The following is a 57671-nucleotide window of genomic DNA, read 5'->3' as shown; positions in this document are numbered from 1 at the left end:
GCTTGTTTGTAAATAGATTTCGTCTTTCATTTTACTTCCTTTTTTATAATATTCAGTCACACAACCTACTCCATAATCTGATTCGGAAACCGAAAGTTTATCAACTACAATTTCTTTATTTGAAGGAGTTTTAAGATTAGTTTTGAGCTCTTTTTTCTCGCAAGAGTTCAACATTAGAATTGCAAAAGTTAAAACGAAACATTTTATTAGTTTATACATAATTAGTTTATTAAAAATTATCTCTTTGATTGTTATTTCTTGATCTACATCAATTTAAAAAATCAATTGTATTTCTAAATTTACAATTCTTATTTGTGATTCGTAACAAAAGAGTTTAAAGATTATACAGATTTTTCATAGTATAAGGTTGGTTAGTTTTTTTAACAAAGAGCAGAAGAAATTTTGCTCTTTGTTTTGTATAGTACTAATAATAACAAAAATCCGAGTTGTTGGCTCGGATTTTTGTTATTTATTCTCTAAAACAGTTTCATTCTCTGCTTCAACTTTCTTCTCATATTTTTTTCGGATATACTCTGCTGCCAACGTCACAGCAATCCCTCCAATTATTCCATAAATAGACCTTTTTCCTAGAAATTTAGCAACAGTGACGCCTGTTGTAGCTGCAGTTGTTAAAAGACCTATTTTAGTTCCTTTCTCGGTGTGATTTTTTGTTAATGCTTCTAAAATTTTCATAGCTTTTTATGTTTAGTTTTAGAAATACTAACAATTATCAAACCAATTTTATTTAATAAAATCTACTACTAATTCTTTTGGACGACCTACTACTCCACTTTTTTCATCAGTTACAATCGGGCGTTGAATCAATTTTGGATATTCGACCAAAGCATTCAAAACTTCATCATCAGAAAGTTCTTTTCCTTTGAAATTTGCTTTCCAATCTTCCTCATTTGTACGCACAATATCAATCGGTTTTAAATTTAGTTTAGTCAAAATTTCCTTCAATTCATTTTTCGTTAAAGGTTCTTTCAAATATTCTCTTACTACAAAATCTTTTCCAGATTCTTCTAAAACTTTCATCGCATCTCTGCTTTTCCCACAGCGGGAATTATGTAATATTGTGTACATTTTAATTATCTTTTTTAAAAAAATAAAGTTAATAAAATAAGATTTACAAGTAAGTATCATTAGAAAAAAACAGATAAAAGCTATCAATAAAGTTTTCTAATCATTAAAATCTTTATCTTCTATTCTTAATACTTGTGGATAATTTCCTGCTCCTTTTATTGGTTCGAGAATATAACTTGCTCTTTGAGATTTTGTAGAGGAAACAGTTCTGTAAAAATCAATAGGTTGAAAGAAGTTCTTCGCAAGATAAAATCTTTTTGTAACAATTCCTTTTTCAAGAATTCGATAATCATTATTTTGATAATGATTCATATTTGTAGTTCCTTGACTTATTAATAACGGAAAAATAGTTGTATTCTCTGTATTAATCGTAATATCACAAGGATAGAGTCTTATAAATGAATGATTGTAGGTAAAAGATTTTCCAATATTATTAATCACTACATCACGAACATCTCCAAAATAATCTTGTGTTAAAATTGGAGCTCCAGTAATACTTAATCTATATTCTCTACCTGCACCCGTTGTATAAAACGTTTTCTCATACTTTCCTTCCGAATTTGTAAATACAGAATCGACAATTTTTACAAATTCACCCATTCCCATTACGCCTCCTTTTTTATATTCATTCACGAGAATTCGAACGTTTGCAAAAGGTTTATTTTCTTCGTCTGTTATTTCTCCACTTATTTTAGTCGCAATTCCAGCTTTCAAATTGTATTTATTATCATCATCTTCACATGAGAAACAAACAACAAATAAGGTAAGTAAAAGTAATTTTTTCATTAGAATGTATATGTTTTAAAGTATGTAATAAAAATAGTCGAAAAATATCAAAAGCAGCATTGGATAAATGTTACAAATAGATTAATTTTCTATTATTCCTCTGAGTTCATCGAAGTATAATTACTTGTTTTACAAAATATTATATTTAGGTAAAACATTATAAGACACTATTTTTATCAAACATTTTTGACTGTTCTCTTTTAAAAGTTAAAACTAATTTGTTTCAAGAAACTAAACAAAATCTATTTCATTCAACAACAACTAATATACACAAATTAAAATACTCGCAACAACCTATAAAAAAAGCTCTTATCAAAGAGCTTTTTGAGTTATTTTTCTTTTAAATAGTTATTTAACAATTTGAAAAAAATTATAATAGCAGTTTTATTAATAATTATCAGCTAGAAAATAAATCTTAGACTTATTCTTTATACATTCTTCACAAAACTTCATCAAATATTCATATTCTTTCCTTACTAAGTTTAATTCTTCATTTTTTTTATCAATCGTAGTTAAATGATTTAAAAACTCATGTATATTTTCAATTAAAACTTCAGAATATACTGCCCATTCCTCATTTTCTCCTACATAATCCCTATCAAAGTATTTATATAGTAAACTATTTGTATTTAAACTTCTAAATTTTTCCCAATGATAATCCACAATATTATTAAACTGATTTGTTGACATTATTATTTTACGCAAGGTTTTATTATTACTATCTTTTTCAGTAAAAATAACTTTACCCAATCCAAATGCAAAACTACGTTGCCAATCAGATAAAAAATTAATTCTATTATTCTCCATTATTAATAAATTTATTCTAGGACGAAACTATTTTAAAAAAAACTATTAACTCTATCATAATAAGTAATGGTGTACAGATTCTCAATTATAATTCATATTAATAATCGATTCTAAACAACATTTTTATATTTCTTTCGTCAATTTATCAAGTTCTTTTAATAATGTTGGGAATCTATATTCTCCAGACATTTTTGAAATGTTTTCCTTTGCTTCCTCAATATCAATTCCAATCGAAGTTATATAAAGTGGTTTCATACTTTTCCCTCTCAATAGTTCTACTTTATTTTCTTTGTTAGACGCAAAGTTTGTTTTTGCCACCCCAATAACGGGGATTTTTCTATTTAGACTTTCGTATAAATGCCCACCTAAACCATATGTATCAAAGTCATCTAAAAAAACGTATCCATCAATTACAATTGCTTTAATAAAATCTAAGTCGAAGTTTTTCAACATACTTAATATACAAGGCAATTCTCTTTTATAGAATTCTCCAGGAATGTATTCTTCTGATATTTCTAATTCTTGGGAATAATGTTTTGAATAATTAGAATCTTCCCAATTATTGAATGTAATTGCAATTGTTTTAGCCTTGTTATCGTAGTAATATGTATCAACAGCTACAAACATTTACGAAAGCCATTTTTTAAATTTTGAGAAAAGGTTTCTATTTTCATTGTTGTTAAATTTTTCATTTTTTTTATTTATTTCTTCAACTAACTGTTGATCAGAAACATTTTCATTGATGTGAACTCTTTTAGGTTCATCTGTTTTAGTATTTGTAATTTTTTCTAATAACTCTTTAGCTTTCTTATAAACTTTAATTTCATTCTCATTTCTGTCATCAACTTGTGTTATTTCTGGAAATAATTCACTACTTAATTTTACAGATTCAGATTCAAAATCGTTCATCACTCCTTGATAAATATTTTTTGACATCTGGATTTCATTAATTTGTTCATAACTAATTCCCATTTGTAGCATATCATTTCCAAATTCTGCTTTAGTAATTTGATTGAAAATAGCTTGAGAAACTCTTGTTTTTGCAGCAGCAATATTTGCTTTTGGTACTAAATAGTTCTCATCCATAGAATTGTAAAACTCCTGCATTGAATTTCTAAGACGTGCATCAATTTTGAAATTTGATATTTCCGAAAGATATACACCTTTACTCATTGCCGTATTGGACAATAAATGAATAAACTCACCTGTTTTATAACCTAAAAAAACCAAAACAGTAGAAAACATCATTGCTTCCATTTGTAAATCAGCTTCAACCAATGTTTTGAAAATCTCTACACCTTCAATAAATTCCTCTTGGTATTTATCAGATTCAAAATCAATATTTTCGTAGTCATCAATTAAATTATCTTTTAAAACATTAACAAATAATTCGTGAATTTTAAATCTCGATTCAGAATAATTTTGAATTATTTCTTCAGTTTTATTTTCTTTGATAAGTTTGATTATTTCAGTCATTTGTTATAAAATTATAATTACAGGTTTATAAATCTAATAGTTATGTAAACATTTTTCTTGTACAACGAAATTCGTGTATTTAACCTTTGATACATTTAACAAATTCACTCTCTCGTTTCGGATATCGGTTTTTGGTTTTTAGTTATTAATGAAATCTAGTTTGAGTTTAGCTATAGTCGTTATTTTATTCTTTCATAAATTCTTCCAAAGATCTATTTTGAGAGTCATAAATTAAAGTAAGATTTAGAGCAAATGCTGGTTGTGTTATATCTATACTCCAATTTTTATTTGTAATATTTAAACTTTTATTTAATTGGTCTATAAAATAAAACCAACCTAGAGTTTCTTCATTTACTTTATATACATTATTATCTGTAATAATTTCAACAACAATTAAATCTGTTGTTAGTAAATCTTTTTTATAAGCAATAATTGACTTAATTTTCTTCCATTGAATCAATTCTGGATTTTCCATTTTATCAATATAAAATCCGTCACCATAAAATTCAAAAACTCCTTCATCATTAAAAAAATCGTAAAAGTTTTGTTTATACAGTTCTTCTTTTTCATTATAGTTCATTAAAATTCTTGTAGTAGGAAAAATTATTTTTAAGATTCCAAGAATTAATCCTATAATTCCAAATATTAAAATTATCCAATTTAAAAATCTTGAATCTTTATTTATAAAATAAAATCCCAAAAAGCTAATGAATATTGAACCAAACAAGAGTTTATATGATTCTTTCACGATATTGTTTTTACGTTACAGCAAATATGACGAAACTTGGTTCTTCTAAAATATAATAAACCTTATGATTAACCAAAACTAAGTAACATCTTTTTCTTTTTAAATTTAATAAATTAAAATAACGATTGCCACTTTGCCTTTACTTGCCATTGCTCCAAACTTATATTAGTGGCTGGCTATTTTATTTACTTGATTTAATAATTCTGATAAATTATCGTATTTAAAATAATTATGAATAATATTTTTCTCATCTCGTTCATTTAGTTGTCACTAACATAATAGTCCACGAAATTGAATACAAAAATTTAATAAATAATCACAATCAAACCCTTTATTGTAAAACTACAACTCTATAAATTCCCCTCTAATTTCGCTTACGTTATTTCAGAACTTTTACCTCTCCATTTACATATTCATAATCCCAACTAGATTCTGAAATATTTAGAGTAGGTTTCCCTTCTTCGTCATATTCTCTTGTTTGCGTTTTACGGAAGTTATTTTTAGACAAAGATTTATAATACAAGTCTGTAAAAACACCTAAGTTTTGAAATGGGTTTTGCGATTGATCATAATTAGAGAAAGTGGTTACTTTGCGCTCTTTCTTCTTGTAGTTAATATATGGAGGGACACCTTCATCATAAAAATCATAGTCAGCATCTCTGTAAACCAAACTATCTAAATTTCCCTTTGCATTAAAGTGAAAATCTCTACGACTTCTTAAATCATTTGTGTAATAATGGTCGGTCACCAGAAAATCGATGTAATTATCTGGTTGTTTTCATAAGTATAAACATATTTTTCTGTATAGTTTGGTCTTGCCTTGTAAGTTAAAGTAGCCTCAGAAATTTGTTGACCATTCAACGTATATACGTGTGTATCATTTGGATATTGATACCAATCTAATTTAGAAAACTTAGTTAGACTTGCAGTTTTATCTGTGTAGCTAATATTAGTTTCCAATGATTTAGAAAACTTGTAAACGTAGCTTGTATACGGATCTATAATATACCATTCACCAATTCGTTTGGTTACTTTATTGTTTTGATATTCAAATTTTATTGTATCATATCCATTTACAGTAGCTATAAAATAACCTTTTGGATAGGCAGTAAACGAATTATTTTCAACAGGTGTAATGATATCATCTTCATTATTGCACGACCATAATAAAATAAGTGGTAATAAGTAAAGGAATTTTTTCATCGTGTTATTTTTGTTCAGATTATTCAAGATAAATATTGAGTTTATTTCTTTCCCAAATATACCAAAAAAACATAATTAAACCCATTATTGTAAAAACTACAACTCTACAAGTTTCCTCCCACTTTCCTCCCACTTTCATCCGTGTTTTCTTCGACCGTTCTTCGACGAGAATGCCGTTTTTCCGAAGTTTCGTCGAACAATGGTCGAACGATGGTCGAACAAGCTAAAAATCGATCAAAAACACGAATCTTATCTACCTATGATGAATAGAGGTTTAGCGAGGATTTTATTTTGCTATAATACTATTATTGAATAAAAAGCAACCGGACAAAAGTGGACAAATGTGGACAGAACCGGACAAATGTGGACACAAAATTGGGTTTTTGTAAATGTTGTTGTTTCTGTTGCTAACTTTATGAATATTAATCATAAAAACTTGCAATTATGGCAGAAATTAAAAAAGGAATCCTTGGTGGATTCTCAGGAAAAGTGGGAACTGTAGTAGGGGTTAATTGGCGCGGTAAGGACATTATCCGCAGTTTACCAAAAAAATCGAAAAGGCGACCAACTGATTTGCAACTGATGCAACAGATCAAATTCAAGCAAGTGATTGGTTTCTTGCAACCAATTCGTCCTATTCTTAATCTGTATTTTGGGAATAGAGTTGGGCTAAAATCGCGCTACAACATTGCGACGTCTTATACGCTGAGCAATGCATTGGAAATGGTGAATGATTTGCCTGTTATTGTGTTGGAGCGTGTGTTGGTATCAAAAGGTGATCTGGTTGGCTTTTTGCAACCTACGATAGATACGGCTGGTGGGGATACTTTCCAAATGAATTGGGAAGATAATTCTGGGCAAGGTAATGCGCAACCTTCGGATCTTGTGAATGTTATTTGCTATTGTGAAGAACTAAATTCGTTTGAAGTATTTCAAAGTATTGAGACTCGTAATTCTATGATTATAGATATTGCTTTACCAACGTATTACAATGGCAAAAAAGTGAATTTTTGGGCATTTCTGAATAGTGAAACAAAGACGATGGCGAGTACCAGTATCTACCTTGGCGAGCATACAGTTGTGTAAGCTTAGTTGTGAAATGCAGTTCGTTGATTGGAGTAATTTTTCGGTACAATACTCTGATTAACGACGTAAAAGAGTGAAGAAAAATTGTATCGGAAATAGAATTTTATAGATGTTGTTCAAATTTATTTTAACCACATAGAAACATAGTTTTTGCAATGATGACTTGTAAAGATTAGTTGAAAATACAAATAGATAAGCAACTAATTTCAACAGAAAATCATTTGGTTCTATGTTTCTATGTGGTTATTTTTTTGGGAATATATCATAGAGACGGATAAATATTTACACTTTCTCTACTTAATATTTAATCCCGCATTTTGTCATTACTATGATAGGCAACGTTTTTATTTTATTAACCAACTTTTTAACTTATCGTAAAATTTTTTTTTTTGTTATCTCGTAAGTTTACCTTATTTTCTTCAGAAGTATTTTTGTTTAAATTAGAATCTAATGAGTTAATATTTTTCTCATAATTTTCATTTTGTGATGAATGTTTATGATTTATTAAATATAATTCTTCATAAGATTGAAAGTCAAACTCAATTTTTCCTTGAGACGGAAAATAAATTTTTGCATTGTATTCTTTCGTTGCAAAATCACATATTTCAACCGCCAAATCATTGACTTTTTTATAATAGTCTTTGATATTATTTGGAATAAATGTTACATATCCTATATATTTTTTCTCTAAAATATTATTTTCATTTTTAAAGTACCCATAGCAACACAATGTTGCTGAATCTCCATAACTACTAATATCATAATCCCATAAAAATTCAATAATTTTAGGAATTTCTCCAAAAGATAGAATTCGCTTTTCAAAAATCTCTACACTAATTAATATCCAATAATTGTTCATAAAATATAGCCTAACATTGTTTTTTCACGAAATCAAGTTTCGTATCATTATACTCAAATATAATTATTTTATTGATAGTTAAAAGCTTAGTATTTGAAATTATTAATAAAAAAACCGTTGTATATTTTGATAATTTTATCAATGAAAACCGTCAATTCGAGTGAAATTCTTTTAGAATTTTGTATCGAGAATAAGGTTTTAAAAGATAAAATTCTATTCTCGATACAATTTTTATTCATTACATTTCTAAAAATCACTCGAATTGACGAATTTTTATTCAAGATGCGCAACGGATTAATAAAAATAGAAAATCTTCAAAACTTTCAATCATCAAACTAAATAGAATCAAGCTTCTCATTAATTTTCAGTATATTTAATTAAATTAAAGATTATGAAAAAGCTATTTTTATTCATCAGCGTTTCTCTCCTATTTTTTGCTTGTACAACCAATCAATCCACACAAAATTCAGTTCCGAATAAAGATGAGAATTCATTAAAATTCGAGCCGAATGAAGATGGAGATTATGATATTGTTGTATTTGATCCTCAATATGATATTTATTTAAAAACAACTGCATTACCCAAAGAATATTATTCGAAAGAATATTACGAACAAAAAAATCGCCAATATGTGATGATTTGGAATCAACGACATATGCAACCTATGACATATAATCCTGATTTGTATGCGGTGAGTATAGATTTGGATCCTTCTATTGACTATGGTTATGATTTTGAATACAAATTATTTAACTTTTTTCGATTTATTGAACATAAATATCGTGTCAGAATTAGATAATATCGTTTATTTTTGCAAGCTAATTTCAGAAAGATGAACGATTTTTCAATCAAAATATACAATCAAATCATTGAAGCAATTCCAGATTTCACAGGGCTTCACAAGAAAGATACAGAATTATTAGAATTTCATATCGAGAATGAATACAAATCAACTTTTGTTGATCTTTATATTCAGACTTCGGATGATGATAAGATTTGGATCAAATCTTCTTTTCCTTTTACAACCTATGAAGTAGATGGCGTAGAAGAACTTGTTTATATTTTGGAAGGGTTGTTGTTCAACCAATTATTCTGGGTAATTAGTTATGATGATGGCGATTGGGACGATACTTTTTTGATGCTGAAAGACCAAGAAATTAAAACAGAAGAAGGTTTTACTTATAAAATTCTTTCTTGGAACGGAAAAGATGATAAAGTGATTAATGCTTAACCTCCTATTTTTATACATTTGCAATTATGTTTAACAACGAATTACTAAAAGACATCCAAAAACGTACACAAGATTTGCACGAATATTTGGAAATCGAACAAAAAGAAATCGAAGTGCAAAATGAAGAAGAACATGCTGCTTCTCCTGAATTTTGGAACAATCCGAAAGAAGCCGAAGCTTTTATGAAAGTTCTGCGTGGTAAAAAGAAATGGATCGATGAATACCAAACAATTGCAAATGCTGTAAACGATGTTGAAGTTTTAGTAGAATTTAATCGCGAAGGCGAAGTAAGTGACGAAGAAGTAATGGAACAATATACTGTTGTTGCTAAGCTTTTAGAAGATATAGAATTCAAGAATATGCTTTCAGAAGAAGGAGATAATCTTGGTGCAATTCTTCAAATTACTGCCGGAGCTGGAGGTACAGAATCTTGTGACTGGGCTTCTATGTTGATGCGTATGTATTTGATGTGGGCCGAAAAACATGGGTATAAAGTAAAAGAATTAAACTATCAAGCGGGTGATGTCGCAGGTGTAAAAACGGTAACATTAGAGGTTGATGGCGAATTTGCTTTCGGTTATCTAAAAGGAGAAAATGGTGTGCATCGTTTGGTGCGTATTTCGCCTTTTGATAGTAATGCAAAACGTCATACAAGTTTCGTTTCGGTTTATGTTTCACCAATTGTAGATGATACAATCGAGATTGAAATCAATCCTGCAGATATCGAATTGCAAACTTCTCGTTCTGGAGGAGCTGGAGGACAAAATGTAAATAAGGTTGAAACGAAAGTTCAGTTAACGCACAAACCTACAGGAATTGTGGTTGTTTGTCAGGTTGAACGTTCTCAGTTAGCCAATCGCGAACGTGCAATGGAGATGTTAAAATCTGAATTGTACAAGATTGAGTTAGAGAAAAAAATGGCTGCACGTAATGAGATTGAAGCAAATAAGATGAAAATCGAATGGGGTTCTCAAATTCGTAATTATGTGATGCATCCATACAAATTGGTAAAAGACGTCAGAACAGGAACTGAAACAGGTAATGTAGATGCTGTAATGAACGGTGATATAGACGAATTCTTGAAATCGTTTCTAATGTTAATGGGACAAAAAGAAACGTCAAAATAGTTTTATCCTAAATTTCTTTCATGAAAATATTAATCGGAGGTGCTGGAGAAGTTGGTTTTCATTTGGCTAAATTACTTTCTAATGAAATGAACGACATCGTCATCATGGACATGGACAAGGACAAATTGTTGATGATCGAAAACTCGTTAGATGTAATGGCTTATCGTGGTGATATTACTTCTTTCAAGGCTTTGCGAGAAGTTGGAATTGATGATACAGATATTTTTATATCGGTCACTCATCTTCAAAACACAAACCTTACAAGTGCTTCGATTGCGAAAGATTTAGGGGCAAAACGCACATTAGCTCGAATTTCGAATCCTGAATTTCTTTACAAAGAAAATCAATTTTGGGTTCAAGGAATGGGAATTGATGCATTAATTAGCCCTGAGAAATTAGCGGCTGATGAGATTTATTCTCTTGTTCAACAATCTGCTTTCAATGCGATGCATCCGTTTGCAAATGGTCAACTTTTTATGGTTGGAACTGTTTTGGATGCGGATTGTAAAATTTTGGACAAGCAGTACAAAGACATGTATTTGACGACGAAAGGTGGCGAAGACAATCTTTTGATGCCAATTGCAATAATTCGTAGCAACGAACGTGGCGAGTATCAAACCATTATTCCTGAAGCTGAAACTGAATTTAGAATAGATGATCACGTTTATTTTATTGTCAAAAAAGCTGGAATTTTAGAAGTTTATAAAATCCTTGGAAAGAAACAAGAATATTTCAAAAATGTAATTGTTTTGGGAGGAGGAAGTATTGGTGTCAAAGTTGCCAAACTTTTAAAAGACAACAAACACAACGTTAAGTTATTAGAAATCAACAGAAACAAAGCTTTTGATTTAGCTGATGATTTAAATAACATTTTGATTATCAATGGTGATGGTCGAGATGGAGAATTGTTATTGGAAGAAGGTATTTCTGATTCGGATGCTTTTATCGCTGTGACAGGAAGTTCGGAAACGAATATTATGTCATGTCTTTTGGCAAAATCAAAAGGCGTTAAAAAAACAATTGCTTTGGTCGAAAATATCGACTATATACATCTTAGTCAAGAAGTTGGAATTAACGCTTTTATCAATAAAAAACTCTTAACCGCAGATAGTATTTTCCGTTATATTCGACAAGGTTCTGTGATGGATGTAACAGGAATTTCTGATTTAGATGCTGAAGTTTTAGAATTCCGTATTCACGAAAATTCTGAAATCGCATTCAAAAAAGTAAGCGATTTTCCGTTTAAAGAAGGTGCTATTATTGCTGGAATTGTTCGCAGAAATGATGGATTTATTCCAACAAAAGATTTCATTATCGAACCAAAAGATCACGTCGTTGTTTTTAGTCAAGCGAATTTAATTCCAAAAGTGACCAAATATTTTAAATAATGAAATCACTTAACATCAAAGTAATCCTGAATCTTTCGGGTGTTTTATTACTATTAAATGCGCTCTTTATGTTTATTGCAACATGTGTCAGCATTTATTTTAATGATCATCTACTCTACCCTTTTTTAGTTTCGGGGAGTTTAGTGGGATTGTCGGGAGCTGCAATGATGTATTTTACGCGTGACAGAAGAAAACACATCAACAAACGCGAAGGTTATATCGTGGTTTGTGTCGGATGGCTTTTCTTGATTCTTTCGGGGTGTTTACCCTATGTTACCTCGTTAATATTTCTACCAAACGATCATATCATCAATGAAAATTTTAGTTTTGTCAACATTATTTACGAAACCGTTTCTGGTTATACAGCGACTGGGACATCAATTTATGATGATGTAGAAAGTCTCCCAAAAAGTATATTATTTTGGCGAAGTACAACCAATTGGATTGGTGGTATGGGGATTATCGTTTTGACGATTGCGATTTTACCGTTTCTTGGAATTGGTGGTCGACAGCTTTTTATGGCAGAAGCGCCTGGAATTTATACGGATAAAATTCACCCTCGAATTACAGAAACAGCAAAAAACCTTTGGTTAGTTTATTTAGGCTTAACTGCTTTTTTTGCGATGTTGCTTTATTTTGGTGGAATGAATTTATTTGATGCTGCAAATCATTCGATGAGTGTGATTGCAACGGCAGGTTTTTCTACTAAGAATGAAGGTTTGATGTATTGGAATAACAATATTTTTATTCAATATGTATTAATCGTGATGATGTTTTTGGGCGGAACAAACTTCGCATTGATTTATTTATTGATTAAAGGACAATTCAAAAAAGTATGGAAAAATGAAGAATTCCGTTGGTGGGTTGGTTTACTTGCTGTCGTTACATTTATCGTTTTTGTTGTATTATTTTTCAATATTTACCCTAGTTATTCCGTCGAAACCTATTCGTGGTTTAATTTCGAACATTCATTCAGAAGTTCATTATTCCACGTTGTATCTATCGCATCTACAACAGCTTTGGCAATGGAAGATTACACAAGTTGGTTAACCGTAACCACACTTATTTTCTTCTCTTTGTTCTTCATCGGAGGTTCGGCAGGTTCTACATCTGGAGGAATTACAGTTATTAGACACGTCATTTTATTAAAAAATAGTTGGATCGAATTTAAGCGTATTTTACACCCAAACGCAATTATTCCTGTTCGTTATAACAATCGTTCGCTTAACCAATCTATTGTTTTCCACGTTATGGCATTCTTTGTCATGTTTATGTTTACATGGATTGTGAGTTCTATTTTGTTTGCGCTTTTGAATTATGGTATAACAATGAGTTTCCAAGATATTTTGGCCTCTTTAACATTAACTGCTTCCACTTTAGGAAACGTAGGTCCGGGAATTGGCGAATTTGGTCCGGGTACTTCAATGAATTCTTTAACGGATAGTGCAAAATTATTATGTTGTTTTTTAATGGTTTTGGGACGATTAGAGCTTTATACAATCTTAATTTTATTTACGCCTGCTTTCTGGAAAAATAATTAATGAGAAGCTTCTAAAATTACTTTCTGAATGATTTCTTCAGTTTGATCTGGGAAATCTTTCTCAATAATTTTATTCGAATCCACCCAACGTTGCAATTGTTCGACATTCAAATCATACGAATAATCAACGCCAATCATTTTTAAAGCCTCGCAGTTACACAATTGTTCGTATTGACCTTTGATCGGAATCACAAAAAGTTTCTTTTGAAGATAAATACTTTCAGCAGGCAATTCGAAACCAGCACCACACAAAACTCCTTTACAATTTTCTAAAGTTTTGGTAAAAAGGCGTTCATCAATTGGATAAATTTCAACATTAAATTGACGCATAACTTCTTTCACAAAAGGTGAAAAAACTTTCCATTTTGAATCTTTAATAAATGATAATTTCTCCATAATTTCAGTTGGATGAAAACTTGGTAAATACACCAAATAATAATCTTTTTGTTTTGGATGCAATGCTCTAATTTTATCTCGAATGATAGGTAAAAAAATAGCATCATTATATTCTTCGAAATGAAAACCGTAATGCTTAGAAGTTGGTGCGTAATATTTCAAAATCGTCTCACCTGTTTTATTTTTTACTTTTGGCGTTTCATCAAATAAAAGCGAAGCTTGATGACTCAAACCAACAATATTTATCTTTTTCTTTCGTGCTGCATGTGCTGTAATTGGTTCAAAATCATTAATAATCAAATCATATTTTTCAATTGGAAAATGATTCACTTCATTCCAAAAAGATTTAAAACTATTCTCCTTAAAAATTCGTTTATACGAAACTTTTCCCATCTGATTATAAAATAATGACAATCCATTGTGATGTTTGAATTGATAATTTTCAAGTTGTAATTGCGAATTAGAACCGCTTACAAAAACATCCAAATCTCCATATTCTTCAAGGATTGGTAACATTTTTTGCGCACGAGCCAAATGTCCATTTCCCGTTCCTTGTAAAGCATATAAAATTTTCATTTACTTCTTATTGAGAATTGAAACAATCAGTTCATCCAACGAATAATTGAACTCGATTTCTTCTAAATTTTGCATCAAAGTATGTTTGTGTTCTTCAAAATAAAACACTGACCAATTTCCGTCGACACATTCTAAAGCCGATAAATTCTCAATCCAATCTCCCGAATTCATATACACACAAGTTCCTTTATCCGTTTTTACTTTTCGCAATTGTGGCTGATGAATATGTCCACAAACCACGTAATCATATTCATTTTCGATCGCTAATTCAGCAGCAGTTTGTTCAAAATCATTGATATGCTTCACCGCTTTTTTAACTGAGTTTTTAATCTTTTGAGACAGTGAATAACGTTCCCTTCCAAAAAACTCTAAACATTTATTGATAAAATAATTCAACTGAATTAATTTATCATAACCCCAACCTCCTAATTTCGCAATCCATTTCGAATGTTGAATTGAGGCATCAAACACATCTCCATGAAAAATCCATGCGACTTTATCATTTTGTTTCAACATATATTTATCCGTTAAAAGAATATTCCCAAAACGCATTGTCGTAAATTTACGCAACAGTTCATCATGATTTCCAGTGATATAAACGATTGGAATTCCTTGTTCAGATAAATTCAATAAATAACTAATGATTTGAAGATGCGTTTCTGGAAAATAACTTTTCTTGAAATTCCAAATATCCACAATATCACCATTGAGAATAATTTTTTTTGGATTGATTGACTGTAAGTAAGCCAACAATTCTTGTGCTTTGCAACCAAAAGTTCCTAAATGCACATCCGAAATAACAACAACATCAAGATTACGCTTCATTGATTTTTATTTAAATTTCGAAATCAAATATTACTTAAACGTTTTTTTAATCTTATGAAATCTTTATAAATTTGAGTCTAAATTGTAAAGTTATGAGCGAATTGAAATTCAAAACAAATATAAATTGTGACAGCTGTATCAAATCTGTAAAACCTTTTTTGGACGAAGCTGTAGGTAAAGACAATTGGAAAGTTGATACTTCTGATGAACGAAAAGTACTGACTGTGACAACAACCGAAGATGAAGAAGAAGTTGTAGAAGCTGTGACAGATGCAGGTTTTAAGATTCAGAAATTAGAAGAATAAATAAAAGCGATTCAGTAAACTGAATCGCTTTTTTGTTAGATTAAGAATATATTCTTTCTTATTTTTTTACTACTTTTTGAGTAGAAGATTTTCCGTTAGAAGTAGTTTTAACTACATACGTCCCTTTAACTAATGAAGAAACATCTACATTTTGAACACCTTTAACTTCGAAAGATTTTACCAATTGTCCGTTAATATTGTAAACTTCTACAATTGTTTTATCTTTTACATTGAAAGAAGCTGTATTTGTCCATAATGTATTAGAAACTGCTTTAGTAGAAGTTAAATCATATACATTCATATTAACATCCCATAATTGAATGTTATCAATATCCAATGCATAAGCAGCATCTTTACCTACTTTTAAAGCAAAAAAGTCTTTTGTTAAATCAGCAACATTTAAATCTTTTTTATCAGATAAATCCAATGTTACCTTTACCCAATTTCCTTTTGTATCAATAACACCTGTATATTGATTACTTGCAGATGAAGAAATTTTTGAATCTGAAGATAAATCTCCTACATTATATGCGTAATATCCTCCATCACTTTTATATACATTTAATGATAAAGTTTTCCCTGATGTTCCTTTAACCCAAAAAGTAATTTCTTTTGGTTGAGTAGAAACAGTACCTCCTAATAATGATGTAAAAACATAATCATTTGCAGTTGGCGTTGTTGTAATATTTAAAGAATTAGATCCATTAACACCTTTACCAACTCCCTGAACAGCATACGATTTAAGACCGAATTTATTAACTCCTGTAGTAAACTTAGCCCAATCTTCAAAATCAGACCCAGGGATTGCGTTTACTTGAGCAAAAGATAATGTTGATAATGCAGCAACTGCTACTAAAGAATAGAATTTTTTCATATTGTATTTTTTTAATTATTTCTATAAAGATAATTAAAAAACTAAATGAAAACATATCTGTTATAAAATTAACGATTTGGTAAAATAAAAAAGCAGCCAAAAGGCTGCTTCAACTATAAATTTTAATTTTATTTCTTAGATATGAATTGCATGTCCATATGCATCTTCTACCGCTTCCATAATAGCTTCTGCCATTGTCGGGTGAGCGTGTACAGATTTCATAATTTCATGAGCTGTAGTCTCTAATTTACGTGCAACAACTGCCTCAGCAATCATTTCAGTTACTCCATCACCAATCATATGACATCCCAACCATTCACCGTATTTCGCATCAAAAACAACTTTTACGAATCCATCAGCAGCTCCATTTGCAACAGCTTTTCCGTTTGCAGAGAATGGGAATTTACCAACTTTCACTTCGTAACCTGCTTCTTTAGCTTTTGCTTCTGTAAGCCCAACAGACGCAATTTCTGGTGAACAATATGTACAACCTGGAATATTTCCGTAGTCGATTGGTTCTACTTTTTCACCAGCAATATGCTCAACACATAAAATACCTTGTGCAGATGCTAAGTGTGCTAAATCTGCTCCTTTTACAACATCACCAATTGCATAATATCCTTTTACAGATGTTTCACAAAAATCATTGATAACAATTTTACCTCTTTCAGTTGCAATACCAACTTCTTCAAGACCGATATTTTCTGTATTTGGAACAACACCAACAGCAGATAAAACAACTTCAGCTTCGATGATTTCTTCACCTTTAGCAGTTTTAATTGTTGCTTTTACTAAATCTCCAGTTGTATCAACTCCTGTAACTTCTGCATTTGTTAAGATATTGATTCCAGATTTTTTAAGAGATAGTTGTAATTGTTTCGAAATATCTTCATCTTCAACATTTACAATGCGTGGTAAAAACTCTACAATTGTCACTTTTGTTCCTAATGTATTGTAGAAATGAGCAAACTCAACTCCAATCGCTCCAGAACCTACAACAATCATTGATTTTGGTTGTTTTTCCATTGCTAATGCACCACGGTAACCAATTACTTTTTTACCATCTTGTGGTAAAGCTGGTAACTCGCGAGAACGTGCACCTGTTGCAATAATTATATTTTCTGAAGATAATTCACTAACAGAACCATCTGCTGCAGTAACTTTTACTTTTTTTCCTGGTAAAACTTTTGCTTCACCTTGAATTACTTCAATTTTGTTCTTCTTCATTAAGAATTGAACACCTTTACTCATACGATCCGCCACTCCTCTACTACGAGAAACAACATTTCCAAATTCGAATGAAATATCTGAAGGTAAGTTAATTCCAAAATCTTCTGCATGATTTAAGTATTTGAATACTTGAGCAGATTTTAATAAAGCTTTTGTAGGAATACATCCCCAGTTAAGGCAGATTCCACCTAATTCAGCTTTTTCTACGATTGCTACTTTTTTACCTAATTGTGCTGCTCTAATTGCTGCAACGTATCCTCCAGGACCACTTCCAATAACTATAATGTCGTAACTCATTTTTTCCATAATTTGAATGCTAATTTAATAATTATAACCCGAAAAAAAAGGAATTCCTTAAAATAGATTAAAATTTCTTACTTTTGCACTGTGAAAATATTCTTTGAAAATTACGCTGACGACTTACAGGTCGAAACTGAATTACCTTTAGAAGGTAGTTTATCACAAGCTATTGAGATTTTTCATAACCTACCTGATTATGACGGAAGTTATATTGGTTTGATGAATCAAGATGGGAATACTGTTCAGATTTCGAAATATGATCGATTTTTATTTTTAGTAGAAATCCCTGTTTATCAAGAACAAGCTTCATATTCAGTATTATTTACTTATTTTCAAGTAATGCAATTATTAGAAGATTTATACAAAGGATTTGATCCTTATAACATAAAAGGACTAAAATTTGAACAGTATTTAAATCAAAAAGCAACGAAATAATCGTTGCTTTTTGATTAATACTATGTATTAATTCGCTAAATCAGTATATTTTTTTCTTGACTTTTTCAAACGAATTAATACATAAATTAAAGAGATTACAGAAATTGTAAACGTAGTATTCAATAATAAATCTGCAGATTCAAATTCTAAAATCTTAGTAAAACCAGCAATCACAACTAAAATAAAACTAAATACATAAATAAAAAATGGGTGTCTAACATTCATTTCTATTATTTTTTAACTTAAACTTAACATTGATAAAAATAAAAATAATTTTATAATTTCCAAATTATTTATCATCAATCAAATAAAATTTAACATAACTTAGTTCCATGGATCTTTTTAACGATTTATTTGAGGAACAAGAAAATCTACTTCCTAAAGATGGAACTGTAAATTATTTTGGGCAAATTATGAGTGACGAGGAAGCGCATCATTATTATTCTGTTTTATTAAATGAAATTGAATGGAAGAATGATCAAGCGATAATATTTAGAAAATTAATCGAAACTAAACGAAAAATTGCTTGGTACGGAGATTTTCCATTTGCGTATACCTATTCCAAAATCACTAAAACAGCTTTACCTTGGACTGATACTTTACTTGAATTAAAAAAATTAGCTGAGAAAAAAACAGGCGAAACTTATAATTCTTGTTTGGTAAATTTATATCACGATGGTTCCGAAGGAATGGCTTGGCACAGCGATGGCGAAAAACAATTGAAACGTCATGGCGCAATTGCGTCGCTTAGTTTTGGTGCTGAACGTAAATTTGGTTTTAAACACAAAGAAACAAAAGAAGTAATTGCTTTAAATCTTGCAAGTGGGAGTTTATTGGTAATGAAAAATGAAACGCAAGATTATTGGCTGCATCGCTTACCTCCTACTAAAAAAGTAAATTCGCCACGAATTAATCTAACATTCAGAACAATCGATTTGGAGCAATAATTATTTTTGCTTGGAGATTTCAACTTTATAAAAAGTCAAACTTTGTTGATTAAATTTATTCAGAAATGCATCATTAAAATCATTCAAAGAAATAACATCCAAATCAATTTTGGTTTTTAACGTTGGTAAAGCAATCACTTTATTTGATGATTTATCCAAACTATTCCATTTCGCAATAAACTCTTTTGTAGCTGTAATAAAAGTTGATTCGCCATTTTCTTTCGAATAATCATCCGAAACTATTGAACGTTTTATAGCAGATAATTCAATCTTTTTTGTCTGACGATTGTATCGAAAATAAGATGTAAACAAAACATCTCCTATTTTATTGATAATCTTAAAACCTTTCTTTGTTTCTTCAATTTTCGCATTGCGATCCAATTCATGAAAAGCTAAACTACTCTGCTTTTTATATTCGGTATCAGAAAGTAAAAACTCTATTTTATTCGTTTCAAAATTAATCGAAACCTTGTCAAACTTTCCATCGCCGTCCAAATCTTTCACAATCGATTGTTTTGCAAAAGTCAGTAGACTCATGCTCAAAAACAACGATATGAAAAATATTAACCTCATCAGAAAGTATAATGTTTTAATTTTTATCTAAAGATACCACAAAAAAAGCTCCAAAAAGGAGCTTTAACTATTTAATAACAGGATTTATATCCAAAATATTTTCTTTTCTATATTTTTCGATAAAATCATCTGTAAAATTTTCGCTTCCTAACAATTTATTTTCTTGCAAAACTTTTTTGATATCTAGCTTTTTGTAGGCTTGTAACATCGGTTCAGAAATCGCTTTGTACGTAAAATGCCACGGTTCATATTTGAATCCTTTTCTCGCTGAATTATCCGTGTACACCAAATAAAAACCATATTTCGAAGCGTTTTCATCTAACCAAAGCTTAAACTTATGCATTGATCCTCCTTCATTAAAATGTTTCTCATTCAACGGATCTGCTGGTATTCCACGCGTTCCATCTATAATATCCAAATCAGTTCCCCAGTGGTGACGAGAAGTTCCTGGAATGGTAGAATATTCAATAATCTTTTCGATGTTTTCTTTCGCTGCAATTTTTTTCGCCTGATTCGCTTTATACTTACGCTCCCAAATTCCATTTTGGTAAGTATAATTTCTATAACTCGAAATCACTTGTATTTTAAAGCCTGCTTTTTGCGCATCAGCTTTCATTAATTCAAATTGTTTTGCAACTTCTGGCAATAATTTATACCCATTCCCCACCATCGTAGGATTTCCTTTACCAATCAATTCAGCGGTTGTAAAAGCAGGTAAAATAGTATCTGTTTCTTCTGGTGTTTGATCGCTGCTACCGAAAGCACAACCAGCATTTAGCATAAAAGCAAGTAAAATTAAATAAGAAAATTTCATAATATTAAATTGAGACATTATGGTAGGTATTAGATTTTGGTTTATTTTTATCAAAATTAAAAACATTACTCTTAATAATTTGATAATTAACACTTTATAAATGTTAAAATTTGTAGGGGTGAGATTTAGGGTTAATCATGGTTCTCACTCTATTTCTATAACAAATATAAGAATAAGTTTATACATAAATAAAGCCGTGAAATAAGATTTTTATTCCACGGCTCAAAAACCTCTTAATCTTGACTATATGAATTCAGTCTATACTAAATTAATTACTAAAATTTCAATAGTCGGTTGTTAAATACTTTTAAAAATTTTATTAAAAATTAATTTATTAATTATGATTGTAACTAATAAACTTGGTATCATAAAAAATAATTTATTACAAAATAAATCTCCATCATAAGACATTACAATTATTTTAGTATAAAACTGTGAAGTAAATAATAATACTAAACAGTTTACACAAAAGACTGATACAACTGATACCATATAAATTCTAAAAACTGGAGAATTTACTTTTGATTGCAGAATTAAATAAAATATTACTGGCGAAAACAAATATAGAAGATAATAGTAATCAATAAATAATAATCCAATTGGACTAAGTAATAATTGAAGAATAAAGTCTTTAAAAATAAAGAAATCTGTTTTTACAAAAATAAATATATTATAAAATAAAATATAAAAAATACAATATAAATATATATGTAAAAGAAATAATAAAATTATGTTTAATTTATTTTGCTTCATACTTTCTTATTATTTTTTTATATTTCTCTAAAAGATAACCGTTTTTATCTACCTTACCGTAAAAAGGTGAATTTTTGTCTTTTATTGTTGGTTTATGCTTATCTAACCAAAGCATTAACATAGGTAAATCTATTCTAAATTGAGGATCTGTTACTTTTCCATTCCAAGGATCATCAAATTCAGGTGTAACTCTATTAAAAATACCCGTAGCTCCATGCCATCCACTTTGACCATCTTTATCAGCCATATTTTGAAATTTTTCAATTGTATTTTTTGAAACTTTTGCGTAAATAGGTAAAGCTACAGAACCTTGTTCGTGTTGAACAAATGATAAATCCCACTTATATGCTTTATCAAATGTATCTAAAGGACTATTTTTATACTTGCCATAAAACAAATCATAGAATTGTGTTATAGCATAATCGCATATCCCTATATTTAATTCATTCAAGATTATTTCAACATCGTTAGAAACAAATGCACTACCTCCATCAACAATATTCAAAGCATCAACTAATTTATACGCACCTTTTAACCAGCGTGTCTTATGTTTAGATTGCGCAACTTTTTCTTTAAGTAATCCATAAAAATCTGCAATTTGTGAAAATGGAGCTATTACTCCTTGTAATTTATGCTCTACAATGTACATACATGCATTTTTCCAAGTATCGTTTTTACTTTTTCGGTCTTTAGTCAACCAACAACCATTTTGTAATTTTGTATTACCAGTAGCAAGTTCATAAAAATCTAAATCCGGAAATTCACCATATTTTACTGCTTCAGCTGTACGAGATCCATTAGTTAGAAAATCATAAAGAGTTTCAAAATAATTTACCCCAATTAATGTTTCTTTTGGTAAAAATATTTTTATTTTACCATTATCAATACTAATATAAGTTGATGAAATATTTTTATTATTAAATTTTTCAAGCTCAGCTTTAGACAAAGTATCTTTTTTTATATTACTACAATTAGCTTTATTTTTTTTTGTATAATCGGAGTATTCTTTACTATATCTTACGTCTATTGATGAAAATATTTTCCCACCTATAAAAATTCTTGATCTTGTAACTAAAGCATATGGATTAGTATATGGATCATATTCAATACTATCTTTTAAACGATTTTTTTTCCTTATCTGATACAAAAATTTCACTAATTCTGTTTCAACTTTATTAACACCGAATGTGCTATCAGGAGAAGCATCTTCTTTTAGAAAAAGAAATTCTTCATCCATAAAAGGCATAAAAGCAACACCTAGGTTCATGCAAACAGGTTCGTCTAAAATATCGATAGAAGCATTTAAATGTGTTACATCTTCTCCGTTTATATCAATTACTGTTAATGTTCTTGCCATAATCTAAGCCAATTGAGAATTAAGATGAGTTAATTTATCGTAATACGTTATTTCTTGTAGTATAGCTTCATTGTTTGCATCAACAAAACCCATTAATTGGATATTATTTTCTCCATCTTCAGCTACAGTTAAATAAACAACTTCACCTACATCATAGTTTTTAGTTGAAACTTTTAACGTTAACAAATCACCTCTTTTTGCAGTATCTATTTGCTTGTTTTCGCTATCTAACCAAACAACATTGGTAATTGTTTTCTCTTCTGGAGCTTCATAATTTCCATGTACTATACCTTTTTCAATTCCATTCGAAACAATTTTTTTATTTGAATTGAAAGACAAATTTTCTTTAGTCGAAACAATAGAAATTTTATCAGCAATATTATTTATTTCTCCTGCATAAATAAAATGTCTATTCTTTATTTTGATCGTAATATTTTTTGCTATTTTTATGATTGCCATTCCTAGAAAATTAATGATTATTACTTTTTTCTCCACTATTCATAAAAACAGTTTTTGCACTTTGAATTAATATATCTTCTTCTGAACTAGATGCTGTTATTTTCTTTGCTATGACATCAGATACAGAAGAACGAGTTGTATAATTCTCATCAATCATTTCGGTTTTATTATTAGAAAATTCTTGTATATTTCCAGTAGCATTCAAACTATAATCTACACCAGCAGTTGTCACAATATTCTTTCCAACCGAATTAGTTTGATTATTACCAATAGTATTACTTTGATCTTGTCCAACCGAAGTATTCATATTTTCTGTAACATTGAAATTCATGTTTTTTGCAGTAAATGTCATTGTTTCAGGAGCGGTAATATTGATATTACTTCCAGTTGTGTCTAAATGAATTTCGTTACCTGATTTATCTGTAATGATAATACTTTCATCTTCAGTGAAAACGATGCGGTGTCCACTTCTTGTCTGAATGGATTTCACACTATTGTTTGAACCACCACCCAATCCAACTTTTCCGTGGAACATACCACCCATTAAAAAAGGTCTATCGGGATGATTGTGTACAAAACCAACCATTACTTGGTCACCAACTTCAGGAACCGCAACATACCCACGGTTTTGCGTCACTTGATCTGTACCTCCAGCATCAGGCGACATCATTCGAATAAAGTTGGTTGTATCATGCAATTGCCAATCAAATTTTACGGTCACACGACCTTGTCCTTTTGGATCAGCATTTGAAACTACAGTTGCAATTTGTGGTTGAGCAATTGGGGTTGTAAAATCAGGTTTTGGTAAGTATCCTGTATCCGAAGCTATTGCTTTAAAACGTCCTGTATAATGTCCTAAAGTATCAATATCATGTTCCACATCCGTAATCATAATTCGAGTGAAATAAGATGTTTTATTGCTGTCTTGTTTGCGCATTTCTAAATCAGCCACACAACCTGGATATAAAAATGGAATCGTTGTAGAACCGCTTACCGTAAAGACTTCAACACCTTTTTGTCCAGCCTCACTTTCTTGCGCATTTACCACATCTTTGTCCGTATTTGCTTTGATAGGAGCAACTTGTAAAGCTTTTGTTTTAAAAATAGTATCGTTATTTTTATAAGCTGTTTGAGCCAAATCGCTTCTGTGTTTAAGCGGTGTTTGACCAGAAGTTAATTTTGCGTTATCACTGCTATTATAGCCATAAAATTGAGGTTTAGTATGAACCGCATTCAGCTCAATACTAATATCATTTACATTTCGACCATAAACCAAATTGAGCGGTTTATTTTGTGGCGGCAATTGTCCAAAATGCAAGACTTCACCATCATAAAAAAATTGTTCTCCATAAGCAGAAGCCATTCGAGCCAAATAATTGTAATGCGTTTCATTGTATTGCGTGCTGTAAACTATATCGGAAGCATCTTTTGCGTCAACCCGAATATCAAATTTAGAATCTCCAAGTCCTTCTTTAATTAGTTTATTGGCAATAATACTCATGTTAACCGATCTATCACCTCCAAAACTCTGTGTATGCGGTGCGCCATCCAACAAAATAGTTGGACTAAACCCTGATAATACGATATTTCCAAGGCTAGAATGTTCTTGTAAATACCCTACTTTTGTAATGACTCCGACAAAAGTTCTTTCAGGACTATCCTCAATATCTTTGTAACGAATAACGACTGTCAGGCGGTTTCCTAAAAATTTATTTGAAGTTTCGAGTTTATGATTTTCATAATTACCAAAGGTATCATGATCCAAAATCAACTCAAATTGATGATGGGTTTGGCTATGTTGTTTTAAAGAAAAATGCTTGTAATGCGGAACAATTTTACCATCAATTACGATTAATAATTTGGCTAAACGATTAATTCCAGCGACTTGGCTATCGTCAATAGCCTTAGCACCATTGTAGGGTTTAAATGGTCTTTTCATAGGTTTAGAGTGTTGATTTTTATTAATTTAGTCACACTAAAGTAATAAAAACAAATGAAAAAGCAAGAGAAATTTTATTTTCATAAAATACCCTTGCTTCAACCTCTTACTGCTATGCGGCAGTACCTTACATAAAAGTAATAAAAATTAATTAACTATTAATAGTATTGTTTCTATTTTTCTCTTCTTACTTATCCTATGGTTTCTTTTTTATATAAAAAAAGGGTGAACCCATCACGGTAACACCCTTAAAAATAAAAAAACAAATTAGTTTAAATAATAAACAAAATAATGAGCAAGTAATAAACTGTACTATATTATATATATAGTCAGAAATTCAAAAAAGTCAAGTATTAATTAAAATATTTTCGTAAATTAATGTTCCTAACTAACTACTTGACCTATGAAAACATTTTACTTCTTATTATTTATTCTGTTTGCTTCTTCATGTACCAACAAACAGCGCCAGCAAGACAAGCTTCTAATTGAGCTAAATGAGTCAAAACAAGAAACTGTAAGACTTCAACACAAGTTACAGCAACTGCAAGACGAACTTGACAATTGTAAACTTAATTATTCTGCTACGGATGAGGTCTCACCTACTTCAGCCACTTCTCAATAAAGCTATTTGCATAACGAGCAAGTGATTTAACAATAATACTCGTCTGTTTCAATATTTCGTCCGAAAAGTGTCCACTAAGGGCGCAAAAAGCGTAAACAACTTCATTACTCAAATCAAGATATGAACTTAAGAAAGTTCCTAGAATCCAACTCACAAAAACGCCAGTAAAAATCGACTGGATGAATTGGATTCTGTTTAATTTTTTCTTGAATCCTGCTATGATAGCGCCAGCGACACCAGCGCACAAGAAAGCAATATCTTTAAGAGTAATTGGAAGCTGTTTGATGAGGTCTAAAATGTTTAATAGATAATCTTTCATAAAAAAGACAACATTTGAGTTGTCTTTTATAAATAGTATATATTATTTTGATTAACTAAATATTTACGATAGGGTTATAAGTTAAATCAATAACATTGATAAAATAGTCTAAATTTAAATCTAATTCACCTCTATAACCATAATCGTTATAATATTCATAAAACTTCATAAGCTCTTCACTATTAAATTTTGATTTAATATTCAATTCATAATTTGAAATCTCTCTGTTAAAAACATATACTTTTTCTCCGTAACCATTATTTAAATAACTATTATAATAATTCAAGAAATAAGCTTCAATTTTTATACAATCTCTATTATCAAAATTTAAATCAGTTAAAATTTCAAACATTTTAGTATGAGCATCTGCCATTTTTAAAGTCTTATTAGATAACCCTAAGTAAAAATCGTTTTGAATAAATTTACAATAGATAATAAAACACAAAAAGTCTGGTATTAAGTATTTATTTGTACTTAACGTTTTTAATGAAATCCTAATATGAGACATTATTTTTTCTTGCTCTCGAAGATTTAAAATCCCAATATAATTTTTTAATGATTTCATAAATCCATCTCTATCATATTGAAATTCTCGAATTTTTATTCTTTCATTACTATTTAGAAAAGAATCAAAATCATAATAATCATATAAATATTCAAAAAATTTATTTTTGTCTGGTTGCGGTATTTCAAACTCTACATCAATAAATCGTTTCAGGTATTGATTAGCATCAATTTTTTCTGAACCATAAACACCACAAATTGCATGACCCAATTGTATTTTATCTATTGACAAAACAAAAATAATATTTGGTACATTAAAAAAATGCTTTACTTGTTCTAGTAATGAAACTGAATAATTCGGTCTACAACGATCTAATTCGTCAATGAAAAATATCAAAGGTTTTCCATTAAAATTATTCGCTACAAAATCGCCTAAACTCTTTCGAAATTCTTTTATTGATTCTTTTCTTTTAACATAATCATTTACATCTGCTTCAAAAATTTCTGTAGCTGTTTTAATTGATTCATGAACTACATCAATTATTAATTCTGAATCAACATATTTGTTTAGAACCCCTTTTGCTATAGCTGGTAAAATATTCTTAGATAATTTTGCAGCACTACTTACAACTTTATTAAATGTTATACTTTCTTCTTTCTTAATAATATTTAATTCACCAATCAGAGCAGTTAAAGGATTATCTTCAAAGTCATTTTCCCAAGCGTTGAAATAAATTGTTTCGTAACCTTTATTAGTTAGCATTTGCTCCCACATCTTTACAAATGTGGTTTTTCCTGCACCCCATTTATTATTAAGTGCTAAAACAAAACCATCACCATAATTTTCAATTAAACTTGTAAGAACAGTCGCATACTTCTCTCTATCGAGTTTACAGTTATTAAATGGATATTTTTTATCTATTTCAACATCATCATGTTTAATCAAATTTTTAATTTTGGTAATAGTAGTTGAGATTTGCAATATCAAATTTTGAAGAAACAATAACCATTATGACGCAAGATGACGTCGACGGATCATTTAAAGATCAAAACATGAATACAATAATATATATGTGAAAGCACAGTATTTATTATCAAAATTTGAAAAATGGCACTAAACAAGCCAAACAAGCAAGTAATCAAGTTGATAGACATTCTGTACTCTAGTGACGTTTGTTCGTTGCTGAGAATTTCTCAAAAGACTCTTCAGCGCTGGGAGAAGAAAGGCTTACCGTATACAAGAAGTGAACACACAAACATGAAAATGTATGTTGAGAGTGAGGTTTCTGCATGGTTACTTGGTAACAATAAATAATAAAGGGGCTTAACGCCCCTTATTTATTTGTATTTAAAAAATTCTGAATCCAAATTCTTAGTAACATCAAAGAACTCAATTGCACGGTCAATCTCACTTCTACGATCATATATAGAGAATGCAGTTCCATCATTCATCGCCTTATGAGTCATTGCTTTCACCTTGTACCTATCAACTCGCAAGTTAAGAAGATTGGTAATAAAGCTTGCTCTACAAGCATGACTACTCACTACTTCGCTTAGTAACTTATTTTCTTTTATTTGTCCTTTACCGTAAACATGGTGAGTTACCACAACTTTATCTTTTATCCCCATCTCACTCAGCAATGCTCTTATCTGATAGTTAACCATTGGAGCGGTACTCAACTTCGGAAACTGTCCCATCATTCTATCATATATTTCAATTGCTGGCTTCATGAGCGGACTTAACAGCTCAACACCAGTCTTGCTTGCTCTGTTTTTTATCGCAAAAAATTGCTCACCAGTTGGAGTCGTAATCAGCTGAGGTTTATCACCTCGCAATTTATTGATTGACTCAAATCGCATTCCAGTAGTTACTGCCAACATTATATAATCTTTACCTTTTTGAGTTGTATTCTTCTTTGGTTTATAATTATATATTTGTAATAACAATTCTTCGGTTAAGTAATATTCTTTTGCGCTAGGTTGCATATTAATAATCAACCTCTCATCTCTTAAGTTCAGTGTATTATGCAACTCGTAACCTCTTTGTTGTGCTTTACTCAACAAGAATCTCAAGCGTGTTGTAATCACACTGATAGTGTTAATTGACTTTCCTACCTTGTGATGTATTTTGCAATGAATTTCTTTATTTTTACCTTTTATTTTATCAATCGCAAGCTGGTTAGTTACTTCAACAAAATCGTTATAAATATCAAAACTAAAATCACTTATAAGGAGCTCCAACCCCTTACTCTGTTGATAGTTTTTTATATGGTGAATTACGCTTAAATAATTCCAAATTGTGCCATCACTGATCTTCTTTTTGTTTTTCAGTCGTAGCTCTTTTACCTCTTTTACATAGTCATTAATGAAGTCAACTAAGGTAATATTTGAACTTGTTTTTTCTTCAACTTCTTTACCTAAATTGACGAGTAATTTAGTTTTAAATTCGTCTTTACTTGGCTTCTTTTCGATCACTCTAAAATAAAGCTCGGTTTGATTTACAGCTTGCTCGAATTTTTCAATATAATCTCTGAAGATCAAATTTGATGGTTTTTTAGATTTAAAGAATCTATCTCTATTATACTTGTAATTATCACTAACGTCTCCAAAATCTTGTGGAAAGATTGATTTACCAATAGATACCTTAAGCCGTTCTTGTGATTGCGAAAATACACCAGTGATGTACGCAAAAACTGGTGATTGTTTACTTGTGTCTTTCGACTTTAATTGATAGTTTATCATTTTAAAAACTTTATATTTGTGTTTAAATTATAAAATTACGACCCCATTTCGGGGCGTAAAATAGGGTGAGATTAGATGTCCTAAACTGTCCCAGAGTGTCCTAAAACTGCTTAAAAAAGCCCTTTTTTGAAACACTTTACAAATTTTAAACAAAAACATAATAATGTGTTTATCAATATTTTAAACCATTAAAAAGTAAGTTTTATCAAAATTAAAGAATAAAAGTGGAGATTGTTATAATAATCGTATTGATTTTATTGAACGGAATTTTTTCCATGTCAGAAATGGCACTTGTTTCGTCAAGAAAATTCAAATTAGAAAATCAAATGAAGAAAGGAAGTTCTGGGGCTAAAACAGCTTTAGAACTTGCTGAGAATCCAAACAAATTTTTATCAACCGTACAAATCGGAATTACCCTTATTGGTATCTTGTTAGGGGTTTTCTCTGGTGATAAACTAACTGCAGATTTAACAGAATTTTTAACATCTATCGCTTTCATTGCACCTTACGCCAAAACACTTTCTCCAATTATTATGGTGGTTATCATCACTTATTTTTCGATTGTATTTGGCGAATTATTACCAAAACGTTTAGGAATGAAATTTCCTGAAGTGGTTTCTACTATTGTTTCGAAACCGATGAAATGGTTATCTATCATCACTTCACCATTTGTTTGGTTATTAACGGTTACCAATAATTTTTTCTTAAAACTATTTGGTATTAAAGACGATAGCAGCGAAGTTGTTTCGGAGGAAGAAATAAAAAATATCATCAAAGAAAGTACTGAAGGTGGTGAAATTCAGGAAAAAGAACACGAAATCTTAGAACGTGTTTTCGAGCTTGGAGATCGTCGTGTGAATACGTTAGCAACACATCGTTCAGAAATTGCTTCATTAGATATTTCGGATGATTATGAGAAAGCCCGTGCAAAAGTCAAGAAAAACAAATACTCAGCCTATCCCGTTACCAAGAACAATAATTTGGATGAAATCGTTGGGATTCTGAAACTAAAAGATATGTTTGGGGTAAGTAAGGAAGATTTTAGCCTGAAAAAATTTATACACAAACCTATTTTTGTCAACGAGAATTCATTTAGTTATCCGTTGTTGGAAATGTTACAGAATTCGCAAGCGCATTTCGCAATTATTTTAGACGAATATGGTACGACGGCTGGTATTGTAACAATAAATGATATTTTGGATGAATTGGTTGGTGATACACCAGAGAACCAAGACGAAGATTATGAAATCGTAGAACGTGAAGATGGTACATGGTTGATCGATGGGCAATTTTCGATCTATGAATTCGAGAAGTTTTTTGAAATTGATATAGACGAAGACATCGAAAATAGATACGTTACCGTTGCTGGGATTTTCTTGGACAAATACGAAACCATTCCAAATGTTGGTGATAAGGTAGAAGTAGAAGATTTGACGCTAGAAATTGTAGACAAAGACGGTAATCGTATTGATAAAATATTGGCATATCGTAAGAAATAAAAAAAACTCAACCAAAATGGTTGAGTTTTTTTTGTAACTCACTAATTTATTTTTTGAGCAGTAATATAATTTTCTCCATTAGCACTACTTCCTAGACCTGTAATTGATATTGTAGCAGATGCAGCTTGTGTAGTAGAACCATTACTATAATTAGAATATTTTCTAGAACCTTGCCAGAGTGTTAAATAATATCTTTTCTTAGCTGTACTTGTATTTGTAATAAATACCTTCCCGTTAATAACAGCATAAAAAGCATCTGTTGATCCACTAGACCCTCCAAAAATCACTGTCGATCCTCCTATTAACCAACCACTTTCTGAAGTTAGAGGTAAATCTCCAGATTGATTAACCACTACAGCTGTAGTTTCTTCTGTAAAAGTAAATTTATTAAAAACATAGTTTAATCCTGCTACACTAGCAGGTAAACCAAGATTTACCAATACATTAGCTTCTACCTCCCATTTACCTGGATCTAAATCTATATAAGAACCTAAATGTATCTTATCTATTGTTGCTACCGTTGTTGTTAAAGATATTGTATTATTATTTGTTGTTACTCCTGCCCCTCCACCTATTAATTGAATAGCTGAATTGGCTGGTCTCATAACTCCTCTAACTTTACTTACTGTAACTTCAGACCATTTAGCAACACCATTATTATCAGAAGTTAAAACTCTATTTAGAGCTTGAGTTCCATCATTTATTGTAACAGCAGATAATGGAGTTGTAGTTGTACCTCCTGAAACTACATGTAATTTCGTTGTTGGAGCTACTATTCCAAGCCCTAAATTACCAGCATCTGTAGCAACAACCTCTGTGCCAGCAACTCTCGTAACACCGTTAGAAGTAGTTCCTAACTCTACACGGGTATTAGCAGAATTATTAACCCAAGCATCGTTTGTTGTATCTGCATCAGTAGAATTTAATAATTTTATCCAAACAGTACCATTAAATGTATAATAACCTGATGAAGTTATTTGAACTACCTGTGACAGACTTGCTCCAGACGCCCCTCCTGTAACATCAGATACATAAACCAACGCACCCGTTTGTAAAGCAGCATATGTACCTGCAGCTTTATTTGCCAATTCTGTTTTTGTCATATTAGGAGGTATTACTCCATCTACAGAAGTTGTAGGTGTATTAGTAGATTTTCTAACATCTAAAGTAGCCTTAGGATCATTTGTTCCTACACCGACTTGTGCATTTACGTACCAAGTTAAACCTAAAAAAATCAGGCTAAGTAAAGTTTTTTTCATTATAGTAATATTTCTAATTGGTTGGTAGTTAAGAGAAATATTATTTTTGGCAAATATACTATATTATAAATATTATAGTATACAAATAATTTATAAAACAAGAAAAATCAAGCAAATAGACAAATTTCAATTAGAAATACACGACAAAGTATTTTATCATTCTTCATCTTTTCAAAAAATATTTGGCGTTTCAAACATAGTCGATCACGTCTAGACGTAGCTGACGTGGTTCTGAAGTAAGCTGACGGCGTTTGTAACGTATATTTTGACGTTATTGACGCCAAATTTGGCGTCCAAGGCGTCGTTGACCACGTCCCGAAGGCTAAAATATACGTCGCGAACCACGTCGACGGGGTAATTTTGGAAGCTGGCTTGTTTCGGGACGTCAAACTATGTCTAGAATAATAGTCTTTTAATATACCTCAAAAAAAATGTAGTCAAAAAGACTACATTACATATAACTAAAATCCACTACTTATTCAGCTGCTGGTATATTAGCTGTTGTTGTACTTCCTCTACTCGAAAAAAATTGTTTCAAATCACTACGTTTTTGTTCGTAACCACTTGCCGAGCTTCCTGCTTTATAAGCCGTCTACGAATAATCTTCTAATGCTGCTTGGTAATTATCAAAATCATGCAAAATTTTGGCATTGTATACTTTATCTATTAATGTATTGATGCGCGCCAAAATAGTTTCTATATTTTCTCTACTTTCATAATCTCTCAAAAACTCCGCCCAATCTACATCTGGCGCAGCTAAATTGGGTTAATTGGTATAGTAGTCATATACTTTGTTTACAACCAATTTGTTTTGCTCGTTGATGCTTCCATATTTTCTACGATCTTCGGAAGTTAAATTAAAATCAATCTCCTGCAATTCATTTTCTAATGTTGTTAAGGCATCTTGCACAGCAACTACTTGCTCTGCAGAAAGGTGTTTGTTGTTTAGATTGGTAATAGGCATAATTGTTTAAGTTTTTATGGTTAATACTTAAAACTATTAATAATAAATGAGTTAACAAAAAAAATCTCAACCAAATGGTTGAGATTTTAGTAAATATTTTATTTGTTATTAATTATTGCGCTGATCTTGATACATCTATCAAATAATTAAGATGCGTAAACATATATTGTTTAACTGATTCTATTTTCACATTACCAGTTGCAGGAGTAACTGTTGCTCTTAGACTAGCATAACAAGTTCCTCCAAAAGTACCTGTCCCTGTATAAGTATTGGTAGTAGAATTAGGAGCTGTAATAACAGGTTCTGATGATAAACTTTTATTATTAATAAATTTAGGAGACCATGTTGTACCGTAACTACCAGTTCCTGTATTAATATTATTTACGACAATAATATCAGTACTAACTGGGTTTGTAAATCCCGTACAAGAAGAATAGTGATTAATTCTTATACTACAAGATGATGTACTATCACTTGGTTTATAACAAGGTCCATCATATATTGGTATAATTTGTATAGCTTCAGATTGAGAACTATTGATAAATGCTTTCGGCGAATTTATCTCAGCTACAGATAATAGCCCTAATTTACCATTTGTATCGGCTGTTACAATTTTATTTTCAGTATTAGCAAGACTACTTACTCTTGCAGTACCCACTACATCTAAAGTTTCTGTAGGCTTTATAGTACCAATACCTACTTTGTCTTGTGCAGCACCAGAAACAGGTGGTCGTCCCAAAACAATAGAGTTGCTTGCACCTACTACAGCCCCAGCACCTATGGCTGTTGCGTACATAGCTCCAGCGTTTACTGTCGCGTCTAATGTAGCATTGCTACCAACAAAAGTAGAGTTACTTACCGTTGTAGCTGTTGCTGAGTTTGTAACATCTTGCAAAGCATTATTACCTAATGCAACTACATTTGCATATGTAATATTTGCAGTATTTGGGTTAATGCCAGAACCTATAAGGGTATTTCCTGTAGGATTAGTACCTACATTAGCTTTTAATACATTAGCTCCTACTAATGTATTATCGCTATTTTGTGCTAATCCAGCTCCTGCATATCCACCAATAGCTGTATTATTGTTACCAAAACCATTATTCATTGCATAAGCACCAAGAGCAGTACTATTACCATACGAGTTTTGTTGTGTCAAAGAATTGTAACCAACTGCGGTATTATATGTACCAGTTGTGGTTGAAGCTTGAGTTTGAACTCCGATCGCTATATTTCCTTGTCCTGATGTTAGATTAGATAAAGCACTTCCTCCAATCGCTATTGTAGAAGAAGCATTCGTAATTTTATTTGATGTATTACTTCCTATCGCAATATTATCTGTACCAGTCCCTAAGGAACTTCCATTACTCCCAATACCAGCATCTTGCGTTAAGTGATTATTTGTACCAACTAAACGTAAGTCTTGTGTTGCTACTGCAGGAGTAAATTTCACCCATTTTGTTCCATCAAAATAATAGTATCCTACTGCATTAATTGCAGCTGTAGCTGTCACTGTAGAACTTGCAGAGATATCATTTACATATACGATAGCTCCAGTTTGAGCAGTAGTGTAAGCTGCATTTTTTGCATCTAAGTTTGCAACTGATACACGAGGCGCAATAACACCATCTGGAGTTGCTGTATCTGTAGGTTTTCCTACAATATCTAAAGTAGATTGCGGTGTGTTAGTTCCAACACCCACCTGTGCATTTGCACAATAAGTAATACTTATTAGTGCAAGACTAAGTAAAGTTTTTTTCATAAATAAATTGGTTCTAATTGGTTTTGGTAGCAATAAGAATTATTTCGCAAATATAATGTATAATTTTTAACAATATTACAAAAAGAAATAATTCCACATGATATTTTTCATATAAAATATAAAAGGCTATTTTGTAATACATTACAAAACAACCTTTTATTTAAATTATTAAATATTGAATCTTCCTAATGTCCTCCTTCGGATTTCACTTCATCAAGATTAATTCCTTGTTTTTTAAGAATTTTAGGTGTTGCAATTGCGTAGAATACTAAATATACAAAACATAAAATACAAACGATATAACTAGAATGAACAGTTGTTAAATCTGCAATATATCCTTGGAATATACTTACTAGTCCTCCTCCCATAATCATCATAATTAAGAAATTACTTCCTTGCGAAGTATTTTTTCCTAAACCATTAATTGCTAATGCAAAAATACAAGGCCATAATGTACTACAAAACAAACCAACACTTGTAATAGAATAAATAGAAACTAAACCTGTTGTATTCATTCCAATTAATAATGCTACAATTCCGATAATTGAGAAAGTTAATAACATTTTGGCAGGATTTCCATTTGTCCATAAAGAAGCTAAAATCATTATTAAAATAATTACACTGTATAAATAAAATGGTTTCAAATCATGTCCTGCAATGTAATTAACTAATAAGAAAATTCCAAAAGCTAAATAAGGTGCTATAAATTTAAGAGCCAATGTTTTTGTTTTATCTAAACCAAATGCTTCTGCAGCACCACCCCAACGACCAATCATCATACTTGCCCAATATAATGAAACGTATGGTGTTACTCCTTGTATATCGAATCCTAATTCATTGTGCATATATGCTGGTAAATTACTTACAGTAGAAACTTCTACACCTACATATAAGAAGATCGCAAGCATTCCTAATAATAATTGAGGATATTTTAAGGCTGATGATTTATCATTTTTTGAAGTTGTAATTGCACTATCATCCTCTTGTTCTGGATGATTTGGTAAAGACGAAAATTTCAAGAAAATGGCAACAGCTAAAAAAGCAACACCCAAACACAAATATGGAATTTTAACTGCTTCTATACTCAAAGTTGTTTCTCCTTCTCCACCCGCACCAAAAATTGCATAAGCAACAATTAAAGGTCCAATTGTAGTTCCTAAGTTATTAATACCTCCCGCTAATGTTAAACGTTGAGATCCAGTACTTGCATCTCCTAAAGCAATTGCAAGTGGATTAGCAACAGTTTGTTGCAACGAAAAACCTAGACCTACAGTAAACAAACCTGTTAACATTAAAGGAAATGATCCTGTATTGGCTACCGGAATAAAAAAAAGCGTTCCAATGGCAGATAAAAGAAGTCCAAAAGATAATGAATTCTTATACCCAAATTTATTGATTAAATCTTGTTTTGCTAATAAAGAGGCTCCCATATAAATTAAAGCTCCGACTGTATAAGCGATGTAGTATGCAACTGCTACTAATTGACTTTCTGCTTGAGATAAATCAAATGATTTTTTGAAAACAGGTATTAATATTTCATTACTTGACGCAACGAATCCCCAAAAGAAGAATACTGTAACTAGTGGGATAAATTGACCCCAATTAGTTTTTTGTGATTGACTCATGTGTTTTGATATAATTTTTTTTAAATATTGGTTGATGATTGCCTAAACAACCAGCTTATAAATATAGGTTATTTATAGTTTATTTTACAAATATCAATTTACATTTGACATAGGGTAATTAAGAAATTAATTTATATTTTGTTGAACATAAACTAAATAAAATTGAAATTAATTTTTTAAAAAAAAGATTTTATTTAAATTAATATATTAAGATTTAAAATCTTAAATTTTTTTAATCCTCTAAGTTAAATTTTTTATAGTGTTTTATGTACATTATTAAAAAACTTTTTAATACTTTTACAAAACATCATCTCGATGTATTTTTTTAAATATAAAATGTAATCGATTACATTAATTTTAATAAATAACTATTATGATAAATTCTGAATTTAGGTATGCACATCATCCTAATGATGTTAAAAAATATACAACTGAAGAACTAAGAGAACATTTTTTAATTCCTGATATATTTATAGAAGATCAGGTGAAATTAGTGTATTCAATGTATGATCGCTTGATTATTGGTGGTATTTACCCAGTTAATCATGCACTAACTCTGGAACCTACAAAAGATCTTAAAGCAGAATTTTTCTTAGAAAGAAGAGAGCTAGGAATTATTAATGTTGGTGGAAAAGGAAAAGTTACAATTGATGGAACTGAATACGAATTGAGTAATAAAGAAGCTTTGTACATTGGTAAAGGAAATAAAGAAATTGTTTTTGATAAAGTAAATAACGAACAGCCTTTATTTTATATCAACTCTGCTCCAGCTCATCACTCTTTTCCAACTAAAAAAATAACAAAAAACGAAGCTGAAATTGTTGAGTTAGGCGACTCTAAATATGCGAATAAAAGAACAATTAATAAACTGATTGTAAATAGTGTTTTAGAAACTTGCCAATTACAAATGGGTATGACCGAATTACATCCTGGTAGTGTATGGAATACAATGCCGGCTCATACACATGAAAGACGAATGGAAGCATATTTTTATTTTGATTTAGAAAAAGGGCAATCGATTAGCCATTTTATGGGACAAACAAATGAAACGCGTCATATTTTCTTACAAAACAATCAAGCTGTTATTTCGCCAGAATGGTCTATTCACTCGGGTGTAGGTACTTCAAATTATACTTTTATTTGGGGAATGGCAGGTGAAAATATGGATTACAGTGATATGGATGGTGTAAATACGGATGAATTAAAGTAATTGAATTATGAATTTATTTGATTTATCTGGAAAAATAGCTTTAATAACAGGAGGTACACACGGTTTAGGATTAGCAATGGCAGAAGGATTGGCGCAAGCTGGTGCTGAATTAGTTATTACAAGTACTACTCCTTCAAAACTTGAAGAAGCTTTACAATATTATAAAAGCAAAGGGTTTACTGCAACTGGATATATTTTTGATGTGACTGATCAACTGAAAGCAAAAGAACAAGTTGAGTTAATCGAAAAAAATCATGGTCAAATTGATATTCTTGTCAACAATGCTGGAATTATCAAACGAGTTCTTGCGGTAGATATGGATATCGAAGATTTCAGAAAAGTTATCGATGTCGATTTAGTTGGTCCTTTCATTATGTCACAATTGGTTGCAAAAGGAATGATTGAGCGTAAAGCTGGAAAAATAATTAATATTTGTTCGATGATGAGCGAATTGGGACGAGACAATGTTTCTGCCTATGCTTCGGCAAAAGGTGGATTGAAAATGTTAACGCGCAATTTAGCGACAGAATGGGCAAAACACAACATTCAAGTTAACGGAATCGGACCTGGTTATTTTGCAACTTCTCAAACAGAACCTATTCGTGTTGATGGAAATCCTTTCAACGAATTTATCATCAACAGAACACCTACAGGTCGTTGGGGAAATCCCGAAGATTTAGCTGGTACAGCGGTTTTCTTAGCTTCGGAAGCAAGTAATTTTGTTAATGGACAAATTATTTATGTCGATGGAGGAATTTTAGCAACAATAGGTAAACCATCAAACGAGTAAAATTTAAATACTATATGAAATCATTTATAACTGATACATTTTTATTACAAAATAAATATGCCGAGGAATTGTATTTCAACTATGCTGAAAAACTTCCTATCATAGATTATCACAATCATTTATCACCGAAAGATATTGCAGAAAATAGAGTTTTTGAAAATATTTCGAAAGTATGGATTGCTGGAGATCATTACAAATGGCGCGCAATGCGAACGTTAGGAATTAATGAAAATTGTATCACAGGAAATGCTTCAGATTTAGAAAAATTTGAAGCTTGGGCGAAAACTGTTCCTCATACACTTCGAAATCCTCTATTTCATTGGACTCATTTAGAATTAAAACGATATTTTGGAATCGATGAATTATTGAACGAAAATAACGCGAAAGAAATTTTTGAGAATACTTCGGCTCAATTACAACAAGCAGATAAATCTTGTCAAGGTTTATTAAGCTTAGTAAATGCTGAAACGGTTTGTACGACTGAAGATCCGACAGATACGTTAGAATATCACAAAACACTGAATGAAAGCGATTTTAATACTAAAGTTAGTACAGCTTTCCGACCAGATAAAGCAATTCTGATTGAAAATGAAGATTACAATTCATATATTAATAAACTTTCTGAAGTTGTTGGTTTCGAAATTAATTCGTTCCAAAACTTGAAAGATGCTTTATATAATCGAATTGAAGCGTTTAATGCAATCGGTTGCAAAATATGTGATCATGGTTTAAATAATATTTCTTACGAAGAATTTACTGATAATGAAATCAATATAATTTTCGAATCAAAAAGAAATAACCAACCGTTAAATCATACTCAAATCGAACAATTCAAAACTGCCCTACTTCTATTTTTAGGAGAAACGTATCATCAATTTGGATGGATTCAACAATATCATTTAGGCGCACTTCGCAATAACAATGCTCGTATGCATCGTGTTTTAGGGCCAGATACAGGTTGGGATTCTATCGGAGATTTTAAACAAGCAGCCAATCTTTCTAAATTCTTAAATAGACTAGATGGAAATGATAAATTGACAAAAACAATCATCTATAATTTGAATCCAGCTGATAACGAAATTTTCGCAACAATGATTGGGAATTTCAATGATGGAAGCGTAAAAGGAAAAGTACAATTTGGTTCAAGCTGGTGGTTTTTAGATCAAAAAGATGGTATCATCAAACAACTAAATGCTTTATCTAATATGGGGTTAATAAGTTGCTTTATTGGAATGTTGACAGATTCAAGAAGTTTCTTATCTTTCCCTAGACATGAGTATTTCAGACGAGTTATTTGTAATTTGTTCGGAGAAGAAATGGCAAATGGAGAATTACCAAATGATATTGAATTAGTTGGAAAAACAATATCAGATATCTGTTATTACAATGCAAAAGAATATTTTGATTTTTAGACCTATTTATGAGCAATAATATTTTGACTTTTGGAGAAGTTTTAATGAGAATTTCTCCATCAAATCATAAAACTTTGCAACAAAGTAAAGAAGTAGAATTCTTTTTTGGCGGGACAGAAATGAATGTTGCGGCTTCTTTGTCAACTTTTGGTTGTAAAACGCAGCACATCTCAAATGTTTCGAATGATTTTGTCGGAGATGCAGCTATTTCTTACATGAAGAGTTTAGGAATTGATGTTTCATTTATCACAAAAAATGAGCATCCACTTGGATTATATTTTTTGGAAGTTGGTTCTGACGTCAGACCAAGTCGTATTGCATATAATCGATTAAATGGATCTTTTTCAAATATAAAACCAAACGAAGTTGATTGGAATAAAGCCTTAGAAAACTGTAATTTTTTCCATTGGACAGGAATTACACCTGGAATTTCAGAATCTGCTTATGAAACGTTGAAGCAAGGTTTACAATTCGCTTATTCAAAAGGAATCAACATCACAACTGACCCTGCTTATAGAAGTAATTTATGGAATTACGGTAAAAAAGGACAAGATATTTTGAAAGAATTAATCGGATATTCAACCATTTTTATTGGGGGAGTGAATGAAATCAATGAAATTTTAGAAACAAATTTCTCAACGGATAAGAATGGATTTATTGAAGCTTCTAAAACATTGATGAAAGAAATTCCATCAATTCAAAAAGTATTTGATAAAGTTAGAATTGGAATTAATGCAAGTTCGCAAGCAACACAAGGTAGAGCTTGGATTAATGATGAATATTTAGAAACAGAAGAAATTCAAATCAACCACGTCGTTGATAGAATTGGAACTGGTGATGCGTTTGCTGCAGGTTTGATTTATGGTTTGATTAATCATGATGATCAATTTGCTTTAAACTTTGCAAATGCTGCTTGCGCAATGAAACATACCATTTTAGGTGACACAAATTTAGCTTCTGTTGATGATATTTTAGAGTTAGTTAATGGGAATTTTGGGGGAAGAATAAAAAGATAAAAATGGCAAGATTTACAAGAATAGAAGTCGCTTTAAAAGCAAAAGAAACTGGAATTGTTCCTGTTTTCTATCATGAAGATATCGAAATTTCTAAAAAAATAATAAAAGCTTGCTACGATGGTGGCGCAAGATTATTTGAATTTACAAACAGAGGCGATTTTGCACACGAAGTTTTTGCTGAATTAAATAAATATGCGGCAAAAGAATTACCAGAATTAATCTTAGGAATAGGTTCTGTTTTAGACGCACCAACTACTGCATTATATCTACAATTAGGAGCAAATTTTATTGTTGCACCTTCATTAAATCCTGAAGTAGCAAAAGTTTGTAACCGAAGAAAAGTAGCTTGGATGCCTGGATGTGGTTCTGTATCGGAAATATCTTTAGCAGAAGAATTAGGAGCAGAAATCATCAAAATATTTCCCGCAACACAAGTTGGAGGGTCAGATTTTATAAAAGCTGTAAACGGACCAATGCCTTGGACGGATATAATGCCAAGCGGAGGAGTTATGCCAACAAAAGAAAGTATAGCAAGTTGGATAAATGCTGGCGCTTATTGTGTTGGAATTGGATCACAATTGTTCACAAAAAATTCATCGAATGAATATGATTACTCTCAAATAGAACGAACAGTTGGAGAATCAATACAAATTTATAAAGAATTAAAAAATATATGATTTAAAGGAAGAAGTCAAAATAATAAATCACAAAAACACACTAAATGAAGAACGAAACTTCCATTAAACCAAGTAGTTTTAGATGGACTATTTGCAGTTTACTATTTGTTGCCACAACCATAAATTACTTAGATCGTCAAGTTTTATCATTAACTTGGAAAGATTACTTAGTTCCAGAATTTCACTGGAATAATAATGACTACGGAAATATCACCGCTCTTTTTTCAATATTTTATGCTGTAAGTATGTTATTTGCGGGTCGATTTATTGACAAAATGGGAACTAAAAAAGGTTTCTTATATGCTATTGCAATTTGGTCGATTGGTGCATGTTTACATGCTTTTTGCGGAATTGCAACGGCAGGATTTATTACAGATAATTGGTTTTTAGGATTTGCTGGAGCAAAAGAAGTCTTAGAAAAAGTAAGTGACACTTCATTAATTATTTCAACAAGTGTTAGCTTATTTATTTTTGCTCGATTAATTTTAGCAATCGGTGAAGCAGGAAATTTCCCTGGAGCAATCAAAGCTACAGCCGAATATTTCCCGAAAAAAGACCGCGCGTTTGCTACAAGTATTTTCAATGCTGGTGGTACTGTTGGTGCGTTAGCTGCTCCTCTTACAATTCCATTTATTGCAAAATCAATGGGTTGGGAAATGGCTTTTATCATCATCGGAGCATTAGGATTTATTTGGATGGGATTTTGGATTTATTTGTACCAAGAACCACACAAACATCCAAAGGTTAATAGTGCTGAGTTAGAATATATTCAACAAGATATAGAAGAAAATACAGGCGCATCTACAGAAGGTAGAAAACTAACATTTTCTGAATGTTTTAAATACAAACAAACTTGGGCTTTTATCTTCGGAAAATTTATGACAGACGGCGTTTGGTGGTTCTATCTTTTCTGGACTCCAGCCTACTTAAGCTCAGTATACAAGATGGATAGCACACAAAGTGCCTTACCTTTATTTGTTCTATATATCATCACATTACTTTCTATTATTGGAGGATGGTTACCAAAATATTTTGTCGATAAATTAAATATGAATCCATATTCAGGAAGAATGCGCGCAATGTTAATTTTTGCTTTCTTTCCATTATTGGCATTATTAGCTCAACCTCTTGGTGCAACCTCTTTTTGGGTTCCTGTAATTATCATCGGTATTGCTGGAGCAGCACATCAAGCTTGGTCTGCAAATATTTTCTCTACTGTTGGAGACATGTTTCCTAAAAGCGCTATTGCTACAATAGTTGGAATTGGTGGTATGGCTGGTGGAATTGGTTCTTTTTTGATCAACAAATCATCAGGAGTTTTATTTGATTATTCGCACAAAAACTGGACAACTATCGATGGTATACCATTATTAGAAAAATATCCTCAATACATTAACGAAAGATTACCAGAAAATTTACTTTCAGATTTAGAAAAATCAGGAGCAATTATAGTTGATGGAATCAATAAAGGTTATATGATCATTTTTACAATTTGTGGAGTTGCATATTTAACAGCATGGATTGTCATGAAAATATTAGTACCAAAATACAAAGTGATTAAATAATCAATTAAAATTCAATAACTTGAAAACAAAATTAAATAAAAAACTATATCATCAAGAAAATGAACTTCCTATAAAAATTATTCAATTTGGAGGTGGAAATTTTATGCGCGCTTTTACAGACTATGTAATCGATAAACTGAATAAAGATGCCAATTTTAATGCAGGAATCGCAAACATAAAAGTTACGCCTTCTGGAAGTTCATTTCATACTTTTGAAGAACAAGATAATCTGTACACTTTATTTATTCGAGGAATTAAAAAAGGTGAATTGATTGATGAAAATCGTGTTATTTCTGCGATTCAAAAATCTATTAATCCTTATAAAGAATACCAAGATTTTTTGAAATTAGCAAAAGAAGATCAATTGGAATTTGTTTTTTCTAACACAACAGAATCTGGAATTGTATTTAATCCTTCAGAAGATAAATTAGAAAATGCACCACACGAAAATTTTCCTGCAAAATTAACTGCGTTCTTATATGAAAGATATCTTTATTTTAATGGAGATAATAACAAAGGCTTAACAATTATTCCATGTGAATTAATTGAGAATAACGCCATTATTCTGAAAGATTATATTTTAGAATATGCAAAATTGTGGAACTTAGAAGATGAATTTATCACTTGGATTAACACTTCAAATAACTTTCATAATACATTAGTAGACAGAATTGTACCAGGTTTTCCAAAAGATGATTTAGAGAGCTACACAAATCAATTAAACTATGAAGATGAATTGATTGTCGTTTCAGAAGCGTTCTTATTTTGGGCAATTGAAGGTGATGAAAAATTAGAAGAAAAGATTCCTTTAAGTAAAGCAAATGAACAGATTTTGCTTGTCGAAAATATAGCGCCTTATCGTACTTCTAAAGTCAGAATTTTGAATGGAGCTCACACTTCAATGGTTCCTTTTTCTATCATGTTAGGAATAGAAACTGTTCGTAATGCAATCGATAACAAATTAGCTGGAAATTTTATTAAAAATATTATTTATAATGAAATTATTCCTATTCTTGATTTACCAGAAGAACAATTAAAAGAATATACAGAAGATGTTTTAGATCGATTTAGAAATCCTTTTATCAAGCACTATTTATCAAGTATTGCGTTAAATTCTATCTCAAAATTCAAAGTTCGTGTTCTACCAAGTTTATTAGATTATGTAGAAAAATTTAATCAAATTCCGAAAGGAATTACATTTTCTTTGGCTTGTTTAATTCGTTTTTACAAAGGTGATTGGAACAATCAAAAATTACCTGTAAATGATGATGAAGCAATTATAAATGAGTTTAAAAACATTTGGAAAGACAATGATTATCAACAAATAAGCAATTCTGTTTTGAAGAATATAAATTTTTGGGAACAAGATTTGACAAAAGTGAATCAATTAGAAAATGAAGTTGAAAAAGCTCTTCGACTAATTGATGAATATGGGATTGAAAAATCTTATGAAATGTATAGCAACCAAACGATTTAAGAGAGAAAAATGCAGAAAAAAGCTATAAAAGTTAATCCAACAGATAATGTAATTGTTGCATTAGTTGACCTAAAAGCAAATGAAATTGTAGTCGTTGATAATGCTGAATTTGAAATTCAGAAAGATACAAATGCGAAACACAAATTTGCTGCAATAGATTTTGTAGAAAATGACACGATTACGATGTATGGTATTACTGTCGGAAAAGCCGTTTGCAACATAAAAAAAGGTGAAGTTATTACGACTGAAAATGTAAAACATCAAAGTTCTAAAGTCGAAAAGAAAACGGCTACAACGTCATGGACTGCTCCAAATATCGATAAATGGAAAGATAAAACATTTATGGGGTATCACAGAGAAGACGGACAGGTTGGAACTGAAAATATTTGGTTGTTTTTTCCTTTAGTTTTTTGCGAAAACAGAAATGTCGAAATTTTGAAAGATGTTTTCGAAAAAGAATTATTATTCGAAAAACCATCTAAACATCAATTGCTTTTACGTTCGTTAATTCAGAATTCTGATGAAAATGAGCAAGAAACAGGTGAAGAAGACACAAGAGTTTTCAAAAATATTGATGTTAAATTCGTTACACATCAAGGTGGTTGTGGCGGAATTCGTCAAGATGCTGAAGCTTTAGGAAGATTGCTTGCTGGTTATGTAAATAATCCTAATGTCGCTGGTGCAACAGTTTTGAGCCTTGGTTGCCAGAATTTACAAGTTGATATTTTTAAAGAAGCTTTGCATAAAATCAATCCTGATAGTCAAAAACCTATTATCGTTTATGAGCAACAAAAATCTGGAACAGTTGATAATATGTTAAACGGAATTATTAAAGATTCGTTCGAAGCAATCAAAAAAGCCAATGAAATTGAACGTAAACCAGCTCCATTATCCAAATTAGTTTTAGGATTAGAATGTGGAGGATCAGATGGTTTTTCTGGTATTTCTGCTAATCCAACTTTAGGCTATTTATCAGATATTATGGCTGCAATTGGAGGCACAACAATTTTGTCCGAATTCCCCGAATTGTGCGGAGTTGAACAAGAATTAATCAATCGTTGTGTTAACGAAAAAGATGCCGAAAGATTTTTACAATTAATGAAAGATTTCGAAGATTCTGTTGTCGCCGCGGGTTCTGGATTCGACATGAATCCTTCTCCAGGAAATATAAAAGATGGATTAATAACAGATGCGATGAAATCTGCTGGTGCTGCCAAAAAAGGAGGTTCCTCTCCTATTCAAGATGTGTTAGATTATACAGAATATATCAAAAAACCTGGATTGAATTTACTATGTACGCCAGGAAATGATGTAGAATGTACAACTGCTTTAGTCGGAACTGGATCTAATATTGTCTTATTCACAACAGGTTTAGGAACGCCTACAGGAAATCCTGTTGCTCCTGTTGTAAAAATTTCTTCGAACACAGCATTACAAGAAAAAATGCCTGACATTATCGATTTTAACACAGGAGAAATCATCACAGGAAATAAAACAATTGAAGAAACCGCTGACGAGCTTTTAGAATTTATCATAAAAGTTGCAAGCGGTGAAGTCAAAGTAAAAGCTAAAATTTTAAATCAAAATGATTTTATCCCTTGGAAAAGAGGCGTTTCTTTATAACCTATTTTCTTTTCGAAGATTTTCGAATATGAATTTGAGGATTTAAAACAACCTTTTTTTCTATGCTTATCCCTGAAAAATTTTCGTTCATATATTCCAGAAATACTTGAGCGGAAATTTTTCCCATTATATCTGGTGTCTGATCAACACTACTAATAGGCAATTCCATATATTGTGTAAATGGTTCATTACTAAAACCTATTATTGCAACATCTTCTGGAATGCTAATATTTTTCTTTTTCAATTGTTGACAAGCACCCAATGCTGCATAATCACTGGCTGAGAAAATTCCATCTGGTGGCGATGATAAATTCCACAATGTTTTTATTGCTTCAACTCCATCTTCTATCGAACTTTTAATTGGAAAAACATATTCTTCTTTAAACGTCAATTTATTATCTTTCAATGCGTCGATATATCCATTGTAACGATTTTGATAAATCTCCAAACGTAAATCTCCAGATAAATGACAAATTCTTCGGCAACCTTGTTTAATCAAATGTTCGGTTGCTAAGTATCCTCCTTTATAATCATCAATTGTTACAGTGCTGATACCTGCAATATCTTTTTTACGGTCAAAAAATATGATTGGAGTATTAGATTCTTTTGCAGCTTCAATATGCGAAATATCTTCTGTCGTTTTAGAAACAGACATAAAAATACCATCAACCTGTGCATTCAATAATGTATTTAGTTGTTTTCTTTCTAAATCTACATCTTCGTGACTTTGACAAATAATAACATGGTAACCATGTGGAGACAACTCCTCTTCTATCCCACGAATTAGAGATGAGAAAAAATTTGTATTAATATATGGAACAATAATCCCAATATTATTTGTCTTCCCACTTTTTAGAGCCTGTGCTAAAGTATTTTGTTTGTAATTAAGCTCTTTAGCAGCTTTCATAACCAACTCTTTCGTTTTCTGACTAATTTTAGGATGATCATTTAAAGCCCTCGAAACGGTAGCTGCACTAATATTCAATTTTTCAGAAATATCATATATTGTAGCACTTTTTTTCATAATAAGGTAAAATTCAAGTTCGTTATCAAGATTCGGTAAATATAAATTAAATCTCAATAGTATTATATAGTAATGTATAAATTACAATGGTTCTAAAACTTTTTTTTCAGAATCTAAAACAATTTGTAATCGATTACAAATTTACTTCAATTTACATATTTTTAGAATTAAAAATTCAATAAGTCATCAAAAGAATTATGATTTTAACTAACCATTTAGCTTATTCAAGTTAGAGTATATATCAATATTAGTCAAAATAAATACATATTACACTAAATATCAATAATTAACAAATAGATTAATTATTTTTTATAAAATTTTAAGATTTTGTTTGATTTTAAAAAAATAGTTATATTTTAGTGTACTCTATACACTTAATAAATCAATTTGCAATCGATTACAAAACTATCGATATATAATAATGCAATCGATTACTTAAATATATTTAATAATGAATTAACTAAAAAGCACAAAATTAACACTTTATGAAGAAGTCTAAAATATCATTATTTGCCCTTTTACTCTTACCTATAGCAGCTTTTGCTCAGGAGAATAAGGTTGTTTCCGGAATAATAAAATCAACTGACGGAAAAACACCTTTGGCAGGAGTAGAAGTTTTTGTAGAAGGAACCGATTTAGAAGCATATACAGATGAAAATGGATACTACGAAATTGAAGTTCCAGAAGATGCTACGCTTACAATACTTTACGACGGATATCAGCAAATTGAGATTCCTATTAAGTCTACAGAAAGTTTTGATTTTTCTTTAAATCCATTAGAAAATGAAAACAAACAGTTAGAAGAAGTTGTTGTAATTGGATATGGAAAAGCACGAAAATCAGATTTAACTGGCTCTGTTGGAGTTATTGATGCTTCTAAACTGACTGAAAGAAGTATGACTAATCCTATGGAAGCGATGCAAGGAAATGTGCCTGGTGTACAGATTTCTACTTCTACAGGTAGAATTGGGGATGGTTTTGATATTGTGATTAGAGGGAACAATTCTATGAACGCAGATTCTAAGCCTCTTTTTGTTGTAGATGGAGTTCCTACTTCTGATATAGATTTTTTAAATCCTCAAGATATTGCGCGAATTGATATTTTAAAAGACGCTTCATCCACTGCAATTTATGGTTCACGCGGATCGAATGGTGTTGTAATTGTAACGACTAAAAATGGATCGAATGCAAAAGGAAGATTCACTGTTTCTTATGATACCTATTATGGAGTAAAAGATGTGGCTCGTTTACCTAAAATGATGGACGGAAGTAAATGGTGGTATTATCATCAATCCGCTTATTTGGCAACGGCAGGAAAAGATCAGGCAACTGGACAAGTGTCTGCTCAAACATTATACAATGCAGTTGTTGGTACCAGAAATACAGAGCTTTTGAGACGTGTAAATGCAAATGAAACCTTTGATTGGTTTGATGCTGTACTTAGAACTGGAATGACGCAAAATAATTATGTTAATTTATCTGGACGTTCAGAGAACGGAATGGGCTATAATATTGGATTAGGTGCTCAAAAAGAGAAAGGAAATTTACAAAATGAAGCTTTAGATAAATACTCTGTAAATATTGGTGTTGATCATAGAATCAATGATAAATTTTCGGTTGGAATTAATCTTAATGTCGCATTAACAGAACAACAAGATGGTTCTGATATCGCTATGCAAGAGGCTTTCAGATTAAATCCATTCTTGAATCCTTATCAATACGAAAGTACTGAATTAGCTGCTTTACCAGGAAAATTAACTAATCAACAAGGTGCATTTATCATCGATAAAACATCTACTTATAATCCTCTTTTAGAGATTAAAAATACAGTAAATGAAACTAGAAGATGGAATGGTATCGGGAATTTCTTTTTCGAATATCGTCCATTAGATTGGTTATCTTTAAAAACAACCTATTCTGCAAACTATGACACAAGAAGAAAAGGTGAATCGTGGGGTGCTTTGACATCTGTTGGAGCAAGTAATAACAATTTGTCTTCTGCAGCAATTAATAAATCTGAGAGATTTAATTATACATGGGATAACCAGGTTAATGCAAATTTTGAGATTAATGATATACACAAATTCAATATTCTAGCTTTACAAAGTATTTACGAAAGTAGATATGAATCTTCATTCCAAAGCTCTAGAAATATTCCTTTTGAAACTGGTTATCACAATATAGGATCAGGAACGCAAGAAACGTATAATATTGGTTCCGATTATATCAAACAAGCTTTGAGTTCATATGCCTTACGCGCAAATTACTCTTTATTAGACAAATACTTATTTACTTTCTCTATTCGTTGGGATGGATCTTCTATTCTTTCGAAAGGAAATCAATGGGAAAGCTTCCCTTCTGCTGCCGTAGCTTGGAAAATTAATAACGAAGAGTTTTTAAAAGCAAGCAAAGTTGTATCAGAATTAAAATTAAGAGCAAGTTGGGGTTATACAGGTAATAATATTATTGAGCCATATTCTACAACAAATTTATTAACCGATCAATATTATTATGATTTTAATGGAACTGTAGCAAATGGTTGGTTACCAGGAAAAATCGCAAATCCTTACTTAACATGGGAAAAAACAAGAGAATTTAACGTTGGATTAGATTACGGATTCTTTAAAAACAGAATTACAGGATCGATTGATATTTATGATAAATTATCAGATTACTTGTTAATGAAACAACAATTACCTTACGAAACAGGATGGACATATATTAATGGAAACATCGGATCTGTAAGTAATAAAGGGGTTGAAGTTGCATTAACAGCAAAAATTATCCAAACTAAAAAAGTAAGTTGGGAAACGACATTTACATTCTCTAAAAATGTCAACAAAATCAAATCAATATATGGTCAAAACACAGTGGATGATATTGGAAACAATTTATTCATTGGAGAATCTATTCATTCGTATTACAATTATGTGTTTGATGGCGTTTGGCAACCAGATCAAGAAGCTGAGGCGAAGAAATATGGTCAAACAGTTGGTCAAGCAAAAGTAAAAGACATTAATGGAGATGGAAAAATAACGGTTGATGACCGCGTTATTTTGGGATCATCAGATCCGGATTGGTCAGGAAGTATTTTCACAACGTTAAAAGTTGGACAATTTGATTTGTCTGCTTCTTTAATTACAAATCAAGGTGTTTTAGCATATTCTCCTTTCCACGAAAACTTTACAAACGTGTATGACAGAGGTCGATCTAAAATTGATATGGACTGGTTTGTTCCAACAAATGACGCTGGATTACCTGCTCAATTCTCTAATACCGCTCCGCAACCATATAATGAAGGTACTTATTGGAAAAACAATAAAGTTGGCTATTATAGAGATGCTTCTTTTGTGAAGGTGAAAAATATCGCCTTAGGATACACATTTGACAAAAATACTTTATCTAAAATTGGATTATTCAATTCTCTAAGAGTTTATGCTAATGTAATTAATCCATTCGTTTTCACCGACTATAATGGTTATGATCCTGAGTGGGCTACAGCAAATTTTGGAATTGGACGCGTAAGTTCTGTTACTTATCAATTGGGATTAAATGTTAAATTTTAAGAAGTTTTAAAGATGAAAAAAATCGTTATATTATTACTAGCTTTAAGCACAACATATTCTTGCAGTGATTTTTTAGAAGAAGAAAACCTTTCTAACGTAGCTGCAGAACAATACTATACAACCGCAGAAGGATTTACTTCATTGGTTAATGCAAATTATGCTCAATTAAAAAATATTTATGGAAAAGAGCCTTGGCTTTTTGTCGCAGGAACAGATTTATATGCAAGAGGAAGAACAGCTGAACCACCAGGTTTAAGTCAATACACAGAACTTAATGCTTCGTCAGAAGGAGTAGATCATCTTTATAAAAATTGCTATACGGCTATTCAAGCTGCAAATATGGCATTGTATTATTCAGATAAAACAGCAGCTTCTTCTAACTTAAACAAGCAAATTGGAGAATTAAAATACCTAAGAGCAAACGCCTATTTCTTGTTGGTACAAACCTATGGAGATGTAAGTTTGGTTACAGAATATATTAATACACCACAATTAAGTTTTGATAGAACTTCTTCAAAAGACGTTTATCAATTTATTATCAAAGAATTAGAAGAGTCATTAAAATTAGTTGGAAATACGGCTTACAATGGGCATGTTAATACAAAAGCTGTTCAGCATTTATTAGCATTAGTTCACTTAACACGCGGTTACGAAACTTTTGGAACAAATGATGATTTTACAACAGCAGCTCAATATGCAGATAACGTTATTGCTGGGCAAGCTCTTTCACTTTCGTTCGAACAATTGTGGAAACCTGGCAACGAAATCAATGCAGAAACTATTTTTTCTGTTCAATACAGCGCAGCTTCAACAAGTACAGATCCTTTTAATTTAGGTCATGCACAAAGTAGTTATTTTGGACCATATCATGGTGGATCAGAAGTTGCAGGTAAAGCTCCTTATCGTACATATAGCTTATGCCCTACTCAGTTTGCACTTGATTTATACACTCAAGATGACACACGTTGGAACGCAACTTTTATGGGTGAAGTATATGATCGTTATTTTGATTATTTTGATGTAAGCGATCATTCAACTTTAACTGTAAAGCATTATTACGAACCTAAGTGGTTTGCAAAAAATGATACATATAAGGCAAACTATATTGCAAAAAATCCAGGTGTAGAATATCATAGTTATGGAACTTATGCTGCAGAAAGCAATCCTAATTTTGATTATCAAACGATTCCTGTAAAGAAATTTGATGATCCAAAAGCTCCATTTGGAAAATTTACAAACACGAGAGACATTATTCTTTCAAGATTGGCCGATACTTATCTTATTGCTTCCGAAGCATATCTAAAAGCAGGAAATATATCTACAGCATTACAACGAATCAATGAAGTTCGTAAGCGAGCTGGTGTACAAAATGTAACTGCATCAAACATGAATATTGATTTTATTTTAGATGAAAGAGCGAGAGAAATGTTAGGTGAATATAACCGTTGGTTTGATTTAAAACGTACAGGAAAATTAGTTGAACGTGCTTCAAAATATAATTTCTTGATTAAACAATCTAATTTTAATGGAAATAATGGTCAACTTAAAATACTAAGACCTATTCCTCAGGCTGCAATTGACTTAAATCAAAATTCAAATTTCAAACAAAATCCGGCATATTAATACTATATCCGTAAAATAATGATGTTCTTTTACAAAAAAGAGCATCATTTTATCAATAACAAATTATTTTTATAATTTTTATTTTATTATTAATAATAATAATTTTACTTTAGTGTTTTCTATACACCTTTATATTTAATAATGTAATCGATTACGCTAAAAATTATTTAGTTCAACAGAAGAAACACAAAACCACACATATGAGGATCTCTAAAATTAAGTTATTCACGCTTTTGCTTCTACCAATTGCGAGTTTTGCGCAGGAAGAAATAAAAGTTTCCGGAACGGTTAAATCATCTATAAATAATTCACCTCTTAATGGAGTTGATATTTATGTAGATGGGACAACATATGAAACAATTACAGATGAAAATGGATTTTATGAAATTGTTGTTCCAGATAACTCGACTTTAACCATTACCTATGATGGCTATGAAATACAGACTATTCCTGTCAATAAAAAAGGAATAATCGATATAAAACTGAAAGATCTTGTTGCAGCAGAGCAACAAAATCTAAATGAAGTTGTTGTAATTGGATATACAACTGTAAGACGTGATGAATTAACAGGTTCTGTGGCAAGTGTAAATGCTGATCAAATAAAAGATATGGCGGTAAACTCTGCTGCTGAAGCTATACAAGGTCGATTGGCTGGTGTACAAGTTAGTATGTCCGAAGGTGCGCCAGGAGCTGATGTTACAATTAAAGTTCGCGGAGGTACATCGATTACACAAGACAACAGCCCTCTATATATCGTAGATGGAATACAAGTAGAAAATGCTTTATCTATTTTATCTCCACAAGAGATTGCAAGTATTGATGTTCTAAAAGATGCTGCTTCTACTGCAATTTATGGTGCGCGTGGTGCAAATGGTGTTGTACTTATTACGACAAAAAGTGGTTTCAACATGCCTACACAAGTCACTTATTCTAATTACACTGGATTTAGAGAAATTCAGAATAAGTTAGAAGTAATGACTCCATATGAATTTGTACGTTATCAGTATGAATTGTATAATATTAATAATGATGAACAATTAGCAAATTCTTTCAGAAAAAGATATGGGGATTTTAGCGATATTGACATCTATAAAAGTATGGAAGCGAGAGATTGGCAAGAAGAAGTTTTTGGAAGAAAAGCTTTTTCTCAAAATCATAACGTTTCACTTGTAGGAGGAAATAAATCGACTGATTTCAGTTTAAATTTAAATCACATCAACGAAGATGGAATTATGCTAAATTCTGGTTACAAAAGAAATTTAGCAAACTTCAAATTAAATCATAAAATCAGCGACAAAGTAAAAACTGGCGTTAGTTTTAGATATAGTAAAGATAAAATCATGGGAGCTGGTACATCAAATACAGGTTCTCAATCAAATAACAGACTTCGTAATTCAGTGAGATATCAACCTTTTGCTGCTCCAGGAAACGAGTCATACGTAGACTTCTTCGATCCAGATTATTACGCACAAACAAACCTTACAAGTCCTGTTTTGTTGGCGAATAATGAAGTAAGAGAAGACGAAAGACAAAACCTTTTGATGAATGGTTATTTGTCTTGGCAAATTGTCAAAGGATTAACCTTCAAATCTGTTTTTGGTTATGTACAAACAGATCGTAATGACAATAGTTTTTATGGAAATATCACAAGTGTCGCAATGGCAAATGCTAATCTTCCTGTGGTTGATCTACGCGCAAGTCAAACAAGAAGAATCTCTAATTCAAATACACTACAATATTCACCAAAATTAGGTTCTAATCATAAATTAGATGTGATGATTGGACAAGAAATTGTAAAAACAGACGGAGAAACATCAAGAACATATATCAAATGGTTACCAAAAAATATTTCGGCTAATCAAGCATTTTCTAATTTGCAAAGTGCGGTTCCTCCAGCAGGAATGGTTCAAGATCCAGTTTCGACATCAGTAAATGTAGATCGATTGGCTTCGTTTTTTGGGCAAGTTAATTATTCGTTCAATAAAAAATATATGTTAACGCTTTCTGTCAGAACAGACGGATCGAGTGTTTTCTCTCCTGATAATCGCTATGCTACATTCCCTTCTGCTTCATTTGCTTGGAATGTTGCAAGAGAAAATTTCTTAAAAGATTCTTCTTGGATTGACGAATTAAAATTACGTTTAAGCTATGGTACTTCGGGTAATAACCGCATCGAGCCATTCTTATATTCAACATTCTTCAGTAGTTCAAGTAACTGGGGATATTCATTTGATAATGCTGTAGTTCCAGGTTTAGCACCTAATGAAAGGTTGGCAAATTCGGGTGCGAAATGGGAAAAAACAATTTCTAAAAACATTGGATTAGATTATACTTTATTCAATAAACGTGTTTATGGTAGTATCGATGCTTATATTACAAATACAAAAGACTTATTATTATTAGCTAAAATACCTCAAACAGGCGGATACGAATACCAATATCAAAACTCTGGTGAAACGGAAAACAAAGGAATTGAATTTACAATAGGTGCTGATATTGCGAAATCTAAAAACTTTAAATGGAATGTAAACTTCAATATTTCTCATAATCAAAATGTTATCAAATCTTTAGGTAAAGATGTAACTGGTGATGGTCTACAATACTATTATCAATCATCTGGATGGGTAAATAATTTGCAAGATTTCAAAGTTGAAGTTGGTAAACCTATTGGACAATTCTATGGTTATGTAACAGACGGATGGTACAAAGTGAGCGATTTCGATTATAACGCTTCAACTCAAAAATATACATTAAAAGCTGGTGTTGCAAGTACTTCTGCTGCTGCATTAGGTTCAAAAGATGTACGTCCTGGAGATTTAAAATTAAAAGATTTGAATAATGATGGAAAAATCGATGATAATGATAAAACTGTTTTAGGAAATGCGCAAGCAAAATTCTATGGTGGATTTAATCAACAATTTCAATGGAAAAACATCGATCTAAGTATGTTCTTCACTTATTCTGTTGGTAATAAAGTTTACAATGCCAATAAAGTTGAATTTACAACACAATATTTATACCGCGACAATAATATGTTAAAAGCTGTTGCTGGAGCTTGGAGAAATTTTGACGACAACGGAAATCGAGTAACAGATCCTACACAATTAGAAGCTTTAAACGCAAATGCTACATTTTGGTCACCTCCTTCTGGAAACTATATTTTACATTCTTATGCCATCGAAGATGGATCTTATTTAAGATTAAGCAACGTTACAGTTGGGTATTCTTTACCAGAAGATATGTTAGCAAAAACGAAATTTATTAGTAAAGTAAGAATCTACGCTACAATCAATAATTTATTTACAATTACTGGTTATTCGGGTTATGATCCTGAAGCAAATACAAGACGTACAAGTCCTTTAACTCCTGGAGTTGATTATGCTGCCTATCCACGAAGCAGATTTTTCTTAACAGGTATTAATGTTACTTTCTAATCTCAAAACACATCAAAAATGAAAACAAAAACATTTATAAAAATATTAGGCGTTAGCATCGTTTTATTAACAACAACATCATGTGATGATTATTTGGATGTTAGTAGCCCTTCCAACACTTCCGAAATAGAAGTTTACAACGATGCAAGTTATACCTACTCCGCTTTGGTTGGCGTATATAATCAATTGGCTGGTGACAATGGTTACGGTAACAGAATTTCTTCTATCATTGGACAAGCTGCTGATGATTTTAAAACATCTGGTGATTACAATTGTAACGATCGTCGTGGAATTAGTATGTACAATGCTTGTCCTACAAATCCAGAATTAGACAAACCTTTCCGTCAATTATACACAGGAATTGAAAGAGCAAATTTACTAATTTATAATATTCCAACTTCTGATGTCTACAAATCTGGAAGTGATAGCGACAAAAAGTTAATGGACAGATATTACGGAGAAGCATTGACGTTAAGAGCACAATATTATTACGAATTAATCCGAAACTTTGGAGATGTTCCATTTCAAGATAAACCATCTTCTCAATACGAACATATTTTCCTTCCGAAAACTGATCGTGATGAAGTGTATGAAGTTTTATTAAATGATTTAGAAACTGCTTCAAAAGTTATTCCTTGGAGAGCCGAATCTGGAGATCCTACAACACGTATCACAAAAGCTTTTGTGAAAGGCTTACGTGCTCGTATTGCACTTGCTAGAGCTGGATATTCACTAAGAAGACAACCGATACAGATGGTTAAAGGAGCAAATCCAGAAAAATATTACCAAATTGCTCGCAACGAAACGTTTGACATTATGCAACAACGTGGAAGCCATAACATCAATCCAAATTACGAAGATGTTTTCCGTGCTATTCACGAAGGTCGTATGGATAACACCAACGAAATGATTTTTCAAGTTGGTGCTTTCGGTGGAAATGCTCGAACTGATAGTAAACTTGGTTATTACAACGGATTGCGTCATAACGCAGCTTCTAAATGGAATGGTGGTGGCGGAATCAATGCTTTACCAACTTATTTTTATGAATTTGATAAATATGATCAAAGACGAGATGTCACAATCAATGCGTTCGAAATTAATGCTGATGATTTAACACAAGTGGTTAAAATTGACGCTTTAACAGACGGAAAATTCAGAAAGTCTTGGACAAAAGTAACAGGTCCTTCTCAAAATGTTGGAATCAATTGGCCAATTATGCGTTTTGCAGATGTTTTATTAATGTTTGCTGAGGCAGAAAATGAATTAAACGGTGGACCAACGGCTGCTGCAATAGATGCTTTGAGAGAAGTTAGAGCAAGAGCTTATGCAAACAATCCTGATAAAATGCCTGCAGTTACAGCGAATGGCTACCAAGGCTTTTTTGAGCAAATTGTACACGAAAGATTATTGGAATTTGGTGGAGAATCTATCCGAAAATATGACTTAATCAGATGGAATCTTTTAGGTCAAGTAGTAACAGAAACTCGTGCTAAATTGCAAAATTTATTAGATGGAACGGGAGAATATGCCAATGTACCTAAATACATCTATTATAAAATTGGGAAATACGATCCAACACAGACAGCCCAAAAAACTGTTTTGAGTTTAGATACTTATTTTGTTGGAAATGATAAAACAGAATTGTTCTACACTCCTTCTGTTGCTTCTACTCCAACGGGATATACACGCATAAACTGGCAAACAGGAATGGTTGCGACAATGATTAACGACGAACGAAAAGGTTGGTTACAATATTACAAACCAAATCATTCAGAATTGTTGCCAATCTATCAAGATATCATCAATACAAATTATAATTTAACACAAGATTACGGATA

General features: G+C 31.1%; 52 protein-coding genes (2 of these 52 running past the window's edge). 22 read left to right on the top strand and 30 right to left on the bottom strand.

All coding sequences use genetic code 11. The features are described from left to right. The 10 genes from FH779_RS08020 to FH779_RS07975 form a co-directional block, all read right to left on the bottom strand. Positions 1-219: the 5' portion of a hypothetical protein gene (locus FH779_RS08020; protein ID WP_180906667.1), read on the bottom strand. Its footprint begins 273 nt before the window's first position; only the first 219 of its 492 coding nucleotides appear in the window; its start codon is at positions 217-219; its stop codon lies beyond the left edge, outside the window. 246 nt (positions 220-465) lie between these two features. After that, a complete protein-coding gene (locus tag FH779_RS08015; RefSeq protein WP_038331196.1) occupies positions 466-693 on the bottom strand; it encodes a hypothetical protein in 228 nt (75 codons plus the stop codon). Between the two features lie 48 nt (positions 694-741). Next, complete coding sequence (locus FH779_RS08010; protein ID WP_180906666.1) at positions 742-1086, bottom strand: arsenate reductase family protein; 345 nt, start codon at positions 1084-1086, stop codon at positions 742-744. A gap of 96 nt (positions 1087-1182) precedes the next feature. Next, complete coding sequence (locus FH779_RS08005; protein WP_180906665.1) at positions 1183-1872, bottom strand: hypothetical protein; 690 nt, start codon at positions 1870-1872, stop codon at positions 1183-1185. Between the two features lie 387 nt (positions 1873-2259). Beyond that, on the bottom strand, positions 2260-2679 hold the full coding sequence (locus tag FH779_RS08000; protein ID WP_180906664.1) for a hypothetical protein: 420 nt from the start codon (positions 2677-2679) through the stop codon (positions 2260-2262). Positions 2680-2802: 123 nt separating this feature from the next. Further along, positions 2803-3306, bottom strand: coding sequence for an endonuclease V (locus FH779_RS07995; protein WP_180906663.1), 504 nt, complete (start codon positions 3304-3306; stop codon positions 2803-2805). Next, a complete protein-coding gene (locus tag FH779_RS07990; RefSeq protein ID WP_180906662.1) occupies positions 3307-4155 on the bottom strand; it encodes a hypothetical protein in 849 nt (282 codons plus the stop codon). Positions 4156-4339: 184 nt separating this feature from the next. Beyond that, positions 4340-4903 (bottom strand): hypothetical protein, encoded by a 564-nt coding sequence (locus FH779_RS07985; protein WP_180906661.1) that lies wholly within the window; start codon positions 4901-4903, stop codon positions 4340-4342. 379 nt (positions 4904-5282) lie between these two features. Then, the gene (locus tag FH779_RS07980; protein WP_180906660.1) at positions 5283-5651 is read right to left on the bottom strand and encodes a hypothetical protein; all 369 of its coding nucleotides are present in this window, start codon (positions 5649-5651) and stop codon (positions 5283-5285) included. Continuing rightward, positions 5648-6106 carry a hypothetical protein gene (locus FH779_RS07975; RefSeq protein ID WP_180906659.1) on the bottom strand — a complete coding sequence of 153 codons (459 nt, stop codon included), beginning with the start codon at positions 6104-6106 and terminating at the stop codon, positions 5648-5650. Before FH779_RS07975 ends, FH779_RS07980 begins: the two co-directional genes overlap by 4 nt. A 444-nt stretch (positions 6107-6550) precedes the next feature. Here FH779_RS07975 and FH779_RS07970 point away from each other — a divergent pair, with 444 nt between their 5' ends. Then, positions 6551-7192 carry a DUF6266 family protein gene (locus FH779_RS07970; RefSeq protein ID WP_180906658.1) on the top strand — a complete coding sequence of 214 codons (642 nt, stop codon included), beginning with the start codon at positions 6551-6553 and terminating at the stop codon, positions 7190-7192. A gap of 364 nt (positions 7193-7556) precedes the next feature. On the opposite strand, the gene FH779_RS07965 is transcribed toward FH779_RS07970, so the two are convergent. Next, positions 7557-8051, bottom strand: a complete 495-nt coding sequence (locus FH779_RS07965) for a hypothetical protein (protein WP_180906657.1) — start codon at positions 8049-8051, stop codon at positions 7557-7559. A 391-nt stretch (positions 8052-8442) separates the two neighbouring features. Here FH779_RS07965 and FH779_RS07960 point away from each other — a divergent pair, with 391 nt between their 5' ends. Genes FH779_RS07960 through FH779_RS07940 form a run of 5 tightly spaced genes read left to right on the top strand, consistent with a single transcriptional unit; the run spans position 8443 to position 13338 of the window. Then, a complete protein-coding gene (locus tag FH779_RS07960; RefSeq protein WP_221627904.1) occupies positions 8443-8850 on the top strand; it encodes a DUF6146 family protein in 408 nt (135 codons plus the stop codon). A gap of 33 nt (positions 8851-8883) precedes the next feature. After that, positions 8884-9282 (top strand): hypothetical protein, encoded by a 399-nt coding sequence (locus FH779_RS07955; protein WP_115000920.1) that lies wholly within the window; start codon positions 8884-8886, stop codon positions 9280-9282. A gap of 26 nt (positions 9283-9308) precedes the next feature. Beyond that, positions 9309-10409 carry a peptide chain release factor 2 gene (prfB, locus tag FH779_RS07950; RefSeq protein ID WP_115000922.1) on the top strand — a complete coding sequence of 367 codons (1101 nt, stop codon included), beginning with the start codon at positions 9309-9311 and terminating at the stop codon, positions 10407-10409. Positions 10410-10429: 20 nt separating this feature from the next. Further along, positions 10430-11797 carry a Trk system potassium transporter TrkA gene (gene trkA / locus FH779_RS07945; RefSeq protein WP_180906656.1) on the top strand — a complete coding sequence of 456 codons (1368 nt, stop codon included), beginning with the start codon at positions 10430-10432 and terminating at the stop codon, positions 11795-11797. Then, positions 11797-13338, top strand: coding sequence for a TrkH family potassium uptake protein (locus FH779_RS07940; protein WP_180906655.1), 1542 nt, complete (start codon positions 11797-11799; stop codon positions 13336-13338). Before trkA ends, FH779_RS07940 begins: the two co-directional genes overlap by 1 nt. Here the strand turns inward: FH779_RS07940 and FH779_RS07935 are convergent. Continuing rightward, a complete protein-coding gene (locus FH779_RS07935; RefSeq protein ID WP_180906654.1) occupies positions 13335-14309 on the bottom strand; it encodes a glycosyltransferase family protein in 975 nt (324 codons plus the stop codon). The genes FH779_RS07940 and FH779_RS07935 overlap by 4 nt on opposite strands. Further along, positions 14310-15134 (bottom strand): UDP-2,3-diacylglucosamine diphosphatase, encoded by an 825-nt coding sequence (locus FH779_RS07930; protein ID WP_180906653.1) that lies wholly within the window; start codon positions 15132-15134, stop codon positions 14310-14312. Between the two features lie 92 nt (positions 15135-15226). Between FH779_RS07930 and FH779_RS07925 the strand changes: the two genes are divergently transcribed. Continuing rightward, positions 15227-15439, top strand: coding sequence for a hypothetical protein (locus FH779_RS07925; protein WP_180906652.1), 213 nt, complete (start codon positions 15227-15229; stop codon positions 15437-15439). A 58-nt stretch (positions 15440-15497) separates the two neighbouring features. Here the strand turns inward: FH779_RS07925 and FH779_RS07920 are convergent, their stop codons facing one another. Then, positions 15498-16313, bottom strand: a complete 816-nt coding sequence (locus FH779_RS07920) for a T9SS type A sorting domain-containing protein (RefSeq protein ID WP_180906651.1) — start codon at positions 16311-16313, stop codon at positions 15498-15500. Positions 16314-16448: 135 nt separating this feature from the next. Further along, on the bottom strand, positions 16449-17840 hold the full coding sequence (gene lpdA, locus FH779_RS07915; protein ID WP_180906650.1) for a dihydrolipoyl dehydrogenase: 1392 nt from the start codon (positions 17838-17840) through the stop codon (positions 16449-16451). 90 nt (positions 17841-17930) lie between these two features. On the opposite strand from lpdA, the gene FH779_RS07910 reads away from it, so the two are divergent. Then, positions 17931-18278, top strand: coding sequence for a hypothetical protein (locus tag FH779_RS07910; RefSeq protein WP_180906649.1), 348 nt, complete (start codon positions 17931-17933; stop codon positions 18276-18278). A 27-nt stretch (positions 18279-18305) separates the two neighbouring features. Here the strand turns inward: FH779_RS07910 and FH779_RS07905 are convergent, their stop codons facing one another. Next, on the bottom strand, positions 18306-18503 hold the full coding sequence (locus tag FH779_RS07905) for a hypothetical protein (protein WP_038335852.1): 198 nt from the start codon (positions 18501-18503) through the stop codon (positions 18306-18308). Positions 18504-18610: 107 nt separating this feature from the next. Here FH779_RS07905 and FH779_RS07900 point away from each other — a divergent pair, with 107 nt between their 5' ends. Next, positions 18611-19225 (top strand): alpha-ketoglutarate-dependent dioxygenase AlkB family protein, encoded by a 615-nt coding sequence (locus FH779_RS07900; protein ID WP_180906648.1) that lies wholly within the window; start codon positions 18611-18613, stop codon positions 19223-19225. On the opposite strand, the gene FH779_RS07895 is transcribed toward FH779_RS07900, so the two are convergent. From FH779_RS07895 to FH779_RS07860, 8 genes are all read right to left on the bottom strand, one after another. Continuing rightward, entirely contained in the window at positions 19226-19762 is a 537-nt protein-coding gene (locus tag FH779_RS07895; RefSeq protein ID WP_180906647.1) for a hypothetical protein, read from the bottom strand. Positions 19763-19865: 103 nt separating this feature from the next. After that, positions 19866-20612 (bottom strand): M15 family metallopeptidase, encoded by a 747-nt coding sequence (locus FH779_RS07890; RefSeq protein ID WP_236688214.1) that lies wholly within the window; start codon positions 20610-20612, stop codon positions 19866-19868. A 739-nt stretch (positions 20613-21351) separates the two neighbouring features. After that, complete coding sequence (locus tag FH779_RS07885; RefSeq protein WP_180906646.1) at positions 21352-22722, bottom strand: hypothetical protein; 1371 nt, start codon at positions 22720-22722, stop codon at positions 21352-21354. A 3-nt stretch (positions 22723-22725) separates the two neighbouring features. After that, positions 22726-23181: a hypothetical protein gene (locus FH779_RS07880; protein WP_180906645.1), complete on the bottom strand. Its 456-nt coding sequence runs from the start codon at positions 23179-23181 to the stop codon at positions 22726-22728. Between the two features lie 10 nt (positions 23182-23191). Then, entirely contained in the window at positions 23192-25120 is a 1929-nt protein-coding gene (locus tag FH779_RS07875; RefSeq protein ID WP_180906644.1) for a type VI secretion system Vgr family protein, read from the bottom strand. Positions 25121-25719: 599 nt separating this feature from the next. Continuing rightward, positions 25720-26061 carry a hypothetical protein gene (locus FH779_RS07870; protein ID WP_180906643.1) on the bottom strand — a complete coding sequence of 114 codons (342 nt, stop codon included), beginning with the start codon at positions 26059-26061 and terminating at the stop codon, positions 25720-25722. A 55-nt stretch (positions 26062-26116) separates the two neighbouring features. Further along, positions 26117-27547 carry a KAP family P-loop NTPase fold protein gene (locus FH779_RS07865; RefSeq protein ID WP_244958044.1) on the bottom strand — a complete coding sequence of 477 codons (1431 nt, stop codon included), beginning with the start codon at positions 27545-27547 and terminating at the stop codon, positions 26117-26119. 356 nt (positions 27548-27903) lie between these two features. Then, entirely contained in the window at positions 27904-29307 is a 1404-nt protein-coding gene (locus tag FH779_RS07860) for a site-specific integrase (protein ID WP_180906642.1), read from the bottom strand. Between the two features lie 224 nt (positions 29308-29531). Here FH779_RS07860 and FH779_RS07855 point away from each other — a divergent pair, with 224 nt between their 5' ends. Further along, positions 29532-30806 carry a hemolysin family protein gene (locus FH779_RS07855; RefSeq protein WP_180906641.1) on the top strand — a complete coding sequence of 425 codons (1275 nt, stop codon included), beginning with the start codon at positions 29532-29534 and terminating at the stop codon, positions 30804-30806. Between the two features lie 41 nt (positions 30807-30847). On the opposite strand, the gene FH779_RS07850 is transcribed toward FH779_RS07855, so the two are convergent. The 5 genes from FH779_RS07850 to FH779_RS07835 form a co-directional block, all read right to left on the bottom strand. Continuing rightward, positions 30848-32065, bottom strand: a complete 1218-nt coding sequence (locus FH779_RS07850; protein ID WP_180906640.1) for a hypothetical protein — start codon at positions 32063-32065, stop codon at positions 30848-30850. Positions 32066-32657: 592 nt separating this feature from the next. Continuing rightward, a complete protein-coding gene (locus tag FH779_RS17665) occupies positions 32658-32792 on the bottom strand; it encodes a hypothetical protein (RefSeq protein WP_317169024.1) in 135 nt (44 codons plus the stop codon). 39 nt (positions 32793-32831) lie between these two features. Then, positions 32832-33029 carry a hypothetical protein gene (locus tag FH779_RS17660; protein WP_317169023.1) on the bottom strand — a complete coding sequence of 66 codons (198 nt, stop codon included), beginning with the start codon at positions 33027-33029 and terminating at the stop codon, positions 32832-32834. A gap of 112 nt (positions 33030-33141) precedes the next feature. Next, on the bottom strand, positions 33142-34791 hold the full coding sequence (locus tag FH779_RS07840; protein WP_180906639.1) for a hypothetical protein: 1650 nt from the start codon (positions 34789-34791) through the stop codon (positions 33142-33144). Positions 34792-34976: 185 nt separating this feature from the next. Beyond that, on the bottom strand, positions 34977-36416 hold the full coding sequence (locus tag FH779_RS07835) for an MFS transporter (RefSeq protein ID WP_180906638.1): 1440 nt from the start codon (positions 36414-36416) through the stop codon (positions 34977-34979). A gap of 373 nt (positions 36417-36789) precedes the next feature. Between FH779_RS07835 and kduI the strand changes: the two genes are divergently transcribed. From kduI to FH779_RS07795, 8 genes are read left to right on the top strand one after another with little or no spacing between them, the layout of a single operon-like run. Beyond that, positions 36790-37626 (top strand): 5-dehydro-4-deoxy-D-glucuronate isomerase, encoded by an 837-nt coding sequence (kduI, locus tag FH779_RS07830; protein WP_180906637.1) that lies wholly within the window; start codon positions 36790-36792, stop codon positions 37624-37626. 7 nt (positions 37627-37633) lie between these two features. Further along, a complete protein-coding gene (locus FH779_RS07825) occupies positions 37634-38416 on the top strand; it encodes a gluconate 5-dehydrogenase (protein WP_180906636.1) in 783 nt (260 codons plus the stop codon). A gap of 14 nt (positions 38417-38430) precedes the next feature. Then, complete coding sequence (gene uxaC / locus FH779_RS07820; RefSeq protein WP_180906635.1) at positions 38431-39828, top strand: glucuronate isomerase; 1398 nt, start codon at positions 38431-38433, stop codon at positions 39826-39828. 8 nt (positions 39829-39836) lie between these two features. Beyond that, positions 39837-40844: a sugar kinase gene (locus FH779_RS07815; RefSeq protein ID WP_180906634.1), complete on the top strand. Its 1008-nt coding sequence runs from the start codon at positions 39837-39839 to the stop codon at positions 40842-40844. A 2-nt stretch (positions 40845-40846) separates the two neighbouring features. Beyond that, positions 40847-41521, top strand: coding sequence for a bifunctional 4-hydroxy-2-oxoglutarate aldolase/2-dehydro-3-deoxy-phosphogluconate aldolase (locus FH779_RS07810; RefSeq protein ID WP_180906633.1), 675 nt, complete (start codon positions 40847-40849; stop codon positions 41519-41521). A gap of 44 nt (positions 41522-41565) precedes the next feature. Continuing rightward, the gene (locus FH779_RS07805; RefSeq protein ID WP_180906632.1) at positions 41566-43086 is read left to right on the top strand and encodes an MFS transporter; all 1521 of its coding nucleotides are present in this window, start codon (positions 41566-41568) and stop codon (positions 43084-43086) included. A 19-nt stretch (positions 43087-43105) separates the two neighbouring features. Next, on the top strand, positions 43106-44563 hold the full coding sequence (locus FH779_RS07800) for a tagaturonate reductase (protein ID WP_180906631.1): 1458 nt from the start codon (positions 43106-43108) through the stop codon (positions 44561-44563). A gap of 9 nt (positions 44564-44572) precedes the next feature. Next, positions 44573-46186 carry a UxaA family hydrolase gene (locus FH779_RS07795; protein ID WP_180906630.1) on the top strand — a complete coding sequence of 538 codons (1614 nt, stop codon included), beginning with the start codon at positions 44573-44575 and terminating at the stop codon, positions 46184-46186. 1 nt (position 46187) lies between these two features. Here FH779_RS07795 and FH779_RS07790 read toward each other — a convergent pair whose 3' ends face one another. Beyond that, positions 46188-47210, bottom strand: coding sequence for a LacI family DNA-binding transcriptional regulator (locus FH779_RS07790; RefSeq protein WP_180906629.1), 1023 nt, complete (start codon positions 47208-47210; stop codon positions 46188-46190). Positions 47211-47695: 485 nt separating this feature from the next. On the opposite strand from FH779_RS07790, the gene FH779_RS07785 reads away from it, so the two are divergent. The 4 genes from FH779_RS07785 to FH779_RS07770 form a co-directional block, all read left to right on the top strand. Next, positions 47696-50776 carry a SusC/RagA family TonB-linked outer membrane protein gene (locus tag FH779_RS07785; RefSeq protein WP_180906628.1) on the top strand — a complete coding sequence of 1027 codons (3081 nt, stop codon included), beginning with the start codon at positions 47696-47698 and terminating at the stop codon, positions 50774-50776. 12 nt (positions 50777-50788) lie between these two features. Beyond that, complete coding sequence (locus tag FH779_RS07780; protein ID WP_180906627.1) at positions 50789-52399, top strand: RagB/SusD family nutrient uptake outer membrane protein; 1611 nt, start codon at positions 50789-50791, stop codon at positions 52397-52399. 200 nt (positions 52400-52599) lie between these two features. Then, positions 52600-55833 carry a SusC/RagA family TonB-linked outer membrane protein gene (locus tag FH779_RS07775; RefSeq protein WP_180906626.1) on the top strand — a complete coding sequence of 1078 codons (3234 nt, stop codon included), beginning with the start codon at positions 52600-52602 and terminating at the stop codon, positions 55831-55833. An 18-nt stretch (positions 55834-55851) separates the two neighbouring features. Next, positions 55852-57671, top strand: partial view of a RagB/SusD family nutrient uptake outer membrane protein gene (locus tag FH779_RS07770; RefSeq protein WP_180906625.1) — the 5' portion only. 4 nt of this gene lie beyond the right edge of the window; 1820 of the gene's 1824 nt are visible here — the first part of the coding sequence; its start codon is at positions 55852-55854; its stop codon lies off the right edge, out of view.

This window comes from Empedobacter falsenii, from assembly GCF_013488205.1.
GTDB classification, from domain to species: Bacteria; Bacteroidota; Bacteroidia; order Flavobacteriales; family Weeksellaceae; genus Empedobacter; species Empedobacter falsenii_C.
The sequence above is the reverse complement of the archived record's forward strand: the minus strand, read 5'-3'. Positions and strand labels throughout refer to the sequence as shown.

Coding starts and splice junctions, on each gene's coding strand:
- FH779_RS17660 (WP_317169023.1), bottom strand. CDS start 33,029: ATGCCTATTACCAATCTAAACAACAAACACCTTTCTGCAGAGCAAGTA.
- FH779_RS07965 (WP_180906657.1), bottom strand. CDS start 8,051: ATGAACAATTATTGGATATTAATTAGTGTAGAGATTTTTGAAAAGCGA.
- FH779_RS08015 (WP_038331196.1), bottom strand. CDS start 693: ATGAAAATTTTAGAAGCATTAACAAAAAATCACACCGAGAAAGGAACT.
- lpdA (WP_180906650.1), bottom strand. CDS start 17,840: ATGAGTTACGACATTATAGTTATTGGAAGTGGTCCTGGAGGATACGTT.
- FH779_RS07815 (WP_180906634.1), top strand. CDS start 39,837: ATGAGCAATAATATTTTGACTTTTGGAGAAGTTTTAATGAGAATTTCT.
- FH779_RS07840 (WP_180906639.1), bottom strand. CDS start 34,791: ATGAAAAAAACTTTACTTAGTCTTGCACTAATAAGTATTACTTATTGT.
- FH779_RS07995 (WP_180906663.1), bottom strand. CDS start 3,306: ATGTTTGTAGCTGTTGATACATATTACTACGATAACAAGGCTAAAACA.
- FH779_RS07805 (WP_180906632.1), top strand. CDS start 41,566: ATGAAGAACGAAACTTCCATTAAACCAAGTAGTTTTAGATGGACTATT.
- FH779_RS07870 (WP_180906643.1), bottom strand. CDS start 26,061: ATGAAAGATTATCTATTAAACATTTTAGACCTCATCAAACAGCTTCCA.
- uxaC (WP_180906635.1), top strand. CDS start 38,431: ATGAAATCATTTATAACTGATACATTTTTATTACAAAATAAATATGCC.
- FH779_RS07785 (WP_180906628.1), top strand. CDS start 47,696: ATGAAGAAGTCTAAAATATCATTATTTGCCCTTTTACTCTTACCTATA.
- FH779_RS07895 (WP_180906647.1), bottom strand. CDS start 19,762: ATGAGTCTACTGACTTTTGCAAAACAATCGATTGTGAAAGATTTGGAC.
- FH779_RS07940 (WP_180906655.1), top strand. CDS start 11,797: ATGAAATCACTTAACATCAAAGTAATCCTGAATCTTTCGGGTGTTTTA.
- FH779_RS07930 (WP_180906653.1), bottom strand. CDS start 15,134: ATGAAGCGTAATCTTGATGTTGTTGTTATTTCGGATGTGCATTTAGGA.
- FH779_RS07890 (WP_236688214.1), bottom strand. CDS start 20,612: ATGAAATTTTCTTATTTAATTTTACTTGCTTTTATGCTAAATGCTGGT.
- FH779_RS07810 (WP_180906633.1), top strand. CDS start 40,847: ATGGCAAGATTTACAAGAATAGAAGTCGCTTTAAAAGCAAAAGAAACT.
- FH779_RS07825 (WP_180906636.1), top strand. CDS start 37,634: ATGAATTTATTTGATTTATCTGGAAAAATAGCTTTAATAACAGGAGGT.
- FH779_RS07920 (WP_180906651.1), bottom strand. CDS start 16,313: ATGAAAAAATTCTATTCTTTAGTAGCAGTTGCTGCATTATCAACATTA.
- FH779_RS07990 (WP_180906662.1), bottom strand. CDS start 4,155: ATGACTGAAATAATCAAACTTATCAAAGAAAATAAAACTGAAGAAATA.
- FH779_RS07835 (WP_180906638.1), bottom strand. CDS start 36,416: ATGAGTCAATCACAAAAAACTAATTGGGGTCAATTTATCCCACTAGTT.
- FH779_RS07850 (WP_180906640.1), bottom strand. CDS start 32,065: ATGAAAAAAACTTTACTTAGCCTGATTTTTTTAGGTTTAACTTGGTAC.
- FH779_RS07885 (WP_180906646.1), bottom strand. CDS start 22,722: ATGGCAAGAACATTAACAGTAATTGATATAAACGGAGAAGATGTAACA.
- kduI (WP_180906637.1), top strand. CDS start 36,790: ATGATAAATTCTGAATTTAGGTATGCACATCATCCTAATGATGTTAAA.
- FH779_RS07925 (WP_180906652.1), top strand. CDS start 15,227: ATGAGCGAATTGAAATTCAAAACAAATATAAATTGTGACAGCTGTATC.
- FH779_RS08005 (WP_180906665.1), bottom strand. CDS start 1,872: ATGAAAAAATTACTTTTACTTACCTTATTTGTTGTTTGTTTCTCATGT.
- prfB (WP_115000922.1), top strand. CDS start 9,309: ATGTTTAACAACGAATTACTAAAAGACATCCAAAAACGTACACAAGAT.
- FH779_RS08010 (WP_180906666.1), bottom strand. CDS start 1,086: ATGTACACAATATTACATAATTCCCGCTGTGGGAAAAGCAGAGATGCG.
- FH779_RS07790 (WP_180906629.1), bottom strand. CDS start 47,210: ATGAAAAAAAGTGCTACAATATATGATATTTCTGAAAAATTGAATATT.
- FH779_RS07905 (WP_038335852.1), bottom strand. CDS start 18,503: ATGAATGTTAGACACCCATTTTTTATTTATGTATTTAGTTTTATTTTA.
- FH779_RS07875 (WP_180906644.1), bottom strand. CDS start 25,120: ATGAAAAGACCATTTAAACCCTACAATGGTGCTAAGGCTATTGACGAT.
- FH779_RS07775 (WP_180906626.1), top strand. CDS start 52,600: ATGAGGATCTCTAAAATTAAGTTATTCACGCTTTTGCTTCTACCAATT.
- FH779_RS07975 (WP_180906659.1), bottom strand. CDS start 6,106: ATGAAAAAATTCCTTTACTTATTACCACTTATTTTATTATGGTCGTGC.
- FH779_RS07795 (WP_180906630.1), top strand. CDS start 44,573: ATGCAGAAAAAAGCTATAAAAGTTAATCCAACAGATAATGTAATTGTT.
- FH779_RS07900 (WP_180906648.1), top strand. CDS start 18,611: ATGGATCTTTTTAACGATTTATTTGAGGAACAAGAAAATCTACTTCCT.
- trkA (WP_180906656.1), top strand. CDS start 10,430: ATGAAAATATTAATCGGAGGTGCTGGAGAAGTTGGTTTTCATTTGGCT.
- FH779_RS07955 (WP_115000920.1), top strand. CDS start 8,884: ATGAACGATTTTTCAATCAAAATATACAATCAAATCATTGAAGCAATT.
- FH779_RS07780 (WP_180906627.1), top strand. CDS start 50,789: ATGAAAAAAATCGTTATATTATTACTAGCTTTAAGCACAACATATTCT.
- FH779_RS07970 (WP_180906658.1), top strand. CDS start 6,551: ATGGCAGAAATTAAAAAAGGAATCCTTGGTGGATTCTCAGGAAAAGTG.
- FH779_RS07935 (WP_180906654.1), bottom strand. CDS start 14,309: ATGAAAATTTTATATGCTTTACAAGGAACGGGAAATGGACATTTGGCT.
- FH779_RS07860 (WP_180906642.1), bottom strand. CDS start 29,307: ATGATAAACTATCAATTAAAGTCGAAAGACACAAGTAAACAATCACCA.
- FH779_RS07960 (WP_221627904.1), top strand. CDS start 8,443: ATGAAAAAGCTATTTTTATTCATCAGCGTTTCTCTCCTATTTTTTGCT.
- FH779_RS08000 (WP_180906664.1), bottom strand. CDS start 2,679: ATGGAGAATAATAGAATTAATTTTTTATCTGATTGGCAACGTAGTTTT.
- FH779_RS07880 (WP_180906645.1), bottom strand. CDS start 23,181: ATGGCAATCATAAAAATAGCAAAAAATATTACGATCAAAATAAAGAAT.